This window comes from Salinispira sp. (genome assembly GCF_059431795.1).
Window position 1 is genome coordinate 1 of the sequence record NZ_JBXWXS010000037.1, and the last position, 45,084, is coordinate 45,084.

The window sequence follows — 45,084 nt, forward strand, 5'->3', positions numbered from 1 at the left end:
GGGTACACTCAGGGTTGGGGCAGTGGGGAATGTCGTACATGGAAACCTCCGGTTGGCAGTTGATCCTCTACTACCCGGAGGTTTTAGCCTATTTGAGTGCTTTCCACACTCGTTGGGGCATTATCTACGACTGACATCACTCCAATTCAGATTCAAAACGGATGCATACACCCGAAATTCCTGCTCACCTGCTTCAAGCATCACAGCACCCTCAATCGTGGTCCATTCCTGCCAGCCACCGCTGTATTCCAGCTGCAGCTCTTCCATCCTGATGCCGTTCACCGCAGGCTGAATTTTTCCTGCTGGAAGGTCTGTGGCAACCCGGTAACGCACCAGGTACTCGCCGGATTCCTTCACATCAAGATTATAGGAGAGCCAGTCTCCCTCTTCAAGCCAGCCTACATTCAAGCCGCCTTCCGAACTGGGCTGTGTGCGGGGGGAAGGGGATTTATCAAAAAAGTGTTCTGCCTCTATTCGGGTTGCAGCTTCAGAAACTGGAATCGGCGGGGGGATAAATTCCAGAGAAACATTATCCAGATATACATCCCGGGTGATTATGCCGGTGGGTAAAGCATGCAGTCGGAAGATGCCGGGACCCGATTGGGATGCTGATGTGGAAAATGGAATGCTGAAACTCTTCCATTGATCATTGAGGATAATTTTATTTCGGCCGGAAACGGAAAAATCTGTATCTTCACTGCCAATCCCTACGGTAACCGGGCGCTCGGTGTCGGAGCGGGCGTCAAAGCTGAGGATGTAGTTCGATTCCGGACGAATATTCAGACCGTCCTGCCGAAGTACCACCGCGTCCTCCTCATCACTGCTCCAGGCAATAAATATCTGCAGAGCCCGTTTGCCTGGTCGAGGATCGACCCGCAGCTCTGCCTCTGAATCCCGGTCAGTTAGGAGCTTCCAAAATTCTGTACGATTTTGTCCCAGTTCAAATCCGCCGTTATATATTAATTCATTTCCGGGAAGCATGGGTTTTGTCAGGGCTTCGATGCGTTTGGATTCCATGTCGGCCGCATCAGCTTGTTCACCGTTTCCCGGGGCGCTAGGTTCACTGTTGTTTTTCGATGCTTCATCGAGATTTTCCAGCTGCGCATCATCTATCCATACATCTGCGTCGGACAGACCCATATTGAACTCATACCGGGCTTGAACATCCTGTTCTTCGGCCATGGTGAACTCAAAACTGTATTCCTTCATTTCGGTGTCAATGGAGATGTACTGTTCACCCGAATATGCTGCCCATCCTCTGGGTGCCAGACCTCCCATCTTGACCATTATCTCTCTTGGTTCAGCGGCACGCGCCTTGAAGCTGACCCGGTACCGGGCACCCTCTTCCAGGTTCATCTGCTGCTGAATCAGTTGGTTAGCCCAGATCTGGCTTCCCGGCTGGGAAATTTGGATGTGCACTTCCTCATCTTCCCAAAGTGCAGAACCGGAACCTCCCTCGAAGTTGCCGAATTCCCAATAATCCAGTTCATCTGTGAAATGGCCGTTATAGACCAGATTTCCATCTGGGGTAGGAGCCCTGCCTTCCGGGGCTTTTTCTTCCTCTTCTTCCTTTGAGGATGCCTTTGCCGGGGGGTATCCGTTGGATTTTTCGTATACTCTGATGTAATCCACTTCCATCTGTTGGGGAAGGAGCGTAGTTTCATTTGGGTATCCGGGCCAGTTTCCCCCTACGGCAAGGTTGAGCTGAAGATAAAATGCCCGGTCGAAGGGAGCGGGCCAGGTATAGTCCGCGGGTTGACCTTCTTTCCGGGAGAACCACTTATTTTGGGTCTGATACAGATTTCCATCCACATACCAACGAAAGATTCCAGGCTCCCATTCCAGGGCGAAGGTGTGAAAATCGTCGGAGAATTTCCCTTCATTCAGGGAGTAGGAGCTGCCTGTGTAGCTGTGGGGAAGTCCGTAATGAAGTGTTCCATGAACGGTTTCGGGCTCATGGCCAACAAGCTCAACGATATCGATTTCACCCGAGCTGGGCCATTGTCCGTAGAGCTGGTAATCCGAGGGCATCATCCAGATGGCCGGCCAGATTCCCTGGCCTTCGGGCAGTTTGGCCCGGAATTCAAAGCGGCCGTACACCCAGTCCGCTTTGTTCTGGGTGGTGATTTTTGCGGACGTGTAGGGGCTTCCCTGAAACTCCTCGGCGTGGGCTTGAATAATCAAGGATCCGTCTTCAAGACGGATATTTTTCTCCTGGTTACTGTAGTATTGCAGTTCGTTGTTTCCGTATCCGCCGGCACCGATAACGTAATTCCATACCTGGGTATCAAGACTGTCTCCTGAGAAATCTTCCTCCCAAACCAGCTGCCATCCATTGAGTTGTTCCGTCATCCCTGTGCCTGTCTCTGTGTCCGTCTCTGCGGTTTTCAGGTTGGTGCATGAGGGAAATGCGAGCAGCAGAATGAATAATCCCCCTGCAAGCATTCTGCCCAACCCACCCGGTAAAATGGCCGAACGAATATCCTGTGATTTCATTTCGTTTCCTCTGTTATTCATCATCTTTCACCTTCAATATTCACCGTTACCCCGGTTACGTTTCCGTCTCTCAGGAAGATTTTTCGGGATATCTCTTCAGGTATCTCCAGACCGGATATACTCTCCGACTCTTTACCTGATACATGAATGAGGATTCGGTTTTCTGCAGCCCGATTAACACTGAAGCGGGTACCGCAGAATTGGAACCGGAACTCTTTTTCAGCGGGGATCCACTGATCTTCCAGGATCAGTTCGGGCATGAATCGGATAGATCCGTCTCTGATTACCATACCCAGTTCTGTGAAACGGGTGAGTACTTCTTCTTTTACCTGCCCTGTCATACCCGGCTGCTTTGCACCCTGCCCCCAGGGGCTGTGAGAATATGGATCCAGAGGAACCGCACCATATTCCTGGGGAGTTTTGTTGAATCCCAAGCCTTTTCGGACTTCTATGTACAGCTCCTTGAGTCTGGTGGTTAATTCCGGAGCATCGCCCCTGAGCACGCTGTCGGTAAGGCGTTCCTGGGCGGCTAAAAGCAGCTTGGATACCATATGCCAGTAAATGCTTCCCAGACCTTCATAGGCGAAAAATGTGCCCGATCTCCCGGTGAACATCCGATGATGGAAGGTTTCTTCGAAGAGCCGTATCAGCTCATCCTGTTGGGATTCTGAGAGAAATGATGCCCGTCGTTCCAGATCAGCGGCGTTTCTGAAGTCACCGTGGAAATGCCACATTCCGTTTTCATCTTGATGTATGAGTTCCCCCAGACGGGGGTGTGTTTTTAACTCCGGTGAGAGTTGGTTCATTTGTTTTTCATCAACGGAATTCTTGTCCAGAAAGCCCGCCACATCCCTGTAAGGGTAGAGCATGTATGATTTCTGATCCTCACGGTATAGCGGTCCCTTCTTCAGAAGTTCCAGAATACGGATGATTTCTTCGCTGGGGTAAATATCCAGTGATAGTCCGGCAACCTGTCCTTCAAGCATTGGGTACAGGGTATGAACTACCGCAGTTTGATTCGTTATTTCCAGCACCATGTAGGATTCAAAACTTCCATCCTGAAGTCTGGTGGTATCTATGGTGCGGATGAACGTGTCTTTACAGCTTTTCAGAAACTCGAGAATGGAATTGCGCTCCACTCTGATGCTTTTTCCGCTGAACCCACGGTCATACACGGCTGTTCTGTAGTGTTCAGCTGCGATTCCCAGTGCTTTGAGAACTTTATAGCGACTTGCCGGATTGTTATGGGCTTCCGGGGATATCTTCGCAAAAGCTGTTCTGCTTTCTTCCAGCCAGGCGTAGACTTCCTGGTTAAATTCCACCTGGTTGTCATCCACGAGGTTTAGCAATGATTCAATCTGTTCAATAAAGCGCAGCAGATAGCTGAGAGTCACCATAGAGAGTCCCCAGCCGGCCAATGCATTGTTTGCATCGTTCCATTCCGGGCGCTGGGTGTTCATCCAGATACCTCCGCCGGGTACATAGTTCGCTGCCTTGGCCAGGAGCAGGATGATCAGTTTTTCCAGGAATCCGGTTTTCAGCGGCCGGGATTCCCCATCCGGAATCAGGGCTGCATCCGCTCCCAGAATGTTTCTCCGGGAGCGGATTTCCCGATCCAACTCATGGTCAAAGCTGATCGAATTGTACGGATCCTTTTCAAGCTGGGAGAACTCCGCAATTCTGTAGGGCACCCGTGCGAAGGTGAACATTTTGGCGTGAAAGAGCCGGGATAGTCCTTCGGGGAGGAAGTGGGCGGCATTTTCCAGAAGTTTGGTCAGATAGATAATCTGGTGGTCGCTCCAATACCCGATATTTGCCCAGGGGTTATCCGGTTCGGGAACCTCCCAGTCGATACCGTTTTGGGATATTCGGTACGGGTTGTACCCGTCTATGGTTGTGGCGTTGAGGAATTTGGTAATCACTGAAAGATAAAATTGGGGGTAGGAGAAGCATAAGGCTTCCCAATTCTGGAAGATATCCCGCCAATTCCCCTGATAGCCGGTAACAGGTTCGCCGTGCTCATCCTTGGTCTGAATGAAGAACATGTTCCAGGGGCGGCTGGGATCCCCGTGCCTGCGGCTGAAGCTTAAGGGAAGATATTCAAAGCTCATTCTAATCAGATCCGGATCGCCGCTTTTCTGGCAGATATTTTGCAGTTCCCCGATGGATATTTCTTTGGGAAGGGAGGAAAGAAGATCCTTGTGAGCCCGGGACAGATCGGAATTCCAGTCGTTTACAAAGTCAGAAAAGTCATGACCGTGAATGGTATATCCGTTGAGAAAATACCCACCACGCATAACGTTGAACAGTACGTTGAGACTGTGGTGATACTGACTTTCTTTGCTCCCAACCTCCTGCAGACCGTCATTACGCTCAAGAATTTTTATCAGATCTTTCCGGGCCCGGGTGAGGTCCTGTTCAAGCTCTGTTTCCAGGTGCGTTTTCTGTTCGAGAAGACGTTTGCGAAGATTGTGGACGCTCCGGTGATCCTGTTTCAGTTCAGCGACAAAGCCCCAGCTGCCGTCGAGCTTATCCCCGGCAAGTGTGAAATCGCAGATGTATGCACCACGCTGTCCCCGAATATCAGTTTCACTTCGGGTGGGTATGCCCCTGCTCACATTTTCAAGTTGGGACTCTGAGAGAAGAAGCGTATATTCCCCAATTCCGTATGACCACACTGTGGTGGCTCTCAGACTTTCGCTGGGTTCCGCCTGATCGGTTAAGGTGGCATTCAATGTGTATATGCCCAGACCGGTTTGAAGATCCGATTCATTTCTTTTATATGCATTGAGCAGGTTGCTCATGCCGGTTTGAAGCTGTTCATTCACGCTGGCAGGGAGAATGTTGCGGATACCGTCCACAATCCGGACTTTTTCAATGTCCGGATTATCTACGGAAATGGAAGCCCCCCTGTGGATGCCGTAGCCGGGGCTGGCTTCCCAGCAATAGGAGAATGTAATTCCCAGGTCGTGATTGATCTCCTCAAAGAGCACTGCATCTCCGTATACCGCCTTATACAGGTTCCTGGTCCTATTGTAGAAGTGGTTTCCGTCCCAGAGAAGAGGTTCCCAAAGATAGGTTCCCGTGCAGCTGTGAACCAGGATTCGGGTGAAGGAACCGGTGTTCCGGAAGTTTTCGGTGATTTTATCCACAGTGTAATAGGGAAAGAGTGCGTTATTCCTGGATTCCCGTCCTGCTGTAATGCCCCCGGTGGAAGAGAGGAACATCCAGATATTATCCGGGTTGGTAACGGACATGAAAAACGGTTTCATGCAATCATAGTCTGAAATGCAATACCATTCCCGGTCCTGTTTCAAGATGATTTCCCCCCGGGGGGTGCTGTTTCCATGGAATAGGGGTGATATTCCCATTTTGAGCTGTTGAGTATTCATTTCTGTCTCCTGACGAGTGATATCTGCGGGATAATTATGCCATTATAGCACGAATTTATGTTTGCGTAAACAATAAGCTGTGATCCTGATGCTTCAAAATATGGGGTGTAAATCGAAAAAATGTCCTGGATATAGGGATCTAATTGGGAAGAATTCCGATGAGTAACCCAAATATGATATCAAGGGATGCAAGATTCTGCAAAAAAATGTTTACGGAAACATTAACCCGTGCTACTGTTTTTCTATTCACCCAACAGGACGGTTTATATGAAGTCAATTCAGCTGCCGGATAAACGAAAACTCTTCCGGTTCCGGTATCTTTTATACATGGCGGTACCTGCATTGGTATGGATGATAGTTTTCAATTACATACCCATGTATGGAATCATTATCGCATTCAAGAATTACCGGATTATTCAGAGTATTTCCGAGGCTCCCTGGGTTGGCCTGTATCATTTTAAGGAACTTTTTGCCGAGGGGGACTTTTGGCGGGTCATGAAGAACACCCTGGGAATCAGTTTTTACAAACTGCTTATCGGGTTCCCTCTTCCGATCATTTTTGCCCTGTTTCTTAACGAGATTAAAAGTTTTCAATTCAAGAAGACAGTGCAGACAATTTCCTATCTTCCCCACTTTCTTTCCTGGGTGGTTCTCGGCGGAATCATGATGAACTGGCTTTCCGATGTGGGAATTATCAATGACTTCCTCATGAAGCTGGGGCTGATCGAAGAACCGCTGTTTTGGCTGGCGGAGCCGGATAAGTTCTGGGGCATTGTGGTTATTTCGGATATCTGGAAGGAGCTGGGATGGGGAGCAATTATTTATATTGCGGCAATTGCCGGAATTGATCCCAGTCTGTACGAAGCGGCTACCATGGATGGTGCGGGCCGCTTCCAAAAGATGCGCCATATCACCCTTCCCAGCATTGCCGGCACCATTTCAATTCTCCTTATTCTGGCTATCAGCGGAATTCTCAACACGAACTTTGATCAGATACTGGTTCTGAGAAACTCCCTCAATCAAAGTGCAAGTGATGTAATAGATGTATTTGTATACCGGGTTGGAATTCGAAATGCACGGTTTTCCTATGCCCAGGCAATCGCTCTTTTCAAATCCATTGTAGCTCTCATTCTTCTTTGGGGGGCTAACACCTTCTCGAAAAAGGTGAACGGACATTCTCTTTATTAGGACAGGGATATGGCAATAGCAGGAATGAAGCACCGAAGAATTGACCTTTTCAATATAGTCAATATAAGCATTATGATTATCATCTGCGGCATTACCCTATATCCAATTTGGTATACCGTGGTTTTGTCCTTCAATGACGGCAGCGATGCCCTTCTGGGAGGAATTTACTGGTGGCCAAGGGAATTCAGTCTGGAAAGCTACCAGGCGGTGTTCCAATCTCCGGACATATTATGGGCTTTCGTGATTTCCGTTCTCCGGACAGTGATCGGGACGGTCACCCATGTGTTTTTCACCGGAATGACGGCATACGCATTTTCCAAAAAGCATTTGCCGTTCCGGGGCTTTTTCCTTGCAGTTGGAACATTCACCATGTTTTTCAACGGCGGCCTTATTCCCACCTTTCTGCTGTTCAAGGAGCTCCATCTTCTGGATAACTTTCTGGTCTATATTCTTCCCACCATGTTCAATTTTTTCCATCTGATTATCTTTATGTCGTTTTTCCGGGAGCTTCCCGAAAGCATTGAAGAATCGGCCCTCATTGATGGTGCCAATGAATTCGTGATCTTTGTGAGGATCATATTACCCCTTTCAACTGCGGTAATTGCAACCATTGCGCTGTTTCATGGAGTGTGGCACTGGAATGATTATTTTTTCGGAGTAATTTTTGTGAACAGCGAATCGCTGCAGCCGATTTCTTCCTACCTGTACCGGGTAATTGCGGAAACCAGCTCCAATCAGATGCTGGCGAATATGCCCGAGGGGATGCGTACCCAGTCGGTCACTTCCCAATCAATCAAACTGGCCACCATGATCGTGGCCACACTGCCAATTGTCGTTACATATCCGTTCCTGCAGAAGTACTTTGTGAAGGGTCTGCTGATCGGATCAGTAAAAGGTTAATTCTCCGGATGGGGAATATGGAGGTTGTATGAGCAGAATAGCGAGTATTATTCTGGTGTTTGCCCTTGTGATGGGCATGCCCCTGGTCGCTGAAGGTCAGGGGGAACGGAGCGGTTCCGGAGAGGGGTCGAATGTGGAGCTGAGTGCCGATCAACCGGGGTGGAAGCTGGATACCAGCCCCATCACATTTGACTGGTATATTCATTTTTCATGGTTTCCGTCCCAGTGGGGTGAAGGTGATGCGGTTTCAGAGTATGTTGCCGAGAAAACCGGCGTGGACATCAATTTCATCGTACCCGCAGGTAACGAAGCGGAGAAGCTGAATACTCTTATAGCAGGAGACCAGCTTCCCGACTTTATTACACTGGGATGGTGGGAAGGCCAGGTCAACGACATGATAGACGGGGAACTGGTGTATGCTCTGGATGAATTGGCTGAGCAATACGACCCCTACTTCTTTGAAGTTGCGGTGGATGAGCGTCTTGGATGGTATACCCGTGATGACGGTCACGTGTATGGTTATCCCAACGCGTCGTTCTCACCCTCCGACTATAATAAGTATGATCTGCCCTCAAATCAAACCTTTCTGGTTCGAAAAGATATGTATGAAGCTTTGGGCGAACCGGAGATGCGCACCCCTGAAAGTTTTCTGGATACCCTGCGCAGAGCAAAAGAGATGTTCCCGGATATCGGAGGACAGCCGCTCATTCCCTTCGGTATGCATGAGTTCGGCGACTCGGGAAACTACAGTCTGGAAGCATACCTGCAAAATTTCCTGGCCATCCCCTACGAAGAAAACGGAGAACTTATCGACCGTTTTGCCCATCCTGAATACAAAAGATGGCTCAAAACCTTTCGACAGGCTCGGGAAGAAGGCCTGATAACCACAGATGTGTTTGTGGATAAGCGGGCGCAGATGGAGGAAAAAATTGCACAGGGCCGCTACTTTTCCATGCTCTATCAACGAACAGATTTCGCCGGTCAGCAACAGATCCTGTACGAAAATGACCCCGACTCTATTTACATTGCAGTTGACGGTCCGGCAAATACAGATTTGGACGACCCGCGGCTTGCGGGGCAGGGAGTCGCAGGCTGGACTATCACCCTCATATCCAAAAACGTGGAAGACCCTGCCCGGGCAATCCGTTTCATGAGCTACATGCTCAGCGAAGAAGGGCAGAAAGATTTCTATTTGGGAGTTGAAGGGGTAACCTGGGAAACACGGGACGGTAAGGATCAGCTCACACCCGAGGCCCTTGATATGCTGCAGACCGACCGCGGACAGTTCGACAAGGTGCATGGTGCGGTAACCACCTATTGGATGCTCATGGACAATGCGATGTTCGCTCAGTGGGAGCCTGAACCGGTGAGTCCCGGCAAAGAGCTCATAGAATGGACGCTTCCATACACGGTGAGCTATGCAGCCTATGATGATATTGCTCCTCCGGCGGGTACCGAACTGGGTATCATCAGCACCAAACTGGTTGAACTGAGAGGGAAAATGCTCCCCGCGTTGCTGAATGCAGAGAGCGAAGCGGAATTTGAGGAGATCTGGGACAGCTGGATCCGACGGAAGGAGCAACTGGGGCTTGCCCAGTTAATGGAGTATCAACAGACCAGGGTGGATGAAAACAAGGCAAAGCTCGGTCTGAATTAGGCGGATAGTCCACTTACAGCGTAAAACACTGCCGGCAGCGCCGGTTGGCACCGTCCCGGGGATATACTTCCCCGGGACGGTTTATTCACACAAGCCGTAATTTTCAGATAGACTGAACAAGTATAAACCAATGTGCCGGGAGGCAAGGGTGGCAACTCAGAAAGATGTGGCACGGCTGGCGGATGTTTCGTTCATTACCGTATCCCGGGTCATAAACAACAAGGGAAATGTACGGCCCGATACCCGTGAAAGGGTTTTGAAGGCTATCAAGGAACTGAATTACTATCCGAATAGCTTTGCACAGGGACTTAGCGCGAACCGGGTGAACACCATCGCGGTTATGCCCCATCTCTCGGACGCCATCGGTGTTGAAGAGACTTCCTACTACCGCCGCCTTCTTATCGGTATAGAAAAATACTGTATGCAGGCCGGTTTCGATATTCTCCTCTCCACCCAGAGGGAACCGGATGAAAATTTTGATTTTCTCAGGCCCTATTATCAACGAAAGGCTGACGGCTTAATCCTGCTGGGGATAGACCGGGGGGATATCGACTACGGGAAAATTCTGGAAGATGAAATCCCTTGTGTGATTATCGGAGAGCATGGAACCCATCCGGAGATCTGTCATTTGGACTCGGATAACAGTTGGGGGACCCGGCTTATCAGCGAGTATCTGATTAATCAGGGGCACCAGCGGATTGCCTATCTTCATGTTGATCGCTGGACACAGGATACAACTGACCGTTTTGAAAGTTTCAAAGATGTACTAGAGGAGCGGAATATTCCGTTTCACGAGGAGTATTTCCTCCATGGCGATTTCACAATGGAATCGGGACGGGTTGCTGCCAGGAAAATTGCATCCATGAAAAGCCGTCCCACTGCAGTTATTGCGGCCACAGATCTCATGGCCCTGGGGCTGCTGGAGGGTGCCTCGGAGGTGGGACTGAGAATCCCGGAGGATCTTTCCATCGCAGGATTCGACGGCCATGAGATTACAGCCTACACCAATCCGCCACTGGCCACGGTAATCCAGGATCTGGAGGGGATGGGCTTTGAAGCCGCACGTTCGCTTATCCGCCAGATACACGGTGAACCCCTGGATACCCGGGAAATTATATTCCCGGTTGTGTTTGAACCCCGGGGAAGCATCAACCGGGAAAAAACTGCTACCAGGCCCTGACGGGCATTACAGGAAAACATATGAACATACACACACTTATACTCAGCTCCAAAGACGGAGGACAAAGGCTCCAGGAGATGGATCGGGACGCCTATATTTCAGCATATGAGAGTCATGAATTACCTTCAGTGGATATTCAAATTCATGAGCATCGCACTCGGCAGGAGATTCTCGGCTTCGGGGGTGCCTTTACTGAAGCGGCTGCACTGAGCCTTTCCAGACTGAATCCCCGGCTTCGGGAAGAAGCGCTCAACGCGTACTTTCATCCCCAACGGGGTCACGGGTATTCCCTGGGCAGAGTGCACATTCACAGCTGCGATTTCGCCCTGGGCAATTATAGCTATGTTGAGGAAAATGATGAGGGATTGGAGAGTTTCAGCGTTGCACACGATCGGGAACACATAATCCCCATGATCCGGGATGCGGCGGCTGCCGCAGGTCGGAACCTGAAGCTGCTGGCATCACCCTGGAGCCCTCCGGGCTGGATGAAGACCAACGGAGAAATGAATAACGGCGGGAAGCTGCTGCCCCGGTACCATGATCTCTGGGCCGAATACTTTGTGAAGTTTATCCGGGCATACGAAGAGGAAGGAATTTCTCTGTGGGGTGTAAGCGTGCAGAATGAGCCCGATGCGGTACAAATCTGGGATTCCTGCATTTACAGCGCCGAGGAAGAACGGGATTTCGTGCGGGATTACCTTGGGCCTCGTCTTGAGCGCAGCGGATTGGCGGATATCAAGCTGCTGATCTGGGATCATAACCGGGACATTATGGTTGAGCGTGCCGAAACAGTGCTCTCGGATCCTGAGGCTTCAAAATATGTGTGGGGAACCGGGTATCATTGGTATGTGTCGGAAGAATTCTCAAACTTATCCCGTGTACATGAAATGTTTCCCCACAAGCACCTTCTTTTTACAGAAGGATGTCAGGAAGGAGGGTGTAAAATCGGTGAGTGGTTCACCGGAGAGCGCTACGCCCGAAACATGATTGGAGATTTCAATAATTGGTGTGAAGGCTACATAGACTGGAATCTGGTGCTGGATGAAACCGGAGGGCCGAATCATGTGAATAATCTCTGCGATGCACCGATTATTGCCGACACCCGCAACGACCGTCTGATCTATAATTCATCCTATTACTACATCGGACATTTCAGCCGTTTTATCCCCCCCGGGTCCAAAGCGTTGGAAATCTCTTTGGGGATATCCGGAGGCGTTCCCAAGGCCGGGGAGCGGGATTCCATCTCCTGCGCCGCCTTTCAGCGTCCCGACGCTTCGATTGCGGCGGTTGCAATGAACGACGGCGACGGGGAACAAAGCAGCACTCTGGGAATCGGAGAGCAGCGCTTCAAACTGAAGCTGCCCGCACACAGCATCGCCACGATTATTCTCAAAGCATAAATGGGGGCTGAGTACCCCGGGCAAGCAGGGGTTTCCGGGCCGGGGGTTACACCCGCTCCAGGACCGCCCCTGCATAGGTGAACCCGCCTCCGAACGCGGTTAGCCCCAGGGTGGAGGGCAGACTGCCGCTGCTAGCTGTTGCCGCCCCGATCTGTCCCAGTTCATCCGCGTCGTTGAGGATCTGTTCGATACAGAGGGGTATGGTGGATGATGAAGTGTTTCCCCAATCCTTAATCATGGAGAACACCCGGGAGCTGTCCAGTTTCATTCTCTGGCGTACCGCATTAATAATCCGCTGATTCGCCTGGTGGGGCACAATGAGATCCAGATTATTCGCCTTGAAGCCCGAAGCTTTGGCCGCAGTATCCAAGGATGAGATCATGGCCCGTACCGCTTTCTGATAGATTACCGGCCCTTCCATGCTGATATATTCGGTTTCTCCTTCACTTCCCCGCTGCTCATGCAGAGGGACGGTGAGTGCCTGTTCGGTATCGGGGCTTGCAAACAGAGATGGTCGGTGAATTCGGTATATGGGGAGAATGTGATCCGTTTCCCCGGCTTCACCCCGTGGGGCTGCGCTGATAAGTGTGGCGGTGGCCGCATCCCCGAAGATGGGTGCAGTTGAAGGATCGCTGCTGTCCAGCCGTCTGGAGAGAAGTTCAGTGGTAATCAGCAGGATGGGCTTCCCGCCGCCGGTGCTCACGAGGGCATCGTGGGCTATCTGCAGTCCGTAAATATACCCGGAGCAGGCTGCGGAAAAGTCCATGGCGGGTATTTCCGTGCCTGGATCACAGCCCGGTAAGCGGTCCAGAACCCGGCACGCCAGGGACGGGGTAATCGTGTCCGGGGTGCCGGTGGAGAGATATATTCCCCCAAGATCTCCGGCCTCAAGATTGAACCGGTTCATCAGTTCCGTTGCTGCTTCCACGGCCATGCCCACGGCACTCTGGTCATCACCGGCCCAACGGCGCCGCTGAATTCCCGTGCGTTTCACAATATCTTCGGGGCTCCAGCTGGGGCAGAGCCGGGAGATTTCTTCGTTATCCAATATCCGTGAGCCTGCAGAGTGGGCAACTCCAGCGATCCCCACAAGTATCGGGGAGGCTGAATCGGGTGTTTCCACATGGTCCGAGATTTCGCTGCTGCGGAACTGCAGGGGTTCAAGTCTGATAACCGGCGTGCCCGGTTCTTCCCTGGTGGGAGGTTTGGGCACTGCGGCATCTTCAGTGAGCAGCCGGATCAGCGGGGTTCCTACGGCAACTTCATCGCCGATCTCCACCAGAAGGTCCCGAACTGTGCCGGAAATGGGTGCGGCAATTTCGGTAACCGCTTTATCCGCCTCCACGCTGGCGACCAGCTCTCCTTCTTTTACCTCTTCCCCTGCCTTAACCAGGTACTCAATGACGGTTACCATCTCATCAGAGGGGCTGGAACCGATTGCTTCAACCAGGAACTCCCCCTCTCCGGCGCTTAACGGTTTATCCCATTCCATATCACCCTGAAGCATTTGAACAGCAGCTTCAAGAATCTCTTTGTAAGAGGGAAGCACTTCCAGCTGGTTGCCGAAATTGCAGGGAACATAGGTATCTTCCCGTACTACACGCCGGGAACTGAAGCCTCCGGAAAGCTCTTCGCTCAAATAGGCCAGAATCTCCGCCCCGAAGCCCGAGGAACGGTTGTCTTCGTGGGCGATAATCACCCTGCGGCTTTTCCCTACTGATTCCCGAACCATATCCTTGTCCCAGGGAGAGAGTGAGCGCAGATCTATGAGGTCCACTTCAACTCCCTTCTCTTCCAGGGCCGCTGCGGCCTTGTTCATCAGAGATACGGTGTTTCCCCAGCCGATCAGGCTTATATCCGAGCCCGAGCGTACCCGCCGGGCCTTCCCCACCGGAACAAAATGTTTGCCAATATCCGGGCTGGTGGCCCTGTTTCGGTCGTTCAGACAGTTTTTGGGATAAAAGAAGAGAGTAGGGCGTCCCGACTCATACGCTGAGTTCAGCAGTCCCGCAGCATCCCCCGCAGAAGAGGGCATCACCACATCCACACCCGGTGTGTGCACCGCCATGGCTTCAAGACTGGATGCGTGAAAGGGTCCCAGGCCCGGCTTGTATCCTCCGGAGGTGATCATCAGGATTGCAGGTGCATCCCAGCCTCCGTCGGTCCTCCAATACATGCTGCCCATTTCGGAGAAAATCTGATTGTACGCCAGGGGCAGGAAGTCGGCGAACTGTATGAATCCCACGGGTCTGCCTCCCGCAAGAGCCCGCCCGACGCTCACCCCTGCAATGGTGGATTCGCTCAGAGGACTGTTGAGAACCCGTCCGGGATTGGCGGTGCTCAAGCCCTTGGTAATGCCGAATACATCCCCCTTGGGGTCCTCAATATCCTCTCCGAACAGACTGAGCCGTTTGTCGTTTTCCAGGCGAATCCGGAAGCTCTCCCGTATGGCTTCGATCATGGTCATGCATTGCTTTTCACCGTCCGTGGATGGTCCTTCATAGCTGCCGCGGGATTCCTCGGTTTTCAGATAGGCGGGGGAAAGGGGGCGCTTTGCGTCGAATACCGAGTCAGGTTCAGGTGAGCGGCGGCTTCGGTCAGCGGCCTCATGAACGTCTGACTTCACTTCCTCCTCCAGAGATTTGATCTCATCTTCGTTCATCCCCGATTCCAGAAGAAGGTTCCTGCAGTGAACCAGGGGATCTCTGGTGGAGGCCGAGCGGCCGATATCCTCGGCGCTGCGGTACACGCTTTGGTCGTCGGCGTTGGTGTGATTGGATATCCGGTCAACCTGGAAAATCACGATTGCCGGATTTCGGGTCTCCCGCATCTCTGTCACAACCCTGGACAAAGCGCTATGGGACTCAACAATATTACAGCCGTCTATTCGAACGATGGGGATTCCGTAAAAGCTTTCGGCTTCGCCGTCGGGAGTTGAGAAAAAGGTCTGTCCCCGGGTCTGGGTGGATATTGCGTACACGTTATCTTCAACAAAATAGAGAACCGGAAGCCTTTCCCTCACAGAATGGGCAATGGATTCGAGAACCTCTCCCTCCTGGGTCATTCCGTCCCCCAGAGCACAGAGCACCACCGGACTGCCTTCCTGAGTCTTCACCTCGGCGGCTATGCCCGCCGCCGGGAGGGCGTTGTTGCCAACGGGACCCGCCAGGCTCAACACCTTATGCTCGGGATCGCTGATGTGAGCGGACATCTGCCTTCCCCGTGAATGGGATGCGTCTTTACAGAAGAGGCTGTGAAAAAACATTTCATTGCTCACCCCCCGGGCAAGCATGAGGGCTTTATCCCGGTAATGGCAATGGAGCCAGTCCTGGTCCCCGAGAATGTCTTCCAGAACCACCGAGCCCTCGTGACCAGCCCCGGAAACGTGGAAAAATGCTTCTCCCCGTTTGGTGAATTGGTCCTCAAGGCGGTCAACTTCCCTGGCACTGAGCATATAACGGTAAAACCGGCGTAACTGATTCTGTGTAAGATCCTGATTCTGCATGGCAACTCCTGGGTATATGGCTGAAGCTTGGATCTGATGGTAGGATATAATTGAATCAAATTCAACAATATCCCGACGCTATTCTCTAATTTATTGCTCAGGTATACTCTTGACCGTCAGCGCCGCGCCAGGCTCAGGATAGCCGCACAAACGGAATGGCGGCTCCTGTTGGATAGCAGCCAGTGCAGGATAACTCATATTGGATAGCGGCCGATACAGGATAATCGGCGGCGTTCACAAAATCCCAGCCCGGGGCGGATGCATCGGCGGGAGGGGAGGGGGAAAAATGGAAGAACAGAATTCTGAAGACGGGGAACAAATTCTGCTGGAAATAGCCAATACCCAAATGCCCTTCGGGCGTTACGCGGGTAGATATCTGGTGGATCTTCCAGAAGCATATGTGCTCTGGTTCAGGGAGAAGGGGTTCCCCCGGGGAAGACTGGGGGTGCTTATGGAGAATTTGCTTGAGATTAAAGTAAACGGCCTGGAAAAGATGGTCCGCCCCCTCTGCAGGGATGAATCGTACCGGCGCAGACGGTTCCCGGGTTAATTCCTCCCGGGCCCGCCTGAAGTTACCGACTTATCCAAGGCTTACATCCAGAAACATCATCACCGCGAACCCCAGCATGGCTCCGATGGTAGCCACATCGGTGTTTTTGTCGGTCTGAGCTTCGGGGATTAATTCCTCAACCACCACATAAATCATGGCTCCCGCCGCAAATGCCAGAGCGTAGGGAAGCAGGGGGCGCATGAACAGAACCATGGCGGCGCCGATTACCCCGGCGATGGGTTCCACGATTCCGGAAATCTGGCCGTAGAAGAACGCTTTTCTTCGGGAAACACCTTCCCGCCGCAGGGGAACGGATACCGCTGCACCTTCGGGAAAATTTTGAATGCCGATTCCCAGAGCCAGTGCAATGGCACCTGCAAGACTCGCACCCGGAGCGCCCACACCCAGGGCGCCGAATGCCACTCCCACGGCGAGACCTTCGGGAAAGTTGTGGAGAGTAATGGCGGAAATTAGCAGAACGCTCCGTCTCCAGCTTGTATGGATGCCTTCCGCCTCCTCACGCTTCTGACCAATATGTACATGGGGCAGAATCTGGTCCACACCCCACAAAAAAATACCACCCAAGAGAAATCCTGTAACTGCAGGCAACCAGGGAATACCTCCCTGCTGTTCGGTCATTTCGATAGCCGGTGCCAGGAGGGACCAGAACGAGGCGGCGATCATTACTCCTGCGGCAAACCCCAGCATGGCGTTCAATACCCGCATCTTGATTTCTTTGAAAAAAAACACCATGGCTGCTCCCAGGGCGGTGAGCAGCCATGTAAACAGGGTTCCCAACAAAGCTTGTGTAAGGGGCTGAAGCTGGGAAAACCATTCCACGATTTCCATATGCTATCCTTTAGATTGATATTACCGCCTGAATACGGTGTATCCGCCGTTTCATGAAGCATTGCTTCATACGGGATGTTGCCGTTTACGGCCCGGGTTCGGTATCATATACCCAAATCCATTGTCCATCATCATATTAGAATTTGCAATTAATCACGGTTTTTATCGTGAATTAAGGTAAAATCTCACAAAGACCGGGTATATGGTGATATATTTTAGAGGGGCAGTTTCGGAAATCTTCGATTTTCGGTACGCCCGTTCTCAAGTTGAGGAGTATTAAGGAGTGATCTATATGAAACGTATACTGAGTGCCATTTTTTTGATGCTGATATTTTCCGCATCAATTTTTGCAGGGGGAGGTCAGGAGACTGAAACGGAAATTTTTCTCAGTCAACCGCCCCGTTACATCAGTCCAGGTAATCCGGAAACAGGTAAGGATACTCTCCAAATAGAGAACATCCAAATTACCATTCAGGATAATGCGGCAATCCAGCGCTATGAGCTGCGTATCTATAATAAGCGCGGTGAGGTGATCTACTCGGTGGCCGAGGAGAATCTGGAAGGGAGAGGCTTCGTAGGCGAATTGCTCAACGTGGGGGAAATACCTTCAGTTGCCGTGCCTGAGACCATGAGCTGGGACGGCAGGGACAACGAGGGAAACACCGTACCCGACGGAGAGTATTTTTATCAGCTGTATGTCCGGGATTCCTTCGATAAACTTGCTTCCACCGCCCCCCTTTCGGTGGTTGTGGATACCCGTCCTCCGGAAATTGTTGAGCTTGAACCGGAAATCCTCATTTTTTCACCCAACAATGACGGTAAGCGCGACAGCATCAGCTTCGATATCCGAACCGGAACCGCGGAACGCTGGGAGCTTGAGGTTCTCAACTCAGCGGGAGATACGGTGATCGATCAGACCCGTGAATCTGAAGGGGATACCGCAGCAAGCGATATTCTTGCTCCTTCCAAGTTCAGCTGGGACGGAAACGATCCTTCGGGGACCCTCCAGAACGAGGGAGACTATGAATTCAGACTCATCGGTACAGACCGGGCGGGAAACAGCGTGGAAGAGAGTATAGAGTTTGTTCTCAGCTACGCTGCGGCGAATGTGGAAATGAGCATAGCCGGTGAAAACCCGTATTTTTCCCGCTTTCAACGGGAAGCCCTTGATTTCCTCATCAGTATTAATGAGACAGACGGTCTGGAAAGCTGGAAGCTCGAAATAGAAGATGATGAAGGAATTGTATACCGCCGTTTCGCAGGCGATGCTTCCAATGTTCCCAACAGTATTTCCTTTGACGGGACGGGAAACCCCGGAAGACCGGAAGCCGGGTCAGTACCCCTGGATGACGGAACCTATGAAGCGGTTTTTTCCGTATCGTATGAAAACGGCAACCTGTCCAAATCAGAGGCCGTGGATGTAATTATGGACAGCACGGCTCCAAATGCCAGTCTGTCCGCCGACTCCGCTCCCGAGGGCAGAGAACTGGGTAACCCCATCTATTTCGGCGGAGAAGCCAAGCCCTATCTGGCCATCGACGCCCAGTATGAAGAGGGCGTGGACTGGGAACTGGTACTTGAAGACAGTGAGGAAAACCAGACAGTGGTTGCCCTGGAAGAAATTCTGAATGCGGGAATTGATTTTCCGTTCAACTGGGACGGTACCAATCCCCTTACGGGAAATGAAATTGCCGACGGAAACTATCAGCTGTATCTGAGAGCCACCGATCAGGCCGGTAATCAGGGACTCTCAGATGTGGCGAGGTTTATTAAAGACACCACCAGCCGGGCGGCTACGTCTATTCAATTGTCCGGAACTATTCTCGCACCGGGCGGGGATGCAGGCTACGAAGTTGTACGGATTACGCCCCAGGTTCCCGTTACCGAGGGAATTGAATACTTTGTACTCACAATTGTGAACAGTGAAGACGGCCGGCCCTACTTCACCCGCCAGGTGAGGGAAGTGATTCCCTATATTGAATGGGCGGGTGTGCGAAACAACAATCAGAGCGTACCCGACGGCGACTACTTTGTGGAAATGAACATTATGTATCTTAACGGTGATAATCCCTTTGTCCGCAGCGATGAGGCCATTGAAGTGGGCAGAGACCGACCCGAGGTTACCGCCGACGTGGACCGGAGGCTCTTCACCCCCAACGATGACGGAGACCGGGATACCATCTCAATTACCCAGGAATCCAGCGAACAGGATATCTGGACCGGTACCTTCACCAACGAGGACGGCGAGGTTGTCAAAACCCTCACATGGGAAGGTCAGGTTGAAGATTTTGTCTGGGACGGAACCGGTGAAGACGGTGAAGTGCTCCCAGACGGATTCTACACCTACACGGTGAGCGCCGAAAACAAGTTCGGCAACATTGGAAGCGCAAAGCTGGTGAATCTGCGTATCGATAATCTCAGCGCAACCATTAGCATCAAGGCTGACGAGGAAGTGTTCAGTCCCAACGGGGACGATTACAAAGACATTGTGACCCTGCTTCCCTCGGTTGCCATACCTGAGAATCTCTTGGCCTGGGAAATTAAACTGACCACCCAGGACGGACTTATCAGCAAAACCTTCCGGGGCGGAAGCAATCTTCCCGAAGAGATCGTCTGGGAAGGGGAGAACGATGCCCGAACCGTACAGGATGGTGAATACACGGTTACCTTCTTTGTGGAATACAAAAACGGGAACTACACCCAGCGGGAGGCGGATGAAACGGTTATTCTCGTTACCAATCCCCCCCAGGGCTATGTAAATCTGGATGATAACGTATTGTTCAGCCCCGACGGTGACGGAAGCAACGACACAGTAACCATCGGTCTGGACGCCAGGGCGGCGGACCGGCCCATTAGCGGCTGGGATGTGGAAATCCTGGATCCTTATGGTAACAGTTTTAAGACCTGGGAAGGCGAGGGTCTGCCTCCGGAACAGCTGGAGTGGAACGGAATAGGAGATAACGGCGAGCTTGTTCAGTCCGCCGCCGATTATACCGTGGTATTCACCCTGGAGGACAATCTGAAAAATACCGGTATCGCCACCGATGTAATTCCTGTGGATATTCTGGTGATTGCCGAAGGGGATCAGTTCAGAATTAATATTCCGTCCATCTATTTTGCAGGATATACGGCGGATCTCTTCGATGTTTCATCCGGTGAACAGCAGCGGAATTTTGAAACCCTGCGGAGGCTTGAATCCATACTCAATAAGTATGGAGAGTACGATATCACCATCGAAGGTCATGCGGTTCAGCTTCTCAGCGGAGCTGCGGCGGAGCGTGAGCAGAGGGAAACCCTTATTCCCCTGAGCCGCCAGAGGGCTTTGGAAGTAAAACAGGCCCTGGCCATTCTTGGTGTTGATTGGGAACGAATGGAGATCAGGGGAGTCGGGGGTGCCGATCCGGTAGTTCCCCATGGTGATCTTGATAACCGCTGGAAGAACCGGAGAGTTGAGTTTATTCTTGACAGGGAATAGGCGGAGTTCTACTCCATAGAATTTACAGCTTAGTATTTGCACATTATTTCCGGGGTTGTCTGAGCATTGATTCAGGCAGCCCCGTTTTTTTCCGGCGGATTTGAATTCCCGCCGTTATCCATATTAGGTTAAAGAAAGGGAGGAGTACTATGAGTAAAAAAGCGTATCTATTTCTTGCAGACGGATTCGAAGAGGTTGAGGCTCTCACCCAGGTAGATTTTCTCCGCCGCAGCGGAATTGATGTTACAACCGTAGCAGTGGGGAAAGAGTTGGGAGAACTGGTATCCGGTGGCCACGGCATCGATGTCCGCCCGGATATGTACATGCATCAGCTGCAGGCGGACAGCAGCGATTATGATGCCCTCATTTTGCCCGGGGGAATGCCCGGAGCGGCCAATCTGGCAGCGGATCAAAACCTCAGAAATTTGCTTATAAAAGGCAATAATGACGGCAAGCTGGTCTGTGCAATCTGTGCGGCCCCGGCCGTTGTATTGGGAAACACCGCCGCGGATATTCTGGGTACCCGAAACTTTACCTGTTATCCCGGTTTCGAAGAACGCACCGACGCCACACACCTTACCCGGCAGCGGGTTGAAATCGACGGCAATCTGATCACCTCCATGGGTGCAGGTACGGCCGCAGAATTTGCCGTTGCCATCATTCGCCGGCTTACCGACGACAACACCGCAGATACCATCCACAGCTCAACCCTTCAGAAATAGGAGCACCGCCCCGGAAGGATCTGCTCCCTCCGGGGATTTGTACATGGCACCCCCTGATTCCCCTATGGACAAATCAGCAGCCGGTTTTTTCCGGTCTGTGATGTGTGAACAGCAAACCAAACACATGTGCCACCCGGGGCAGACTTCCACTTCCTTCTGTGAAACCGCTGATTACCGGAATTGTTGTAATACTCCTGATCTGTCCCATTCCTGTGGGGGAGTTATGGGGTGAACAAGCAGAAGATTCGGGGAGCCTGCTGGAAGCAGATAGGGTTCACAGCAGTCTTGTGAACAGGGTCCGCTCAGGGGATGAAGACCTTTCCTATACGGGGCTGGAGCGCCGGGCATCCTACGGCTCCGGCCGCTTACAATTGGGGTGGATGTTCCTCTTGGTTCCCGCCGAACCTATTCCTGCCCGGGTAAGCGGCGGGACACATCCTTTGGATCTCCCCCCGGGATGGTTTCTCCTGTTTGTGCAAGCCAGCAATACCATGACTGCCACTGCGGCGGCCCAGCTGAGCTATTCGCTCAGCCCCATGAAGGAAGGGAGCTCTGTTTCTCCCCTCTCGGGAGCCATGGCCGTGGGAATTCAGCGTCCCGGGGACCTCTTGCTTCGAATTTCCGCCCCATTTTCCTCGATTTCCGGCAATCTGCTCAGCTCCCCCCTGACCAAGTCCGCCGGCTGGTCCTATCTCAGCTCAGGGGGAAGGCTTCATGGTCTTCCCATGATCTGGACCGGGATACAGGCCTTCCCCGCCGGGGGTGTGGACGATGGTTCAGCCCCGCCCTTCCTGGATATACAGGCTGCCCTATCCCCGGGCAAGGATGTGGGCATCTGCTCTGTGATCCTCAGAGCAGAACGGTCCCTCTCCCAATTCTATTTTGCACCCTCCCTGTTTTCCGCTCAGCGGGATTGGAGCCCGGGAAGCAGCGAAGAAGAGGTCCTCAGCGGTACCCTCCTCTGGAGACCCGGGGACATTCAGCTGCTGAATTGGGCGGTTTTTGCCGGTTGGAAAACCGGAATTCTTCCCCGGGAAAGGGGGAGCACAGCATCCTCTGTGTCCGGTGGTTCTGAATCCGTGGAGCTTTGTTTCGGATTACAGCAGCTGCGCTGGATTAAAGCGGGGAATCTCCCCGGCCCCTTCTCACCCTGGCTGCGGGGAACATGGACTGGGAATGTTTCCTATATTGGCGGGGTGGAGCTGCTATATGATCTGGATGGTTGCCTTAATGTCAGAGAAATGCTGTCCATAGGATTGGAAGGGGATACATGCCGGCGGATCCACCCGTTTTGGGAGCTCACTGGGCAAATGGAGCTGGGCTTGGATGGGCTGTTCACCCTTAGCTCAGACTTCCTCTGTTTCCAGGAGGCCGGGGAGCCGGTGCAGTTAGGCATCACTTCGGTGGCCGGAAAAATTGACTGGGGTGCATTTTCCAGCGGTGGGAGGTGGCGCTTTTCTGAAAATACCGAACCCCGTAGCCTGGAGCTGGACGCCCATATCCCGCTGAATTCCATATGGAATATTCAATGTGGGGTTCGGTTCGCGCCGGGACAGGATGATTCCTTGTACCCCTGTGCCGTCACTAGCGCCGTATCTTTTCGGAGGGCCAGGGGGCTTCCGGCGCTGAGTTGCAAACTGAAGCTGGCATTGAAGCATGAATCCCCCGGGACTCCTGTATCTCCTTTTTCCCTGATGCTGGACGGATCGTTCACCACCAAAATTGTCCTGCGGCAGCGGGGTGCGGATATGAACATTGAGATGAACATGTCCCTTCCACCAGATATGTATCTGGACCGTCTGCTTTACTCTCCGGAGTTTCATCACCTGCAGGAAATGAGCGGCATGCCCCGATTCGATTTCTCTGTGGGCTTGGATTCGGTCCGGCAGTCCGCCTCACATTAGAGATACTGGTGCTTGAAAAATTACCTTCTTTTATCGATGATATTAGTACAGTAAAAATTTGTCCTGCGCTATTGGTGGACCCTTGGGGAGTTATATATTATGACAGTTCTGGTTCTTGTTCTTCTGGCAGCCCTTCTGCTTGAATCCGTTTTTTTATTTTTGGTGCTACGTATATTCCGCCGGGGTCCCAGGAGAATTCTTGAACTTACGGAACATTACCGGAAGGGCAAGCTGGATGCCGTCATCCCCGCCGGGGCCGATGGCAGGATGGGAAAACATATCCGGAAAGTGGGAGATATCTTCCAGGCAACCCGCAGTTTTTTCCGGGATATTCAGCTGGCAATTCAAAAAAGCGAACGTTCTGGCACCCGGCTGAGCAGAAATATTCAGAAAACTCTGAAATCCACAGCAGAGGTTGTCAGCACCGCCGGGGGAACGGCGGATATTGCCAGCAAGCTCTCCATGGAGGTGAGTAACGGATCTGCTGCGGTGGAACAGATAGATGCCACCATCGGCAGTTTGAAGGAACAGCTCATCAACCAGGATTCCAACATTCAGCAGGTAGCCAATTCGTTTCAGCACATCAATGATCGAATCCGGGAAGTTTCAGACATTTCTTCCCGCCGGAGTGAACATATTCAGGAGTTGGTTTCTGTTACCGCCCGGGGAAGTGAAAAGATCCATGATACCGATGAAGAGATCAGCTCTATTGAGCTGAAGATTAACGATGTAATGGAATTGATAACCGTTATCAACGATATCGCATCCACTACGAATCTGCTTTCCATGAACGCCGCAATCGAAGCCGCACATGCCGGTGATGCAGGCAGGGGATTCGCGGTTGTGGCCGAAGAGATCAGGAAGCTGGCGGAATCAACCGCGGAAAATGCCGGATCCATCGGCGAGACCCTGGCAGGATTGGGAGAACAAATCAAACGGGCTTCACGTCTGAGTGAAGAAAGCGGCTCTGCATTCAACGATATCGAACAGGGCGTCCATGAAATCAGTCATGCCCTTGAAGACATTAACCATCAGACCAGCGAAGTGTTCAGCAACACCCAGGAAGTAGTGGGGGTAACCACAGAACTGCAGAATATCAGCAGAAATACCACTCTGAGCATGGATGAAATGGCCTACGCCTCCCGTGAAATCACCACGATCCTTGAAAATTCCAACGACGTGGCCTACGGGCTGGATGAAAGCATGGCCCTTCTGAATAAAAACGCCCGGGAAATCAATCTGGGAATGACCAAAATCTCCTCCAGCTTTATGGATTTTAACAAAACCTACGGTGGAATTATTTCCCGGCTTCGCCGCTTTGAATATTCGGGCCTGGGGGGCAGCGCCGGAAAGAAGGACGGAAAGAACGCCGGACAAGAACAAAGCGCCGGACAAAAAGACGGACAGCAGGAGGATGCAACCCTGAAGCGGCTGGAGTTTTCCAACCTCATTCTGTCCCATATTAATCTGGTCGCTTCCTGCCGGGCGGTGATCGACGGAACCATGGATCCCGCTGCCGTTTCTCTTGAGGACCCCCATGCATGCGAACTGGGAAGATGGCTGGATGCCGCCGGCTCCACGGCAGACGGTTCCGGTACCGCCGGCGCACCGGCAGAAGGGTCCGGCACGGCGGGCTCCACGGCAGACCAGACCAGAACGAACGGCTCCGGATGGGTTCTCCCGGCCCGGAAACAACGTCTCCTTGAGGAGTATCACCGGAAATTTCACCACAGGATTACAGAGATTCTTGGATCGCTGAAGGAAGGGGATTCCCGGAAGGCTAACGAATTGTTTAGCTCACTGAATCAGAGTTCCGGTGAAATTGTGCAGATTCTCATGACCATAGGGTATGATCAGTATGTGAGCTGGACGCCGGAATTGTCCGTCTCCGTGCAGGAGTTTGACAAACAGCATCAGGTGCTCATCGGGCTGATCCAGAAACTCTATGCTGCAATGGAAAACGGGTCGGGTGATGAGCTATCCATCCAGATCGTAAAGGAGCTGATCGATTATACCGATTATCACTTCGCAATCGAAGAGGAGAATTTTCGTATACACGGCTATCCCCACGCTGAAGCCCACATTCAGGAACATCAATCTCTTTTACAAAAAGCCCGGGAGCTGTATAACGGATTAAAACAGGGGCGCACGGTTCTGAGCAATGAGATTTTGGATTTCCTACAGGATTGGGTGATGAATCATATTATGAAGACTGACGTACAATACTCGGGCTTTTTCCAAAACCGGAAAATTCAGGTCAAAGACCCAGCAGCATCTTAGCAGTGAAGGTGTAGATACTTAAGCCGGTTACATCGATCACCGTGGACATCAGGGGACCTGCGATAACCGTGGGGTCCCACCCCAGTTTGTGAATCAAGAGGGGCGCCACGGCACCGATAATGGTTGAGAAGAGCACCACAAATATCAGACTGAGACCGATTACCAGCCCTTCAAACCATGCAATCCCCGGGGGTAAGTATACCGAGCGGAGGATTATCACTCCCCCCAGTATGACACCCATAAAAACTCCCACCAGGAACTCTTTCAGCACCACCTTCCCCATATCGGCAAAGTCCACATGACCCATGGCGATCCCCCGGATCATAAGTGTGGAACTTTGCGTTCCGCTGTTTCCTCCGGTTTGGGTAATTACAGGAATAAACAGCACCAGAAATGCCGCCGCCGAGAGAATGTCATCGGTGAGGGCCAGTACGTTGGTGGTAATGGTTCCGGTGAGAAGCAGGAGAATGAGCCAGGGGATGCGTTTTTTGATGAGTCGGAAGATCCCCGTTTCAAGGTAGATATCCGACAAACCATCCATCGCTCCCATTTTGTATATATCTTCGGTTTGTTCTTCACGAATAACATCTATGACATCATCGAAGGTGATAATTCCCAGCAGACGGTTATAGCGGTCGGTTACCGGCAGGGCAATGAAGTCGTAGTCCTCAAGGATCCGGGCCACCTCTTCCTGGTCGGTGTCTTCCTGAACGGAGATCACGTTGGTGCTCATTTTATTGCCGATCACTTCGGCGTTGTTGGAGAACAGAATTTCCCTCAGGGAAATTACTCCCTGGATGCGCTGGAGCTGATCCACCACGTATACATAATAGATAGTCTCTATATCATCCACGCCCTGGCGGATGAAGTGGATTGCCTGTTCCACGGTGATATTGGAGCGAAGGGCAATGTACCTGGGAGTCATAAGACCGGCGGCATCGTCGCTGTCGAACTTCAGCAGGAACTGGGTCTCCCGCCGGGCTTCTTCGCTGAGGCTCTTCCATACCGAACTGCGTACGTCGTGGCTCACCGCCTGAATAATATCCGCCAGGTCATCCGGCTCAATTTCGTCCAGCAACTCCCGAATTTTTTCCAGGGAGAGGCTTTTCAGCAGCCACTCCTGTTCGGATTCGGAGAGATGGGTGATCAATTCAACCTTCTGGTCAAGCTGGAGGAGCAGAAAGATCTCCATGGCCTCGTCTTCACCCATCTCCTGCCAGAGATCCAGCATTTCGCTCAGGGAGAGATGGTTCAGCTCTTCCTTGAGCAGGTCCCGGTGCATGAGATCCAGATGTTCACGGATGTTGTCGATGTTGCTCATGAACTCCTCCTGTTCTCCCGGGGCCTTCTCTCATCCTAATCCCATTCGCCCACTTTGAGAACCTCGGGTTCTAGCAGAAATCCTAGCTCCCGGTGAACCCGGCTTTGAACCCGGTCGATGATCTGTGCAATATCCGATGCCCGGGCAGTTCCCGTATTAATAATGATGTTGGCGTGCTGATCTGAAATTTTCGCCCCGCCCACCTGAAGGCCCCGCATGTTCAGGCTGTCGATCAGTTTGCCCGAAGGAGCCCCGAAGTCCCGGTTGTTTTTAAACACACTGCCTGCGCAGGGGGCGGCGAAATGCCCTTTGCTTCGCCTGTCATTCTCAAGTTCCTTCATACGGGTCCACAATGGGGTGCCGGCTGCGGGTCTGAGCCGGTACGCACTTTCAAGGATTATCCAGGGCTTGGTCTGAAAGGGGGTTTTTTTGTATGCAAAATCACCCTCCCGGGTATTCATTCCGGGAATCAGACGCTGTACGCCCCGCTCGGGATGATCTCCGTCTATATAGTCCACCCATTCCAGGATTTCAGATATCTCGCCGCCGTAGCAGCGGGCATTCATCCACACCGCGCCTCCGGTGCTGCCGGGCATTGCGTAGATGAAATCCAGCCCCTCAAGATTATGATCCGCTGCGAAGGCGGCGGCGTCGCTGATCTGTGAACCCGGCCCGGCAATGAGAAGCTCCTCCTCAACCCGGATGCCGTCCATGGAGGAGGTGGCAATAACCAGTCCCCGTACGCCCTTATCGGAGACAAGGATGTTCGCTCCTCCGCCCAGAATCATCCAGGGAACCGAGCTCTGCTGTGCCCAGCGTATGAGTGTGATAATATCGTCCCGCTGTTTGGGGAAGGCAAGGATATCCGCCGGTCCCCCCACCTGAAATGTGGTGAAATCTTTCAGGCTGCGGTTGAATTCCACCTTAGCGCTTATGTTGATATTTTTGATGCTATGCAATATTGTTGTATCCACGTCGCAAGTATACCTGTGGGGAGAAAATTACAGAAGTGGCTGACAAAAAAACAATACTGAATCTGTACAATACGGCATCCCGTTCCAAAGAACCTCTGGAAGTTTCTGATAACCTGGTGAAAATGTATGCCTGCGGACCCACGGTGTATAATTATGCCCATATCGGCAACCTGAAAACCTATATAGTGGAAGATGTACTCCGGCGAAGCCTGAAATATTTAGGTTACCGGGTGAAACACGTAATGAATATTACCGATGTGGGACATCTCACCGACGACAACGATCACGGTGAAGACAAGATGGTGAAAAGCGCCCGGGAGCAGCAGAAAAGCGTCTGGGATATTGCCGAGCACTACACCCGGGCATTCATGAACGATACCCGCCTGCTCAACATAGAGGAACCTGAGGTTGTGTGCAAAGCCACCGATCACATCGGCGATATGATCGGCATGGTGGAGACCCTGGAAGAGAAGGGCTACGCATACCTTGCTGAAGGAAACGTATATTTCGATATCGCAAAATTCCCCGACTATGGAAAGATGGCGAAAATCAAGCTGGACGACCAGCAGGCCGGTGCCCGGGTTGCCCTGGACAGCGGCAAACACAATCCCCACGACTTTGCCCTGTGGTTCACCCGTTCCAAATTCGAGAATCAGGCCATGCTCTGGGACAGCCCCTGGGGAAAAGGGTATCCCGGATGGCACATAGAGTGCTCGGCCATGAGCAGAAAGTATCTGGGTGATCAGTTTGATATTCACTGTGGTGGAACAGATCATATTCCGGTGCACCACACCAACGAGATTGCCCAGAGCGAAGCCGCCGGCGGCAAGAGCCCCTGGGTCCGTTTCTGGTTTCACAGTGCATTTTTGCTGTTCGACAACTCAAAAATGAGCAAATCCAAAGGAACCTTCCTTACCCTGGGAAAGCTGCAGGAATTAGGCTATGATCCCCTGGATTACCGTTTCTTTGTGCTGGGGGCGAATTACCGGACCCAACTTAATTTCAGCGATGAGTCCATGACTGCGGCCCGGACGGCGCGGCATAAACTCCTTGATAAAATCGGCCAACTCCCCCCCTGGAAGCCAGAGTATGCCCAGGGAGATCCGGAGGAGCGCCTGGGAGCCGCCGCAGCCAAAATCCACCACTCTTTCCGGGAGGCCCTGGCCGATGATCTGAACACCCCGAAGGCATTGGCACAGCTGTGGGGATTGCTAAAAGAACCCAACATCCCCAATGAGCAAAAGCTCATCGTCCTTCATGAAATGGACAGAGTGCTGGGGCTTGATCTCACCCATGCCGCGGGTGCACATGCAGAAGCTGATCCCCCGGATGAGAGAATCCGTCAGCTGATTGAAGAACGTCGGGAGGCGCGCAAAGCCCGGAACTTTGCCAGGGCCGATGAAATACGGGACAGTCTGGCGGAAGAAGGTATCACGCTTATTGATTCCCCTGAGGGAACAACATGGAAGAAAAATCTGTAACGAAACACCAGGACCCATTGTTTAATGAATTGGAGCAAAGAACGTAGACAACTGTTCAACGATGTGTATGAGGAGACATTCCCCATACTCATCCGCATCACCTACCGTATCACCAACGATATGGAGGCTGCAGAAGAACTCTGTCATGACGCCTACATCAAATTATACGAACGGCTCGACCAGCTGCCCGATCAGGCTCAGTCCAAATACTGGCTGATACGGGTGGCGAAGAATATGGCGTTGAATTATGCCAAACGCAAGGGCCGGGAACGAAAGGCGTATGAACGGGTGTTGAATGAACCCAAACGGAAATCGGAATCCGGAGAGGATCTGGTTTTAAAGCAGGAAGCCTATGAAGCGGTGCAGGATGCCCTGGGCAAAATTCCGGAAAAATTCCGTGCGGTTCTTGTTCTAAAGGAATATGCAGGTTTGAGTTATCGAGAAATTGCCAAAATTCTGGACATTACAGAAGCAAATGTGAAGGTCCGGGCGTTCCGGGCCCGGGAAAAAATGGCGGCTCTCTTAGATGAGGAGGGTATACATGTCCCTTAATGACGATCTGCTGATGGAAATTCTTGACAATGAAATCCCCGAAGCGTACCGGGATTCCATAGCTGAACAGGTTACCGGCAATCCACTGCTGAACACCCGACTGAAAAACTACCGGAAGCTGCAGCAGCTTATGCATTTTCGGGATACTGAGCTGGATGAACAGATGGATAAAAGCCGGGAACGCTTACGCGACCGGCTCAACCGCAATTTGGATGCCGCCGAGCAGAATAACCGAAGGCCTCACACCCTTCTGGAAGAAAGCACCTGGGCCTTCAGAAGGCGCACTCCCTCTCATAGCGGTTATAACGGAGCGGAATCCCCCAGAGAAGAAAGCAGACGGCAGGATATTTTTCACCGTTGGATACGAGTTCCCGCTCCTGCTGCAGCGGCAGCCCTGGTCATTTTCGCCGCTGCGGTTGCCCTGAACTTCCTTCCCATGGGAAGAGACTCCGGAACTCAAATGGCAGGTGTACAGGACGAGCAGTTTTTTCATATGAATTTGGATAACTATTCGGAGTTTTCAGAGGTGGATCCCAATCTGGTAAATCTCCTTTCAGTGGGGAGCCAGCAGAGCGAACCCCTTGCTCCCGGACCCAGAAGCTCCGGAGTTGACGGTGCCGGGGAAGCCGGCGGACAGGACGGGCAGCAGGGAATCAATCTCCAGATTAACGTACAGGATGTGGAACAGCTGCTCAGACTGCTGGAGGGTACCAGGAATCTCAATGGGAGTATCAGCGAACTGACAATCCAGCTTCCGGAAATTTCTGAATTGGATCTGCTGGGAGAATCCCGTCTCATGCGGGCTGATCCCTCCCGATCCCGAAACACCACAGATGAACCTGATACAGAATCCGGCGGAAGCGGCGCTCCTGAAGATACCGCAGCTGATGCTCAAGGGGAGGCGCAATGACCACTGGGCTGCTACACTCCCGGGTTCTTCTGCTTTCCCTCATCCTCATGCTTGCTTCTCTGCCCCAGATTACGGCCCAACAGGGCGGATCAACCGGGGAAACCGGCGGGGACGGAAATGCCGCTGACAGTCGGGTACAGAACCGCTCCACGGGAGAAGAAGGCAGCAGTACTCTTCCCAGAGATCCCAGTGAAATTCTCAAGGAACTGGAGAACGATGTGCTCAGAGTGTACATCCAGGCCAGAATTCTGGGCAGCGGAGACGATTCGTCCCGGGTAATCTGGAATATGGAAATGGATGAGCTTACAGTACCCGGACGGGGAGTGAAGGTTCGCCTGAACGGTCAAAATCTTGTGGTTGAGGTTGAGTTCACCCCCTACCGCCAGGAAAATCAAACCATCATGCTGGTGGCCCAGGGACAGACCTGGGTGCAGAGCAGCAGCGAAGACAAAATGCGGTATCAGACGAGCCTGAAGAGTATCCCCGTGGATACCGGTGAACCGGTGGTGTTTTATCCACTGGGAGTCGATACCTCCAACGGAAGTTCTGTTAATCTTGAACTGGAGATCACCGTGAGTAACTACCGCCTTTCCGAAAACCAGGCGGGATCCTCCGGCGAATCTGCCGACTGACGGAAGATGCAATGAAATCCCCTCGAAAAATGCTTTTGGTTTTCACCGGTATTGCAGCGGTGACAATTCTCTTCGGACTCAATCTCTTTTTCTTCCTCCGAACTCCTCATTTGGAATCGATTGACCCGGATCAGGCCAGATCCGGTGATATTGTAGTTCTTTCCGGACGTTTTCTGGGAGCCCCGGAACCCGGAAACTCCCTAAATGTGGGAGGGCAGAGGATTACATCATCCTATATTTTGGAATGGGAACGGGATCGCATAAGTTTCCGTATTCCCGAGGGTCTTTCATCCGGGGATGTAATTGTGGAGCTTCCCCAGGGCAGAAGCAACCCCCTTCTGTTTACCAATATTGACAGTATTCCCAGGCCCGTGAATACCGGAGAAAACCCGGAAATTCAGGCAAGCCTCGCTGAAAGCGGAGATGAGAGTCTCTGGCTGGTGAGGGTCACAGGGGTCGATTTCGGAGAACTCAGCTCGGCCGGCTGGTACTGGGATGATATGCCATTGCCCCGATCCCGACGGGTATTTGTCCGTGAAGGAACTGACGAACAATCGGTGCCCGAAGCCGGACAGAGCCCGCCGCCGAAAACCCATGTTGTGGGTATCCATTTGCCTTTGTATGAGTATTTTCCATCCTTTCGCCCTGGGGACCAAGACGGCGGAGATATTGATGATCAGGATATCCGGGAGGAGCTTTCGGCAATTGAGAGCGAGGTATCCCGGCGGCTCAGCTTTTCCCTGGGTTCACTGAACTTCTCCTCGGCGGAAGATGCGATAGATGACCGGAGTGCTCTGTTTCAGCTTCGTAACGGCAACGGCATATGGGAAAACACTCTGTATTCCCGACGGGGCAGGGGCACGGAAGCCGCTGCTTCAGAAGATGAGGCGCTCCTGTATTCCCTCAGTCTTTCCATAGATATTCCCCGTACCGACCCATCTGAATCCCCTGGGGAACTGCCGCCTTCACAGCCCGAGTATATTCTCACCCTTCCTCTTCCGGAAGTGCAGAACCACGGGTATGAGCTGCAGGGGAATTTCCGGGGATATATCCAGGCGCTGCCGTCGGCGGGGAACATACCCGCGTTCAGGCTTCTGCCCGGAGGAATCAGGGAACGGCGCAAAGAGGGGAATCTGATCCTTCACATATACGGGCGGGCTCTCCAGCCCTCAGCCCCTGTGCCGGGGCTCTTGTACGGAAATGATGATTTTTCCCAGGCCGAAGTGTTCCTGCCCCTTTACGAGGAGTATCTCGCCTTCGGCGACCGGCCTCTTCTGGATTCCGATCTCAGGCAGGAGATGCTGAACTCGATAGCTTCCAGCCGGGGGGCTCTTCCTCTTGCGAGAGGCATATACGAATGGCTTAGCCTTCAGGATATGGGGGGGATTGAGGCAATTACCATTTTTATTGATGAATTACGCAGACTTGGCATTCCCGCCCGGGAACGCCGGGGGTATGTGCGGATTCCCGGGGAAACGGGAGCACAGAACGGCGGGTTCAAGGTCACCTCATGGGCGGAGTTTTTCCTCCCCCGATGGGGATGGGTACCTGTGTATCGGGAAGCCCTTCAAGAAGATGCTCCGTTCAGCTCAGTCGGGGCTGAATACCTTCCAGTACCGCTGGGCCAACCCTTTCCCCGGCTGGAAACTCTCAACTCCACAACAGGCACAGGACGGCTGACAACACGGCTGCTCACCCGCCATTGACCCCCAAAGCGGTTTTGACTTATTCTCATGAAAACCCACCCTGAATCTGGAGGTCCTCTTGTCCCGAATAGAAGCATTTGATCCCGAATTATTTGATGTAATTCAGAAAGAAACCCGGCGTCAGCTGGAAAAAATCGAACTAATTGCCAGCGAGAATTTCACATCCCAGGCGGTGCTCGAAGCTGCCGGCAGCGTATTAACCGATAAGTACGCGGAAGGGTATCCCGGTAAGCGCTATTACGGTGGATGTGAGTATGTTGATATGGCCGAGGACCTTGCCCGGGACCGGGTAAAGAAGCTTTATAATGCCGATCATGCAAACGTGCAGCCCCATTCGGGAAGCAGCGCAAATATGGCCGTGTATATGACCCTTTTGAAGCCCGGCGATACCATTCTTGGAATGGATCTGGCTCATGGGGGGCATCTTACCCACGGAGCCGCCGTGAACTTCTCCGGTCAGCTCTATAATATTGTCAGCTACGGAGTATCCAAAGAAAGCGAACAGCTGGATTACGACGAAATCCAGAAACTCGCCCAGACCCATAAACCGAAACTCATCATTGCCGGTGCATCTGCATATCCCCGGGTTATCGATTTCAAACGCTTTCGGGAAATTGCCGACTCCGTTGGAGCGTTCTTTGTCACCGATATGGCCCATATCGCCGGTCTGGTGGCAGCGGGTCTCCACCCCACACCGGTTCCCCACGCCCATTTCACCACCACAACCACCCATAAGACTCTCCGGGGACCCCGGGGCGGACTGATCCTTATCGGGAAGGACGGAGAAAACAGCATGGGAGTGGTGGCGCCTAAGAGCGGCAGGACGAAAAACTGGAGCGAACTGCTGGATTCGGCGGTTATGCCGGGAATTCAGGGCGGACCTCTCATGCACATCATCGCAGCCAAAGCTGTGGCATTCAAGGAAGCTTTGGAACCGGAGTTCAAAACTTATCAGCAGCAGATTCTGGACAACGCCAAAGCGCTGGCATCCCACTTTGCAGAAAAGGGAATTCGGGTGGTATCCGGAGGCACGGAAAATCACCTCATGCTCCTGGATCTCACCGACCTGGGAATCAGCGGAAAGGATGGGGAAAAAATGCTGGATGCGGCGAATATTACCGTGAACAAAAACGGCATTCCCTTCGATACCCGCAGTCCTCTGGTAACCAGCGGTATTCGTGTGGGTACTCCCGCAGTAACCAGCAGAGGTATGAAAGAAGATGATGTTCGGCAGGTGGGAGACTTTATTATAGAAGTGCTGAAGAGCAAGGGCGATGATAAGGTAATCTCCAAAGTTGCGGGAGAGGTTGCCGCCTTCACCTCCAAATTTCCCCGCAGGAGCTAAACCTCCCGCAGAAACTCAGCCATGGATGCCTGTTCGCTCAGGCATCCTCCTGTCACTTCATAGCTCACTCCCCGGCCATATTTCATTCACATGCCGGGGCCCGATCCTGAGTCATGGCTCATTCAAAGGCCATGGCCTATTTCTTGTCTAAGATATATTTCTTGGCCATGGCCCATTTCCGGGGCGGAAAACGAGGAGCCTATTTTACATAGAGTCTTTTCCCCCGCGTTGAGCTTTTCCTGGCCAGTTCGATAACCTTAATCACTTCAGCAGCCTCCCCCGCATCAACCGGGGGTTCTGAGCTTCCCTGTATGGCCGATGCAAGGGTGGAGTAAAAATCCTGATATCTTCCCCGGGCTGTGGGGATTACCATAGGAGTGCTTCCCTCCGGTGCAGGATAGTAGGTTCCGAAATGATCGTCTTCCTCCCCGCCGAACCCCGTGTCGGTGTGGTTCTTTCCGGCTTTGAGCTGATCCTCCTGGGGATCAAGGTGATATTTAATGTAGCTCCCCGTATCACCGTGGATGGCGAAGCGGGGAACCGGTGCATTCACCAACACGGATATATGCAGCTCAGCCCGGAATTTCCGGTATCCGAGAAGAATATGAACAAAATCGTCTGTTTCCGCTCCATCCCGCTGGCGGGCAACATCGGCCTGAACCCATAGCGGACTGCCGAACAGATGAATCATCTGGTCAATCAGATGGGATCCTAGGTCATACAGCAGTCCTGAGCCCGGAACATCTTTTTCTCTCCAGCGGTCCCGAACATTGGGACGGAACCGGTCGTAGTGGCTTTCCACATGACTGAGATTGCCGAATTTTCCCTGCTCCAAAAGCTCTTTGATGGTGAGAATATCACCGTCCCAACGCCGGTTGTGAAACACGGTGAGAATCTTTCCCTGCTTTGCCGCAGTTTTCAGCAGCTTCAATGACTCACGGTAGGTGATGGTAAACGGTTTTTCCACCACCACATGTTTTCCCGCCTCAAGAGCCCGTTTTGCCAGGGGGTAATGGCTTTCGTTGGGGGATGTGATGATCACCAGATCAATATCGACGTCATTAATGAGCTTTTCAGGACCGTCATAGCACATCACAGCGGGATGTTCCTCTGAAAGGATCTCTTTTTTCCGAGTTGATATACCTCTTAGGGAATACTCGTGCATATTCAGCAAAAAGGGCAGGTGAAAAGTCTTTGCAGACATGCCGTATCCAATAATTCCTGTGCGAATCGCCATACAACCTCCGGATAATGAGATATAATAATCTCAGGGAGATGTGGAATGGTCAAGGATTCTGCCGGCAGATTGACGCAGGCTTTTCTCATCCCCTATACTATTTCTATGCGAACTGTTCGTTTTTGACCCGCAGGGACAGTTCTCACGGATACATGTAAACTTTGAACCTGGATGAGTTGCGGGAATGCCAGGCCTGGGACGGATTATGAGCAACCCACTTCAGTTATCAATGGTCTCCTTCAAGCAGGGCGCATATATCATTGTTGAAGGCAAGCAGAATGCCAACCAGTTTTTTATTATTCGTTCCGGTAAAGTCCGGCTGAGTAAAGAAGTTGAAATTGTGGCCGAAGAAGGAGGCAATGTCCTCACCCCCGGAGATTTTTTCGGCGTTGTTTCCACCATGAGCAGCCACAGTCACATTGAAACCGCACAGGCGCTGACTGATGTGAACCTGATTTCGGTAAGCAGGGATAATTACGGACTTTTAATAGAAAAAAACACTCCTGTTGCCATGAAGATCATCGAGTCTTTCTCCCGCCGGATGCGTTACCTGGATGAAGCTCTTACCCGACTTACCCAGCAGAGTGTTGACGGTCAGGCAGGGCAGGATCATCTGTTCGAAGTAGCCGAGTATTACATTAAGCAGAACCAGTACAACCAGGCCTATTTTGCCTACCACCAGTATTTCCGTTTTAACCCCCAGGGACCCAAGGTCGATCAGGCCAAACAACGGATGGCGAAGATCAAGCCATACCAGAAAGCAGTGTATCTGGACGAGGACGAACAGGAGTTCAACCGTCTGTATCCGAAAGACACCATGATCTTCACCGAAAACATGCCCGGACAACAGCTCTACATTATTCAGAAAGGGCAGGTGAAAATCACCAAAATAATGAACGATAACGAAGTGCTTCTCGCGGTACTCAAACCCGGGGATATTTTCGGAGAGATGAGTCTATTGGAGCACAAGCCCAGATCGGCCTCGGCAATTGCCCATGAAGAATCGGTGCTTCTGGCGGTAAACCGGGAAAATTTCACCACCATGGTAAAATCTCAGCCGCAGATAATCAGTAAGATCACCACCCTCATGTCCGAGCGGATCTGGTTCATATACAAGCAGCTTGCCAATACCCTGCTGGATAATCCGGTGGGTAAGCTTTACGATGCCCTGCTTATTCAACTGGAAAAAAACCGGGTGGAGATTCGGACCGGAGAAGCCTATTCCTTTGATTTCGGAACCAAGGAACTGATTCACATGGTCGGACTCAATCAGCTGGAAGGAAATAAAGCCGTCGCCGAGCTTCTGAAAAATAAACGCTTCAAAGCTATGGACAATAAGATCTATTGTGCCGATATTGATGAGATCAAAAAGCAGGCGGAATATTACCGAAAGATGCAGCGCATTGCCAGAAAGCGCGATAAGTCCGGGCGATAGAATCGGGTAATACTTCCCCCTCTTATATTCCCATAGCACAGGGCAGGACTGGTATAGATGGCAGCGGCGATTTCTTTTCTGATCATTCTTATTATCTCTCTCATAATTGTAAAAATCGCGGCCATCATGCTCCGTCTTACCGGCCTCTCGGACGATATGGCCAAATTTCAGGCCAGGAGTGCGTTTACCGGCACCGGTTTTACCACCACCGAATCGGAATCAATTGCCAAGCATCCTGTGCGTCGGAGAATCATTCAGAATCTTATGCTCTTGGGGAATGTGGGGATCGTTTCATTTATGTCCACCCTTATTCTTACCTTTACTTCGGTCACCGATCAGCGGGATACCCTGGTTAAGTCGGGAATTCTGGGCGGCGGCATTCTTGTGCTGATTATCATTAGCAGGACGGGAATAGTTGACTGGATGCTCTCGGGAATGATCACCAGTTTCCAGAAACGATTTACCCGGGTCTATGCCAAAGACTATGATAATCTTCTCTTTCTGGACGGGGATTATGAAGTTGTTAAATTCCACCTGAAAGAGGATTCCTGGCTGGTGAATAAAAGCATGCTGGAATTGCGCCTTATTGATGAGGGAATTCTGGTGCTGGGCATACGACGGGACGATGGCTATTATGTGGCCGCACCCCGGGGTGAGACCCATCTGTATACCGGCGACGAAATTATCATCTACGGCAGGGAGGAAGCGTTGAAGGATCTCTCTATCCGGGGATCCGGAGATGCGGGAGATCGGGAGCACCTCATTATGGTGGAGCAGCAGCGAAAGCGCGAAGGCAGAGGACCGGAAAAACTGAGAGCTGCACAACGTGCCGCAGAAGCGGTGCGAAAATCCAGAGGCGTTTTTGGAAAAATGTTTCGCCGTTAGCTGGCAGCCGTCGTTCTTATCCAACAATCCTTTCATTATTGAAGAGCAGGTATTCTTCTGCTATAAATATGAGCACTATATCAGACTATGAAGTTATGAGATCCATTCAGGAGTGAACAGAGATGAAGGCAATTGAGCTTGCAAAAGCGTACGATCCCCGGGAATTCGAAGGACGGCTGTATGAAATGTGGCAGTCAGGCGGCCATTTTTCCCCCCGTAAACCTGAGCCCGGAGAAGAACCCTTCGTCATTGTCATTCCTCCTCCCAATGTTACCGGAGTTCTGCATCTGGGACACGGACTGAACAACAGCCTCCAGGATATCCTCATCCGCTATCACCGAATGAAGGGCAAACCGGCACTCTGGGTTCCCGGAACCGACCATGCGGGAATTGCCACCCAGAATGTTGTAGAGAAACGTCTGAGGGAGAAGGGTACAAGCCGCCAGGAAATCGGCAGGGAAAAGTTTGTTGAAGAAACCTGGAAGGTGAAACGTGAACATCACAAAGTGATTTCCGAACAGCTGAAAAAGATCGGGTCCTCCTGCGACTGGGACCGGGAGCGCTTCACACTGGACGAGGGCTTAAGCGACGCGGTTCAGGAAGTGTTCGTTGAGCTATACAACCGGGGGCTGATCTACAAGGGAACATACCTTGTGAACTGGTCGGTGGGCGTACAGTCCGCTCTCAGCGACGACGAGGTGGAATTCAAGGAAGTGAACGGCTTCTTTTATCATATTACATATCCCCTTTCAGACGGAAACGGCGAGGTTCAGATTGCCACCACCCGTCCCGAAACCCTGCTGGGTGACTCCGCGCTGGCGGTGCATCCGGAGGATGAGCGCTACGCCCACTTAATCGGCAAAACCGCAAAGCTCCCCCTCACCGGAAGGGAAATCCCCATTATTGCCGACAGCTATGTGGACCCCGAGTTCGGAACCGGTGTGGTGAAGATCACCCCCGCCCACGATTTCAATGATTACCAGGTGGGGAAACGCCACAACCTTGAAGAGATTAATATTATGAATCCCGACGGAACCCTGAATGACCGGGTTCCCCAAGCGTACCGGGGCATGAGCATGCAGGAAGCCCGGAAGGCTGTGGTGAAAGACCTGGAAGATGCCGGCCTGTTTATAGAAAAAGAGCCCCACCGGCATCAGGTGGGCCATTGCTACCGCACCAACACGGTTATTGAACCCTACTTGAGCACCCAGTGGTTTGTGCGTATGGAATCCATGGCCCAAAAAGCACTGAAAGCCTGGGAGGATGAGAATATCCGCTTTTATCCCAGGAAATGGGAAAACACCTACAAGTCCTGGCTCACAAACATCAGGGACTGGTGCATCAGCCGGCAGCTGTGGTGGGGGCACAGAATCCCCGCCTGGTACGATGAGGAAAACGGAGAGATGGTGGTGTCCCGGACCGATCCCGCTGACAGTCCCGAGTACTCGGGGCGGAAATTCCGCCAGGATGAAGATGTGCTGGATACCTGGTTTTCCAGCTGGCTCTGGCCCTTTTCCGTCATGGGATGGCCGGAGAACACCGAGGATCTGAAGGATTTCTTCCCCACCACCAGTCTGGTGAGCGGCTACGACATCATTTTCTTCTGGATCGCCAGAATGATTATGGCCAGCCTGGAATTCCTGGATGAGGTGCCGTTTAGGGATATCTACATTACCGGCCTTGTGCGGGACAAGAAGGGAAGGAAGATGTCCAAGAGCCTGGGCAACGGTATAGATCCCATAGAAATTGTGGATGAATACGGAGCCGACGCCCTGCGCTTCACCCTGGCGTTTCTGGCAACCCAGGGACAGGATATACTTCTGGATAAAGACACGTTCTCCATGGGCAGCCGCTTTGCAAACAAAATATGGAATGCCAGCCGATATCTGCTGATGAACCTTGAAGGACGCAATCTCATACCTGTCCAGGAGATTGCCGACGGCGCTCATGGGGGATTGAACGACCTGGATAAGTGGATTCTCCACCGTCTGAATGCAGCTTCAGAGAAAGCGCAAAGCGGAATGGAATCGTACCGCTTTAACGACGCTAGCGGAGCGGTGTATGAGTTTTTCTGGAATGAGTTCTGCGACTGGTACATTGAAGCTTCCAAGCTCAGCCTCTACTCCGACGATGATGGGGAGAAAGACCGCGCCATCTCTCTTCTCATGTATATTCTGGAAGAGGGATTGAAACTTCTTCACCCCTTCCTCCCCTATGTTACCGAAGAAATATTCCAGAAACTTCCTTCACGGGCAGAAGGGGAAGCTCTTATCTCAACAGCCTATCCTGAAAAAGAGGCGTTGCGGGAGTTCCCCGAAGAAGCTCTGGCGTTTGAAAGTCTCCAAGAGCTGGTTCGGCTGGTCCGGACCCTCCGTTCGGAGTTCACCATTCCCCCGAAAACGGAAATCAGTTTTTCGGTACAGTTTGAAGAGCATTTCCCCCATCGGGAATACATGATTGCCCGGGAGGATCTGATCCGGAATCTCACCACTGCTTCCACCCTTACCTGGGTCCCCCGAGGGGAGAAGGGCGAGCGCAGCTCCTCCCTTGCGGTGGTAGGCAGCGGCTTCGAAGCGTATGTGTACATCCGTGATCTCATCGATATTGATGCAGCTCTCAAACGCCTTGAAAAGAACATCTCCAAGGAAAGCAAGGCTCTGGAGCAAACTGAACGGAAGCTCAGCAATGAAGGCTTCCTGCAAAAAGCCAGCGCGGAAATAGTGGACAAGGAGCGGCAGAAAAGGGAAGAGATGAGCCGGAAGATTGAAAAAATGCGGGGATATATCGAGGATCTCAAACGCTGAGATCCTGGTTTTTATCCCATGAGCGCCGTTTGACTGACAATCCGGCAATTTAATTTGACACATTTGTAAAAGTCCCCCTACAATATGTCAATTATTGAATGTAGCCCGCCTGTAATCCTGTGAATAATTTTCACATTGTACTTCGCCGCCGGGGTAGTGAACTGCATGTTTGGGGCATGCAACCCGGCGCATCGCTTACGCTGCATCAAGGGGGAATTATGGTATCTCATCTCGTCAGGAAACCCGGAAGCGGTGCACACCGCATCTACCGGGTTTTTGTGTATTCAGCGCTGATGCTTCTTTTGCTCTTCAGCTTCTCTGCCTGTTCCATTCCAACGGGGGATGACGGGTCGGTAACAGCTTCGGCACCTGCGCCGGAATCCCGGGGGATGGTTGAATCCTCCTCGGTGGATTTCCGGGAAGAAAGCATCTATTTTCTTCTGCCTGCACGTTTTTACGACGGCGATCCTTCCAACAACGTACCCACCGAATGGTCTTCCTATAATCCGGATAATCCCAACAACGAGATTACCGACCCGCAAGATGTGAGCTGGCGGGGAGATTTCAAAGGACTTATTGAACACGGTCTGGACTATATCCAGGACTTGGGCTTCACCGCTGTCTGGCTCACCCCGGTGGTACACAACAGGAGTCCCCTGGACTACCACGGCTACCATGCCTGGGACTTCAACAGGGTGGATCCCCGGCTGGAATCTCCCGGCTACGGATACCAGGAATTTATCGATGCAGCCCATGCCAGGGGAATCAAGGTGATCCAGGATGTGGTGTGGAACCATTCCGGGCGCTACGGTATTAAGGATGTTGCGGAGCTGAAATACAACACCGATCCCGATGGATCCTGGTACGCTCCTCCAAATCCCGACTGGGAGTACGACGGCATCACGCCCAACCCCGACGACGGGAAACTCTGGAGCCGGGCCAATCTGGCACCCCTTCCCGCGCCGTATAATGAGAATCTCAGTCTCTACAACTGGCCTTCCACCGTCTCCTTTGTGGATACATCCGACCCCGACTGGTTTCACCACTCGGGTAACGGGTTCGCCCAGGGCTGGGACGATACGGAAAATCTCTACAACCGTGCTCTGGCTGACGATACGCCCGACCTGAACACCGAGAGCCAGGTTGTGCGGGATTATTTGGTGGATGCATACACCCGTTACATAGACATGGGCGTGGATGCTTTCCGGGTGGATACGGTGAAACACATGGCCCGGGATTCGGTGCTCTACTTTGTGGATGCATTCAAAGCCCATGATCCCGACCTGTTTCTGTTCGGGGAAGTTGCCCAGAAACGGCATGAACTGCATCAGGTGGAGGAGATCAACCCCCACTGGTACACCTGGGACGGGGCCGTGGGAAGCTCCAATAATTCCGGATTGGCGGTGCTGGATTTCTACGCCCAGGCTACCTTCCACGGAGTATTTGAGTACGGTCACTCTTTCAATGAAGTACAGGCTGCCGCCCGCTACGATCATCTGTACTCCGATCCGTCCTCCAATGTAATGTGGCTGGACAACCATGACTTCGGCCCCAATAACGACTGGAACCGCCGGTTCTCGGGTTCGGCGGAAGACCTGGCAGGATACGTGAACTTCACCTGGACCTGGCGGGGCATACCCAGCCTCTACTATGGTACGGAAATACAGTTCAAGAAGGGTGCATACACCGATATTCACGAAGCCGCAGATATTAACCGTTCGCTGGACAACACCGGAAGGGCCTACTACGGTGACAATATTTTCACCGCTTCCAGTCATCCGCTGTATCAGCACATCAAAAAAATGAACGCAATTCGTAAAGCACTGCCGGCCCTTCAGAAGGGTTCCTGGTATTGGGCGGGAAATCCCTCCAACGGAAATGGAGTGGGCTATGTGCGAAGCCAAGGCCCCCAGACCATCGCCGTGGGAATTGCAAAGGGCGGCTCGGTGAGCTTCAACTTTGACGGTCTGCCTGCGGGAACCTACCGTGATGCGGTTACCGGTGCGGAAGTCGAATCCGGCGGTAGCCTGAGCTTCAATGTTGAAGCAGGATCTGCGGGTATTTATGTGCTCAACGGTCCCGGTCTCATAGGCGGCCTGGGTGCGGGCTTCTTCCAGTCTTCAAGCAATGGACAGGGAGGCGGCAGCGGCGACGGTGGCAGCGACGGTCCCTGGGATATGGCATACTTCCGGGGCAGCGCCAACGGCTGGGCTGCGGACGCCATGAGTAAAAATGCGGATACCGGTTTGTGGGAGACCACCCGCACATTCGGCGCCGACAACCCCCGGTTCAAGATCGACCGCTACGGCGACTGGAGCGAAGCCTATCCTGCCCAGGACTACCTGGTCGAGGAAGGTGCCGGGGAGTACCTGATCAGTTTCGACGATTCAGACCGGTCAATAACCCTTGTAAAACTTGGAAGCGGTGATGACGGCTCCGGCGACGGGGATACCGGTGACGGAGGAGATGGCAGCAACAGTTGGACCCAGGCATACTTCCGGGGCAGCGCTAACGGCTGGGCGGCGGATGCCATGACCGTAAATCCGGACACGGGACTGTGGGAGACCACCCGCATATTCGGCGCTGACAACCCCCGCTTCAAGATCGACCGCTACGGCGACTGGAGCGAAGCCTATCCCTCCCAGGACTACCTGGTGGAAGAAGGAGCTGGGGAGTACCTGATCAGCTTCGACGATGCAGACCAAAGCATCACTCTGGAAAAACTCTCAGACGGAACTGACCAGAATACCGGAACAGGAGATCTGGTGGTTCATTTCGCCGAATATGAGTCCGCTAGCGAGTACATTCTGCACAGCTGGGACGGTTTGAGCGGCGATTTTCCCATGGAGTATGAGGGAAATATCAACAACCGCCACTGGTGGTCGGTGAGTCTACAGGACATACCCGATTCCTTCCTGTTTTGCTTTACCAACAGCAACGGAAATTGGGACGGAGACAACCGCAGCTTCAGCGCACAGGGAAGCGAAATTTATATTCTTCCCAGCGACAGTACGGTGTATCTGAGCCGACCGTGACTTCTATCTGAATTTTCTCATCGTCGCCCCAGCTCCTCTAAAAAAGCTGGGGCGCATAGAAGAAAAAAACTGCCCGGAGATTTTCCGGGCGGTTACACTACTATTTCAGGTACCTATGAGATTAATGCGAATGGTGAACTTGTTGTATCCAATACATTCGAAGGCGGCGTTGTGACAGAGCTGAGCTATACTTTGGGAGAAGATTTCATGAACTCTGAAACCTTTACCGTTGTGGTTACTGCCAATGGCAAGACGTTCGACTTGACTGACGTAATTGTGGAATAATCTCCCAAGTCAAAAAAAGCTATCTGATGTTGCATCAGATAGCTTTTTTTTGTATGTGCAATTCCCACAATAGGGAGCTATTCCCCGCTACTTTCTTCTTCGGCGGATTCCCCCTGTTTCTCGGGAACAAACAAATAGCCGCCGAAGGGACCGTAGCGCAGGGGGTAGAGCTGGCTGTATTCCGCTTCATAATCTGCTTTGCTCAGCATGCGGCCTTCAATGCTCACCACCGAACCTTGGGATTCCTCCACCAGTTTCCGTGCACCGGGGCCGATCAGCCCCAGGGAGCTTACTCCCCCGGTTTGCTCTATTCCCTCTTCGTCGAGAATCAGTGCCGGGCTTGCAGTTCGTGCATCCCCCAGCATTCTCACAACTCCTGTAAGCGTAATTGAATCCATACTCTCATCCACTCCCTGAACATAGGTCCGTCCGGGCAGCTCCTCCTGGGGGGCTGCTGCTGCGAAGGCCGGGAGTAGGATCAATACAAGGGCAATTCCAATTCGCCGTATGCGCCATATTCTGTTCATTGGTTCTCTCCTGAGTGTTGAAAATCTATAAGATGATATTCCAGGGAAGAAAGCTTCCCGTTAACCAGGTATACCGGGTGAATCTCCACCATTCCGGATAGGCGGAGCTGGGGGGCATCCGGGAGTTCTCCCCGGTCCAGCATGGATTCCAGCCGGTCACGGTCAAGAAAATAATACCGATAGTCTCCGGATTCAAAAACCTTCAGGGCGGGACGGTTGAACGGCGTACTTCCCAGGCTTACAAGGTATCCGCTGAGCTCCCTCTGCCCCACCGTCACCGGCTCGGGCATCTGCTGGGGACCGCTGATCTGTTCAGGGAAGGATGCATTGTACAGGGTATCCCTCACCATCTCCGCTTCACTCTCGGCCCCGCCGGCTGCCCCTGCACTCATTGGAGCAAGGGTCAGAATGAGCGCAAGCAGGGCGGCCGGAGCTGCTTTACTCACCATGGTTCCAG

29 protein-coding genes are annotated in these 45,084 nt (G+C 52.4%); 20 read left to right on the forward strand and 9 right to left on the reverse strand.

All coding sequences use genetic code 11. The features are described from left to right. Positions 1-120: 120 nt before the first annotated feature. Both AC52PS_RS12780 and AC52PS_RS12785 read right to left on the reverse strand, forming a co-directional pair. Entirely contained in the window at positions 121-2,496 is a 2,376-nt protein-coding gene (locus AC52PS_RS12780; RefSeq protein WP_495563458.1) for a carbohydrate binding domain-containing protein, read from the reverse strand. A 20-nt stretch (positions 2,497-2,516) separates the two neighbouring features. Then, positions 2,517-5,888, reverse strand: coding sequence for a 1,3-beta-D-glucan phosphorylase, GH149 family (locus AC52PS_RS12785; RefSeq protein WP_495563459.1), 3,372 nt, complete (start codon positions 5,886-5,888; stop codon positions 2,517-2,519). A 267-nt stretch (positions 5,889-6,155) separates the two neighbouring features. On the opposite strand from AC52PS_RS12785, the gene AC52PS_RS12790 reads away from it, so the two are divergent. From AC52PS_RS12790 to AC52PS_RS12810, 5 genes are all read left to right on the forward strand, one after another. Next, on the forward strand, positions 6,156-7,076 hold the full coding sequence (locus tag AC52PS_RS12790) for an ABC transporter permease (protein ID WP_495563460.1): 921 nt from the start codon (positions 6,156-6,158) through the stop codon (positions 7,074-7,076). A gap of 9 nt (positions 7,077-7,085) precedes the next feature. Further along, positions 7,086-7,976: a carbohydrate ABC transporter permease gene (locus AC52PS_RS12795; protein ID WP_495563461.1), complete on the forward strand. Its 891-nt coding sequence runs from the start codon at positions 7,086-7,088 to the stop codon at positions 7,974-7,976. Positions 7,977-8,004: 28 nt separating this feature from the next. Further along, a complete protein-coding gene (locus tag AC52PS_RS12800; RefSeq protein WP_495563462.1) occupies positions 8,005-9,633 on the forward strand; it encodes an extracellular solute-binding protein in 1,629 nt (542 codons plus the stop codon). A 148-nt stretch (positions 9,634-9,781) separates the two neighbouring features. Then, the gene (locus tag AC52PS_RS12805; RefSeq protein WP_495563463.1) at positions 9,782-10,813 is read left to right on the forward strand and encodes a LacI family DNA-binding transcriptional regulator; all 1,032 of its coding nucleotides are present in this window, start codon (positions 9,782-9,784) and stop codon (positions 10,811-10,813) included. A 20-nt stretch (positions 10,814-10,833) separates the two neighbouring features. After that, the gene (locus tag AC52PS_RS12810; protein WP_495563464.1) at positions 10,834-12,213 is read left to right on the forward strand and encodes a glycoside hydrolase family 30 protein; all 1,380 of its coding nucleotides are present in this window, start codon (positions 10,834-10,836) and stop codon (positions 12,211-12,213) included. Between the two features lie 46 nt (positions 12,214-12,259). Here the strand turns inward: AC52PS_RS12810 and AC52PS_RS12815 are convergent, their stop codons facing one another. After that, on the reverse strand, positions 12,260-15,718 hold the full coding sequence (locus AC52PS_RS12815; RefSeq protein ID WP_495563465.1) for a thiamine pyrophosphate-dependent enzyme: 3,459 nt from the start codon (positions 15,716-15,718) through the stop codon (positions 12,260-12,262). 286 nt (positions 15,719-16,004) lie between these two features. On the opposite strand from AC52PS_RS12815, the gene AC52PS_RS12820 reads away from it, so the two are divergent. Next, positions 16,005-16,268: a DUF3820 family protein gene (locus AC52PS_RS12820; protein ID WP_495563466.1), complete on the forward strand. Its 264-nt coding sequence runs from the start codon at positions 16,005-16,007 to the stop codon at positions 16,266-16,268. A gap of 30 nt (positions 16,269-16,298) precedes the next feature. On the opposite strand, the gene AC52PS_RS12825 is transcribed toward AC52PS_RS12820, so the two are convergent. Continuing rightward, positions 16,299-17,117, reverse strand: a complete 819-nt coding sequence (locus AC52PS_RS12825; protein ID WP_495563467.1) for a ZIP family metal transporter — start codon at positions 17,115-17,117, stop codon at positions 16,299-16,301. Between the two features lie 292 nt (positions 17,118-17,409). On the opposite strand from AC52PS_RS12825, the gene AC52PS_RS12830 reads away from it, so the two are divergent. From AC52PS_RS12830 to AC52PS_RS12845, 4 genes are all read left to right on the forward strand, one after another. Continuing rightward, positions 17,410-20,592, forward strand: coding sequence for a FlgD immunoglobulin-like domain containing protein (locus tag AC52PS_RS12830; protein WP_495563468.1), 3,183 nt, complete (start codon positions 17,410-17,412; stop codon positions 20,590-20,592). A gap of 149 nt (positions 20,593-20,741) precedes the next feature. Further along, a complete protein-coding gene (locus AC52PS_RS12835; protein WP_495563469.1) occupies positions 20,742-21,314 on the forward strand; it encodes a DJ-1 family glyoxalase III in 573 nt (190 codons plus the stop codon). A gap of 158 nt (positions 21,315-21,472) precedes the next feature. Then, on the forward strand, positions 21,473-23,218 hold the full coding sequence (locus tag AC52PS_RS12840) for a hypothetical protein (protein WP_495563470.1): 1,746 nt from the start codon (positions 21,473-21,475) through the stop codon (positions 23,216-23,218). Positions 23,219-23,317: 99 nt separating this feature from the next. Then, positions 23,318-25,498: a bacteriohemerythrin gene (locus tag AC52PS_RS12845; protein WP_495563471.1), complete on the forward strand. Its 2,181-nt coding sequence runs from the start codon at positions 23,318-23,320 to the stop codon at positions 25,496-25,498. Here the strand turns inward: AC52PS_RS12845 and mgtE are convergent. Together mgtE and murB are read right to left on the reverse strand one after the other, a co-directional pair. After that, positions 25,476-26,819 carry a magnesium transporter gene (gene mgtE / locus AC52PS_RS12850; protein WP_495563472.1) on the reverse strand — a complete coding sequence of 448 codons (1,344 nt, stop codon included), beginning with the start codon at positions 26,817-26,819 and terminating at the stop codon, positions 25,476-25,478. The genes AC52PS_RS12845 and mgtE overlap by 23 nt on opposite strands. Before the next feature lie 35 nt (positions 26,820-26,854). Beyond that, complete coding sequence (murB, locus tag AC52PS_RS12855; protein WP_495563473.1) at positions 26,855-27,793, reverse strand: UDP-N-acetylmuramate dehydrogenase; 939 nt, start codon at positions 27,791-27,793, stop codon at positions 26,855-26,857. Between the two features lie 35 nt (positions 27,794-27,828). On the opposite strand from murB, the gene cysS reads away from it, so the two are divergent. The 6 genes from cysS to glyA all read left to right on the forward strand — a co-directional run bounded on the left by cysS (position 27,829) and on the right by glyA (position 34,419). Then, the gene (gene cysS, locus AC52PS_RS12860; RefSeq protein WP_495563474.1) at positions 27,829-29,274 is read left to right on the forward strand and encodes a cysteine--tRNA ligase; all 1,446 of its coding nucleotides are present in this window, start codon (positions 27,829-27,831) and stop codon (positions 29,272-29,274) included. Positions 29,275-29,298: 24 nt separating this feature from the next. Beyond that, entirely contained in the window at positions 29,299-29,826 is a 528-nt protein-coding gene (locus AC52PS_RS12865; RefSeq protein ID WP_495563475.1) for an RNA polymerase sigma factor, read from the forward strand. Next, entirely contained in the window at positions 29,816-30,736 is a 921-nt protein-coding gene (locus AC52PS_RS12870) for a hypothetical protein (RefSeq protein WP_495563476.1), read from the forward strand. The genes AC52PS_RS12865 and AC52PS_RS12870 overlap by 11 nt, the downstream gene beginning before the upstream one ends. Beyond that, a complete protein-coding gene (locus tag AC52PS_RS12875) occupies positions 30,733-31,368 on the forward strand; it encodes a hypothetical protein (RefSeq protein WP_495563477.1) in 636 nt (211 codons plus the stop codon). Before AC52PS_RS12870 ends, AC52PS_RS12875 begins: the two co-directional genes overlap by 4 nt. 11 nt (positions 31,369-31,379) lie before the next feature. Continuing rightward, positions 31,380-33,074 (forward strand): hypothetical protein, encoded by a 1,695-nt coding sequence (locus AC52PS_RS12880; protein WP_495563478.1) that lies wholly within the window; start codon positions 31,380-31,382, stop codon positions 33,072-33,074. A 67-nt stretch (positions 33,075-33,141) separates the two neighbouring features. Beyond that, complete coding sequence (glyA, locus tag AC52PS_RS12885) at positions 33,142-34,419, forward strand: serine hydroxymethyltransferase (protein WP_495563486.1); 1,278 nt, start codon at positions 33,142-33,144, stop codon at positions 34,417-34,419. Positions 34,420-34,618: 199 nt separating this feature from the next. On the opposite strand, the gene AC52PS_RS12890 is transcribed toward glyA, so the two are convergent. Then, the gene (locus AC52PS_RS12890; RefSeq protein WP_495563479.1) at positions 34,619-35,656 is read right to left on the reverse strand and encodes an oxidoreductase; all 1,038 of its coding nucleotides are present in this window, start codon (positions 35,654-35,656) and stop codon (positions 34,619-34,621) included. Positions 35,657-35,861: 205 nt separating this feature from the next. Between AC52PS_RS12890 and AC52PS_RS12895 the strand changes: the two genes are divergently transcribed. From AC52PS_RS12895 to AC52PS_RS12910, 4 genes are all read left to right on the forward strand, one after another. Beyond that, complete coding sequence (locus AC52PS_RS12895; RefSeq protein ID WP_495563480.1) at positions 35,862-37,091, forward strand: Crp/Fnr family transcriptional regulator; 1,230 nt, start codon at positions 35,862-35,864, stop codon at positions 37,089-37,091. A 57-nt stretch (positions 37,092-37,148) separates the two neighbouring features. Then, the gene (locus tag AC52PS_RS12900) at positions 37,149-37,976 is read left to right on the forward strand and encodes a TrkA C-terminal domain-containing protein (protein ID WP_495563481.1); all 828 of its coding nucleotides are present in this window, start codon (positions 37,149-37,151) and stop codon (positions 37,974-37,976) included. A gap of 122 nt (positions 37,977-38,098) precedes the next feature. Further along, entirely contained in the window at positions 38,099-40,780 is a 2,682-nt protein-coding gene (locus AC52PS_RS12905) for a valine--tRNA ligase (RefSeq protein WP_495563482.1), read from the forward strand. A gap of 218 nt (positions 40,781-40,998) precedes the next feature. Beyond that, on the forward strand, positions 40,999-43,815 hold the full coding sequence (locus AC52PS_RS12910) for an alpha-amylase family glycosyl hydrolase (protein ID WP_495563483.1): 2,817 nt from the start codon (positions 40,999-41,001) through the stop codon (positions 43,813-43,815). A gap of 362 nt (positions 43,816-44,177) precedes the next feature. On the opposite strand, the gene AC52PS_RS12915 is transcribed toward AC52PS_RS12910, so the two are convergent. Both AC52PS_RS12915 and AC52PS_RS12920 read right to left on the reverse strand, forming a co-directional pair. Then, positions 44,178-44,627 carry a hypothetical protein gene (locus AC52PS_RS12915; protein WP_495563484.1) on the reverse strand — a complete coding sequence of 150 codons (450 nt, stop codon included), beginning with the start codon at positions 44,625-44,627 and terminating at the stop codon, positions 44,178-44,180. Then, a partial coding sequence (locus AC52PS_RS12920) for a hypothetical protein (RefSeq protein ID WP_495563485.1) occupies positions 44,624-45,084 on the reverse strand: 461 nt, incomplete at its 5' end. The genes AC52PS_RS12915 and AC52PS_RS12920, both read right to left, overlap by 4 nt.

Excerpts from the sequence above, each read along its gene's own strand:
- AC52PS_RS12870 (WP_495563476.1), top strand. The coding sequence starts at position 29,816 with ATGTCCCTTAATGACGATCTGCTGATGGAAATTCTTGACAATGAAATC.
- AC52PS_RS12895 (WP_495563480.1), top strand. The coding sequence starts at position 35,862 with ATGAGCAACCCACTTCAGTTATCAATGGTCTCCTTCAAGCAGGGCGCA.
- AC52PS_RS12915 (WP_495563484.1), bottom strand. The coding sequence starts at position 44,627 with ATGAACAGAATATGGCGCATACGGCGAATTGGAATTGCCCTTGTATTG.
- AC52PS_RS12780 (WP_495563458.1), bottom strand. The coding sequence starts at position 2,496 with ATGAAATCACAGGATATTCGTTCGGCCATTTTACCGGGTGGGTTGGGC.
- AC52PS_RS12845 (WP_495563471.1), top strand. The coding sequence starts at position 23,318 with ATGACAGTTCTGGTTCTTGTTCTTCTGGCAGCCCTTCTGCTTGAATCC.
- AC52PS_RS12900 (WP_495563481.1), top strand. The coding sequence starts at position 37,149 with ATGGCAGCGGCGATTTCTTTTCTGATCATTCTTATTATCTCTCTCATA.
- AC52PS_RS12810 (WP_495563464.1), top strand. The coding sequence starts at position 10,834 with ATGAACATACACACACTTATACTCAGCTCCAAAGACGGAGGACAAAGG.
- AC52PS_RS12865 (WP_495563475.1), top strand. The coding sequence starts at position 29,299 with ATGAATTGGAGCAAAGAACGTAGACAACTGTTCAACGATGTGTATGAG.
- AC52PS_RS12910 (WP_495563483.1), top strand. The coding sequence starts at position 40,999 with ATGGTATCTCATCTCGTCAGGAAACCCGGAAGCGGTGCACACCGCATC.
- AC52PS_RS12825 (WP_495563467.1), bottom strand. The coding sequence starts at position 17,117 with ATGGAAATCGTGGAATGGTTTTCCCAGCTTCAGCCCCTTACACAAGCT.
- AC52PS_RS12835 (WP_495563469.1), top strand. The coding sequence starts at position 20,742 with ATGAGTAAAAAAGCGTATCTATTTCTTGCAGACGGATTCGAAGAGGTT.
- AC52PS_RS12875 (WP_495563477.1), top strand. The coding sequence starts at position 30,733 with ATGACCACTGGGCTGCTACACTCCCGGGTTCTTCTGCTTTCCCTCATC.
- AC52PS_RS12795 (WP_495563461.1), top strand. The coding sequence starts at position 7,086 with ATGGCAATAGCAGGAATGAAGCACCGAAGAATTGACCTTTTCAATATA.
- AC52PS_RS12800 (WP_495563462.1), top strand. The coding sequence starts at position 8,005 with ATGAGCAGAATAGCGAGTATTATTCTGGTGTTTGCCCTTGTGATGGGC.
- AC52PS_RS12820 (WP_495563466.1), top strand. The coding sequence starts at position 16,005 with ATGGAAGAACAGAATTCTGAAGACGGGGAACAAATTCTGCTGGAAATA.
- AC52PS_RS12790 (WP_495563460.1), top strand. The coding sequence starts at position 6,156 with ATGAAGTCAATTCAGCTGCCGGATAAACGAAAACTCTTCCGGTTCCGG.
- AC52PS_RS12830 (WP_495563468.1), top strand. The coding sequence starts at position 17,410 with ATGAAACGTATACTGAGTGCCATTTTTTTGATGCTGATATTTTCCGCA.
- mgtE (WP_495563472.1), bottom strand. The coding sequence starts at position 26,819 with ATGAGCAACATCGACAACATCCGTGAACATCTGGATCTCATGCACCGG.
- AC52PS_RS12890 (WP_495563479.1), bottom strand. The coding sequence starts at position 35,656 with ATGGCGATTCGCACAGGAATTATTGGATACGGCATGTCTGCAAAGACT.
- AC52PS_RS12815 (WP_495563465.1), bottom strand. The coding sequence starts at position 15,718 with ATGCAGAATCAGGATCTTACACAGAATCAGTTACGCCGGTTTTACCGT.
- AC52PS_RS12785 (WP_495563459.1), bottom strand. The coding sequence starts at position 5,888 with ATGAATACTCAACAGCTCAAAATGGGAATATCACCCCTATTCCATGGA.
- AC52PS_RS12905 (WP_495563482.1), top strand. The coding sequence starts at position 38,099 with ATGAAGGCAATTGAGCTTGCAAAAGCGTACGATCCCCGGGAATTCGAA.
- AC52PS_RS12880 (WP_495563478.1), top strand. The coding sequence starts at position 31,380 with ATGAAATCCCCTCGAAAAATGCTTTTGGTTTTCACCGGTATTGCAGCG.